General features: G+C 43.3%; 39 protein-coding genes, 6 tRNA genes, 1 pseudogene and 1 riboswitch. Of the genes and pseudogenes, 20 read left to right on the top strand and 26 right to left on the bottom strand.

The annotated features are described in order from the left end of the window. Positions 1 to 887: 887 nt before the first annotated feature. The 10 genes from FTU00_RS12645 to secA all read right to left on the bottom strand — a co-directional run bounded on the left by FTU00_RS12645 (position 888) and on the right by secA (position 7515). Positions 888 to 964 (bottom strand) — tRNA-Pro (locus tag FTU00_RS12645). A gap of 19 nt (positions 965 to 983) precedes the next feature. Beyond that, a tRNA-His gene (locus FTU00_RS12640) sits at positions 984 to 1059 on the bottom strand. Between the two features lie 78 nt (positions 1060 to 1137). Then, positions 1138 to 1214: transfer RNA gene (locus FTU00_RS12635), tRNA-Pro, on the bottom strand. Between the two features lie 18 nt (positions 1215 to 1232). Next, positions 1233 to 1308, bottom strand: a tRNA-His gene (locus FTU00_RS12630). Positions 1309 to 1344: 36 nt separating this feature from the next. Then, positions 1345 to 1421, bottom strand: a tRNA-Arg gene (locus FTU00_RS12625). 35 nt (positions 1422 to 1456) lie between these two features. Beyond that, a tRNA-Pro gene (locus tag FTU00_RS12620) sits at positions 1457 to 1533 on the bottom strand. Positions 1534 to 1687: 154 nt separating this feature from the next. Further along, positions 1688 to 2755, bottom strand: coding sequence for a quinolinate synthase NadA (nadA, locus tag FTU00_RS12615; protein ID WP_180179826.1), 1068 nt, complete (start codon positions 2753 to 2755; stop codon positions 1688 to 1690). A 151-nt stretch (positions 2756 to 2906) separates the two neighbouring features. Continuing rightward, on the bottom strand, positions 2907 to 4127 hold the full coding sequence (gene argJ / locus FTU00_RS12610; RefSeq protein WP_180179825.1) for a bifunctional glutamate N-acetyltransferase/amino-acid acetyltransferase ArgJ: 1221 nt from the start codon (positions 4125 to 4127) through the stop codon (positions 2907 to 2909). A gap of 154 nt (positions 4128 to 4281) precedes the next feature. Beyond that, entirely contained in the window at positions 4282 to 4635 is a 354-nt protein-coding gene (locus FTU00_RS12605; RefSeq protein ID WP_104426583.1) for a hypothetical protein, read from the bottom strand. A gap of 153 nt (positions 4636 to 4788) precedes the next feature. After that, positions 4789 to 7515, bottom strand: coding sequence for a preprotein translocase subunit SecA (gene secA / locus FTU00_RS12600; protein ID WP_180179824.1), 2727 nt, complete (start codon positions 7513 to 7515; stop codon positions 4789 to 4791). Between the two features lie 332 nt (positions 7516 to 7847). Here secA and FTU00_RS12595 point away from each other — a divergent pair. Further along, positions 7848 to 8488 (top strand): annotated as a pseudogene (locus FTU00_RS12595) (peroxiredoxin). Between the two features lie 492 nt (positions 8489 to 8980). Continuing rightward, the gene (locus FTU00_RS12590; protein ID WP_180138164.1) at positions 8981 to 9571 is read left to right on the top strand and encodes a dual specificity protein phosphatase family protein; all 591 of its coding nucleotides are present in this window, start codon (positions 8981 to 8983) and stop codon (positions 9569 to 9571) included. A 5-nt stretch (positions 9572 to 9576) separates the two neighbouring features. Here the strand turns inward: FTU00_RS12590 and FTU00_RS12585 are convergent, their stop codons facing one another. Genes FTU00_RS12585 through trpA form a run of 4 tightly spaced genes read right to left on the bottom strand, consistent with a single transcriptional unit; the run spans position 9577 to position 13574 of the window. After that, complete coding sequence (locus FTU00_RS12585) at positions 9577 to 10605, bottom strand: SPOR domain-containing protein (RefSeq protein WP_373686192.1); 1029 nt, start codon at positions 10603 to 10605, stop codon at positions 9577 to 9579. Then, on the bottom strand, positions 10596 to 11879 hold the full coding sequence (folC, locus tag FTU00_RS12580) for a bifunctional tetrahydrofolate synthase/dihydrofolate synthase (RefSeq protein WP_179993249.1): 1284 nt from the start codon (positions 11877 to 11879) through the stop codon (positions 10596 to 10598). Before folC ends, FTU00_RS12585 begins: the two co-directional genes overlap by 10 nt. Continuing rightward, a complete protein-coding gene (gene accD, locus FTU00_RS12575) occupies positions 11876 to 12772 on the bottom strand; it encodes an acetyl-CoA carboxylase, carboxyltransferase subunit beta (RefSeq protein WP_034169942.1) in 897 nt (298 codons plus the stop codon). The genes folC and accD overlap by 4 nt, the downstream gene beginning before the upstream one ends. A gap of 1 nt (position 12773) precedes the next feature. Then, the gene (trpA, locus tag FTU00_RS12570; protein WP_004782187.1) at positions 12774 to 13574 is read right to left on the bottom strand and encodes a tryptophan synthase subunit alpha; all 801 of its coding nucleotides are present in this window, start codon (positions 13572 to 13574) and stop codon (positions 12774 to 12776) included. Positions 13575 to 13939: 365 nt separating this feature from the next. On the opposite strand from trpA, the gene FTU00_RS12565 reads away from it, so the two are divergent. Continuing rightward, positions 13940 to 15271, top strand: a complete 1332-nt coding sequence (locus tag FTU00_RS12565) for a Na+/H+ antiporter NhaC family protein (RefSeq protein ID WP_175966720.1) — start codon at positions 13940 to 13942, stop codon at positions 15269 to 15271. Between the two features lie 40 nt (positions 15272 to 15311). Here the strand turns inward: FTU00_RS12565 and FTU00_RS12560 are convergent, their stop codons facing one another. Beyond that, positions 15312 to 16349, bottom strand: a complete 1038-nt coding sequence (locus tag FTU00_RS12560; protein ID WP_180179822.1) for an AraC family transcriptional regulator — start codon at positions 16347 to 16349, stop codon at positions 15312 to 15314. A gap of 140 nt (positions 16350 to 16489) precedes the next feature. On the opposite strand from FTU00_RS12560, the gene FTU00_RS12555 reads away from it, so the two are divergent. Next, positions 16490 to 17368 carry a metal-dependent hydrolase gene (locus tag FTU00_RS12555; protein WP_180011772.1) on the top strand — a complete coding sequence of 293 codons (879 nt, stop codon included), beginning with the start codon at positions 16490 to 16492 and terminating at the stop codon, positions 17366 to 17368. A gap of 63 nt (positions 17369 to 17431) precedes the next feature. On the opposite strand, the gene FTU00_RS12550 is transcribed toward FTU00_RS12555, so the two are convergent. The 3 genes from FTU00_RS12550 to FTU00_RS12540 form a co-directional block, all read right to left on the bottom strand. Beyond that, on the bottom strand, positions 17432 to 18424 hold the full coding sequence (locus FTU00_RS12550) for a DUF2804 domain-containing protein (protein ID WP_180179821.1): 993 nt from the start codon (positions 18422 to 18424) through the stop codon (positions 17432 to 17434). Between the two features lie 361 nt (positions 18425 to 18785). Further along, on the bottom strand, positions 18786 to 20030 hold the full coding sequence (gene trpB / locus FTU00_RS12545; protein ID WP_004782182.1) for a tryptophan synthase subunit beta: 1245 nt from the start codon (positions 20028 to 20030) through the stop codon (positions 18786 to 18788). Then, positions 20011 to 20655 carry a phosphoribosylanthranilate isomerase gene (locus tag FTU00_RS12540; RefSeq protein WP_180179820.1) on the bottom strand — a complete coding sequence of 215 codons (645 nt, stop codon included), beginning with the start codon at positions 20653 to 20655 and terminating at the stop codon, positions 20011 to 20013. The genes trpB and FTU00_RS12540 overlap by 20 nt, the downstream gene beginning before the upstream one ends. 143 nt (positions 20656 to 20798) lie before the next feature. After that, positions 20799 to 21009: riboswitch (cobalamin riboswitch) on the top strand. Between the two features lie 37 nt (positions 21010 to 21046). Here FTU00_RS12540 and FTU00_RS12535 point away from each other — a divergent pair. The 7 genes from FTU00_RS12535 (at position 21047) to FTU00_RS12505 (ending at position 28619) form a co-directional block, all read left to right on the top strand. Beyond that, entirely contained in the window at positions 21047 to 22885 is a 1839-nt protein-coding gene (locus FTU00_RS12535; RefSeq protein WP_180179819.1) for a TonB-dependent siderophore receptor, read from the top strand. Between the two features lie 94 nt (positions 22886 to 22979). Next, positions 22980 to 23564: a cob(I)yrinic acid a,c-diamide adenosyltransferase gene (locus FTU00_RS12530; protein ID WP_159124153.1), complete on the top strand. Its 585-nt coding sequence runs from the start codon at positions 22980 to 22982 to the stop codon at positions 23562 to 23564. Between the two features lie 145 nt (positions 23565 to 23709). After that, positions 23710 to 24423, top strand: coding sequence for a glycerophosphodiester phosphodiesterase (locus FTU00_RS12525; protein WP_104495371.1), 714 nt, complete (start codon positions 23710 to 23712; stop codon positions 24421 to 24423). 424 nt (positions 24424 to 24847) lie between these two features. Further along, a complete protein-coding gene (locus tag FTU00_RS12520; protein ID WP_104495369.1) occupies positions 24848 to 26014 on the top strand; it encodes an acyl-CoA desaturase in 1167 nt (388 codons plus the stop codon). A 138-nt stretch (positions 26015 to 26152) separates the two neighbouring features. Beyond that, positions 26153 to 27598, top strand: coding sequence for a YdiU family protein (locus FTU00_RS12515; RefSeq protein WP_180179818.1), 1446 nt, complete (start codon positions 26153 to 26155; stop codon positions 27596 to 27598). Positions 27599 to 27674: 76 nt separating this feature from the next. Further along, complete coding sequence (locus FTU00_RS12510) at positions 27675 to 28049, top strand: MmcQ/YjbR family DNA-binding protein (protein ID WP_180179817.1); 375 nt, start codon at positions 27675 to 27677, stop codon at positions 28047 to 28049. 228 nt (positions 28050 to 28277) lie between these two features. Beyond that, entirely contained in the window at positions 28278 to 28619 is a 342-nt protein-coding gene (locus FTU00_RS12505; RefSeq protein ID WP_180179816.1) for a GNAT family N-acetyltransferase, read from the top strand. Between the two features lie 93 nt (positions 28620 to 28712). Here the strand turns inward: FTU00_RS12505 and FTU00_RS12500 are convergent, their stop codons facing one another. The 4 genes from FTU00_RS12500 to baeS all read right to left on the bottom strand — a co-directional run bounded on the left by FTU00_RS12500 (position 28713) and on the right by baeS (position 33250). After that, the gene (locus FTU00_RS12500) at positions 28713 to 30068 is read right to left on the bottom strand and encodes an amino acid permease (RefSeq protein ID WP_180179815.1); all 1356 of its coding nucleotides are present in this window, start codon (positions 30066 to 30068) and stop codon (positions 28713 to 28715) included. Between the two features lie 219 nt (positions 30069 to 30287). After that, on the bottom strand, positions 30288 to 30794 hold the full coding sequence (locus tag FTU00_RS12495) for a GNAT family N-acetyltransferase (RefSeq protein WP_180179814.1): 507 nt from the start codon (positions 30792 to 30794) through the stop codon (positions 30288 to 30290). Positions 30795 to 30884: 90 nt separating this feature from the next. Next, the gene (locus FTU00_RS12490) at positions 30885 to 31571 is read right to left on the bottom strand and encodes a response regulator (protein WP_034704234.1); all 687 of its coding nucleotides are present in this window, start codon (positions 31569 to 31571) and stop codon (positions 30885 to 30887) included. 14 nt (positions 31572 to 31585) lie between these two features. Continuing rightward, positions 31586 to 33250: a sensor histidine kinase efflux regulator BaeS gene (gene baeS / locus FTU00_RS12485; protein WP_180179813.1), complete on the bottom strand. Its 1665-nt coding sequence runs from the start codon at positions 33248 to 33250 to the stop codon at positions 31586 to 31588. 137 nt (positions 33251 to 33387) lie between these two features. On the opposite strand from baeS, the gene FTU00_RS12480 reads away from it, so the two are divergent. From FTU00_RS12480 to FTU00_RS12470, 3 genes are all read left to right on the top strand, one after another. After that, positions 33388 to 34017, top strand: a complete 630-nt coding sequence (locus FTU00_RS12480) for a hypothetical protein (RefSeq protein WP_180179812.1) — start codon at positions 33388 to 33390, stop codon at positions 34015 to 34017. A 310-nt stretch (positions 34018 to 34327) separates the two neighbouring features. Next, the gene (locus FTU00_RS12475) at positions 34328 to 36130 is read left to right on the top strand and encodes an acyl-CoA dehydrogenase C-terminal domain-containing protein (RefSeq protein WP_159124145.1); all 1803 of its coding nucleotides are present in this window, start codon (positions 34328 to 34330) and stop codon (positions 36128 to 36130) included. A 169-nt stretch (positions 36131 to 36299) separates the two neighbouring features. Beyond that, the gene (locus tag FTU00_RS12470; RefSeq protein WP_159124144.1) at positions 36300 to 38081 is read left to right on the top strand and encodes an acyl-CoA dehydrogenase C-terminal domain-containing protein; all 1782 of its coding nucleotides are present in this window, start codon (positions 36300 to 36302) and stop codon (positions 38079 to 38081) included. 52 nt (positions 38082 to 38133) lie between these two features. On the opposite strand, the gene FTU00_RS12465 is transcribed toward FTU00_RS12470, so the two are convergent. After that, the gene (locus tag FTU00_RS12465; protein ID WP_125279369.1) at positions 38134 to 38340 is read right to left on the bottom strand and encodes a hypothetical protein; all 207 of its coding nucleotides are present in this window, start codon (positions 38338 to 38340) and stop codon (positions 38134 to 38136) included. Between the two features lie 173 nt (positions 38341 to 38513). Between FTU00_RS12465 and FTU00_RS12460 the strand changes: the two genes are divergently transcribed. Then, positions 38514 to 39011 (top strand): phosphate-starvation-inducible protein PsiE, encoded by a 498-nt coding sequence (locus FTU00_RS12460; protein WP_180179811.1) that lies wholly within the window; start codon positions 38514 to 38516, stop codon positions 39009 to 39011. A 91-nt stretch (positions 39012 to 39102) separates the two neighbouring features. On the opposite strand, the gene FTU00_RS12455 is transcribed toward FTU00_RS12460, so the two are convergent. Further along, the gene (locus tag FTU00_RS12455) at positions 39103 to 39543 is read right to left on the bottom strand and encodes an RcnB family protein (RefSeq protein WP_180017144.1); all 441 of its coding nucleotides are present in this window, start codon (positions 39541 to 39543) and stop codon (positions 39103 to 39105) included. Positions 39544 to 39721: 178 nt separating this feature from the next. On the opposite strand from FTU00_RS12455, the gene FTU00_RS12450 reads away from it, so the two are divergent. Then, the gene (locus tag FTU00_RS12450) at positions 39722 to 40174 is read left to right on the top strand and encodes a hypothetical protein (protein ID WP_180179810.1); all 453 of its coding nucleotides are present in this window, start codon (positions 39722 to 39724) and stop codon (positions 40172 to 40174) included. A gap of 76 nt (positions 40175 to 40250) precedes the next feature. On the opposite strand, the gene FTU00_RS12445 is transcribed toward FTU00_RS12450, so the two are convergent. Continuing rightward, positions 40251 to 41714 carry a phospholipase D family protein gene (locus tag FTU00_RS12445; RefSeq protein WP_180179809.1) on the bottom strand — a complete coding sequence of 488 codons (1464 nt, stop codon included), beginning with the start codon at positions 41712 to 41714 and terminating at the stop codon, positions 40251 to 40253. 105 nt (positions 41715 to 41819) lie between these two features. Beyond that, complete coding sequence (znuD, locus tag FTU00_RS12440) at positions 41820 to 43946, bottom strand: zinc piracy TonB-dependent receptor ZnuD (RefSeq protein ID WP_180179808.1); 2127 nt, start codon at positions 43944 to 43946, stop codon at positions 41820 to 41822. A gap of 141 nt (positions 43947 to 44087) precedes the next feature. Between znuD and FTU00_RS12435 the strand changes: the two genes are divergently transcribed. From FTU00_RS12435 to FTU00_RS12420, 4 genes are all read left to right on the top strand, one after another. After that, complete coding sequence (locus FTU00_RS12435; protein ID WP_180179807.1) at positions 44088 to 44852, top strand: DUF4184 family protein; 765 nt, start codon at positions 44088 to 44090, stop codon at positions 44850 to 44852. Positions 44853 to 45013: 161 nt separating this feature from the next. Next, the gene (gene aspS / locus FTU00_RS12430) at positions 45014 to 46798 is read left to right on the top strand and encodes an aspartate--tRNA ligase (RefSeq protein WP_034704264.1); all 1785 of its coding nucleotides are present in this window, start codon (positions 45014 to 45016) and stop codon (positions 46796 to 46798) included. Between the two features lie 115 nt (positions 46799 to 46913). Next, positions 46914 to 47135 (top strand): hypothetical protein, encoded by a 222-nt coding sequence (locus tag FTU00_RS12425; protein ID WP_005232078.1) that lies wholly within the window; start codon positions 46914 to 46916, stop codon positions 47133 to 47135. Positions 47136 to 47153: 18 nt separating this feature from the next. Next, on the top strand, positions 47154 to 48014 hold the full coding sequence (locus FTU00_RS12420) for a lysophospholipid acyltransferase family protein (protein WP_180179806.1): 861 nt from the start codon (positions 47154 to 47156) through the stop codon (positions 48012 to 48014). Positions 48015 to 48136: the final 122 nt, after the last annotated feature.

The following is a 48136-nucleotide window of genomic DNA, read 5'->3' as shown; positions in this document are numbered from 1 at the left end:
CTCTTCAGTTAAAATCATTTCGAACTTTATAAGTAAAGTTCTTAAACTTGGCTCATCAATTTTCTGACAAATATTTCTCAAATAAACTTCGAGTAATTTCTACCATTCAATCAATGAAAATAATTTCGATCAATCAACCAGTAAAAATCCACACAAGTTGTTCTTCATAATCTCTTAATGATCTTCTTGCTACTTCGTCAGTAGCAAGCTAGGTCGGCTATATTACTCTCTATCTCTAGAAAGTCAACCAGTAATGAAAATTATTTTTAAACTTCCTTCCTAAAACCTAACTTAACCATTTCATGCTAAGTTACTGTTTTATCAGAAGTTTTAATCTTCATCACCGCCGATGGATGTGCATTATAGACCAATCCCAAGCAAGCGCAACCCCTATTTTTAAGAAAATACTTCAGTTGATTATTATTTCTACAAAATAGCCCCATATGCATATTCTTTAATCTAAAAACCCTATTTTTAGATATCTTTTTACTATTTCCATTTTTTAATTTAAAAAACAGGGGCTATTTCGTTTCAGCTTAATAAAGTGCAATTTAGTTTTTTATTCCTATAACTACTCTTGCTTAAAATATTCTTCCAACTCAATCGAATAAATATTTTTCTTATTTTCACAATCCCTATGGACCTCCCAATAAATGCGACTCACCCATAAAAAGATCTAGGTACATTTAGCTCGACTTATTAAAAACATAATTCTGGAATGAAGAATGAAGAATGAAGAATGAAGAATGAAGAATGAAGAATGAACTTAATCAATAACCAGTTTCTAATCTATTTTTATTTTGATTGATAAATTTAGTTCGTACTTAAATTTTAGACATAAAAAAACCGCCTAATGCGGTATCCATATAATTAATCATTTTTATAGATGGTCGGAGCAGTAGGATTCGAACCTACGACCCCCTGGTCCCAAACCAGGTGCACTACCAGGCTGTGCTATGCTCCGATGTTCAACTCAAAAAAGTTGGGGTGAATGATGGGATTCGAACCCACGACAACCGGAATCACAATCCGGGGCTCTACCAACTGAGCTACATCCACCATCACGGTGTCTTCATTATTTAGACATAAAAAAACCGCTTGACGCGGTATCATTAATCCTAACCACCATGAAGAAGATGGTCGGAGCAGTAGGATTCGAACCTACGACCCCCTGGTCCCAAACCAGGTGCACTACCAGGCTGTGCTATGCTCCGATGTTCAACTCAAAGAGTTGGGGTGAATGATGGGATTCGAACCCACGACAACCGGAATCACAATCCGGGGCTCTACCAACTGAGCTACATCCACCATTGCCTTGGTTCTTAAATATCAAGCCACCAAAAATGGCGCGCCTGACAGGATTCGAACCTGTGACCATCCGCTTAGAAGGCGGATGCTCTATCCAACTGAGCTACAAGCGCTTTACTGATGATTTTCACCATCCGCCTTGAAGAATTGGTCGGAGCAGTAGGATTCGAACCTACGACCCCCTGGTCCCAAACCAGGTGCACTACCAGGCTGTGCTATGCTCCGATTCATCTCAGCTTTCGTATCAAGCTTATCGCTTGGTACGGTGTGCATTCTAGGCGTGACGCCATAAGACGTCAACACCTATATTTAAAAAAAATCAAAAAAACACTTCAAGCGTTTATTTATCAAGCATTTCAGACATTTTTTATACAAAATCTTAGCGTTTCAAGCTGGCACTAAAATCCAGCATACGATCTAAAGGCAGTTTGGCTCGTTGAGCTAATGCGGGGTCAACATGAATCTCCTGATCACGATGTTGTAGAACATGCAAGATTCCATCTAGCTCGTTCATGGCCATCCAAGGACAGTGTGCACATGAACGACAGGTTGCTCCTTCTCCAGCGGTTGGAGCTTCAATCAAAATCTTATCTGGCACAGCCTGCTGCATTTTATAGAAAATACCGCGATCTGTTGCCACGATCAAACGCTGATGTGGCAAGGTTTGAGCTGCCTTGATTAACTGAGAAGTACTTCCGACTGCATCAGCAATTTCTACCACAGACATCGGTGATTCTGGATGGACCAGCACTGCCGCATCTGGATATAAGGCTTTCATATTAGCAATTCCGCGCGAACGAAATTCTTCGTGGACGATACACGCGCCATCCCAAAGCAGCATGTCAGCACCGGTTTTATTCTGGATATAACGCCCTAGATGCTGATCCGGTGCCCAGATAATTTTTTCACCTAAACTATCGAGGTGTTCAATAATCTCAACTGCACAACTTGAAGTCACGACCCAGTCAGCGCGGGCTTTAACCGCAGCCGAAGTATTAGCATACACCACTACAGTATAATCAGGATGCGCATCACAGAATTTGGTAAATTCTTCTACCGGACAACCCAAATCCAGTGAACAGGTCGCTTCAAGAGTTGGCATCAGGACGGTTTTTTCTGGTGAAAGTATTTTTGAAGTTTCACCCATGAACTTAACCCCAGCTACCACCAAGGTCGATGCGGGATGGTCACGTCCAAAACGCGCCATTTCCAATGAATCGGACACACAGCCACCAGTCAGTTCTGCCAGTTCCTGTATTTCAGGATCACAATAATAATGTGCAACTAGTACTGCATTCTGCTTTTCCAATTCGGCTTGAATCTGTGCAAATTTTTCCTGTTTGGCCTGTGCACTGATCTGATGCTCTTTGGGTTCTCCTAAACGATCTAAATGCGCCTGCACAATCGATTTGGCTTCATTGGCTATTAATTTGGTCGCATCATTCATAACAACTCTTACTCTACCCTCATAGTTCATTATTCAACGAACCTTTCACCCTACATCCCGGTCATCTCTAGCAAAATACTTTTTGACCAGTCATTAAAAATCATAAGATATAAAAAAAGCCCCACAACGGAGGCTTTAGAAACAATCTGAATTATGAACGATAATCAGCATTGATCTTCACATAATCATAGGACAGGTCACAGGTATAGACTGTATCTTTTGCTTCACCACGTCCAAGATCAACACGAATCGTCATTTCAGCTTGTGCCATCACACGTGCACCTGCCTCTTCGGTATAGTCTGCTGCAGCACCACCATCCTTGCAGATTTGTACATCATCTAACCAAACCTGAATTTTTGCAACGTCTAAATTCGCCACACCTGCATAACCGATTGCAGCCAGAATACGTCCCCAGTTTGGATCAGAAGCAAAGATCGCAGTTTTCACCAATGGAGAATGCGCGATGCTATAGGCCACGTCACAGCATTCCTGAGTATTGGCACCGCCTTCTACGGCCACAGTAATAAACTTGGTTGCGCCTTCACCATCACGCACAATCAGTTGCGCAAGACGTTTCATGGTACGCATCAATACTTCAAGTACAGCTGCATAACGCGGATCTTCAACTGATGAAATTTCTGTTCCACCGGCCTGACCTGTAGCAATGAAAATACAAGAGTCATTGGTAGAGGTATCCCCATCAATGGTAATGCGGTTGAATGACTGATTCACTGTCTCAGATAAAAGCTGTTGAACCAGTTCACGGCTGATTGGCACATCAGTCGCCACATAGCCCAGCATAGTGGCCATATTTGGGCGAATCATGCCGGCGCCTTTGGAAATCCCGGTCATGGTATAGGTGACACCATCCAGCTCGAACTGTTCAGATGCACCTTTTGGTGTAGTATCTGTGGTCATGATGCCGGTTGCCGCATCGACCCAGGCATCATCACGCAATGACTCTAATGCAGGCTGTAAACCACTGAGCAGACGCTCCATTGGTAATTGTTCCCCAATCACCCCTGTTGAAAATGGCAATACTTCTTCAGCTTTCACGCCTGCAAGTTCAGCCAGTTTGGCACAAGTGGCTTCAGCATTTGCCATACCTGTAGCACCTGTACCCGCATTGGCATTTCCGGTATTAATCACTAAATAATGTGGGTTACCTACCGCCAGATGTGCTTTAGAAACATGTACAGGAGCAGCACAAAAAGCATTCTGGGTAAATACACCTGCAACATTGGAGCCTTCAGCCAGTTCAAATATCACCAGGTCACGTCGGTTCTGATAGCGTACATACGCTTCTGCCGAACCAATTCTCACCCCTTTTACCACATGCATCTGTGGCATAGATACGTCACCAACTGCCATTTTTAAATGTCCAATATTGAAGTTTCAGAAAAATACAGCTTAGTTGATCTTCATTAAAAAATCGAGCCAAAGCCAGATGAACACTCACTTTTCTTATGGTTTTTCACAATAAAAAACCAGTCATGGTGACTGGTTTTATTAAACTGGATCAAACTTAGTTTTTAGCCAGCTGGGTTGATTCACTCAATAAAGCTTGTTTCGCCTGTTGCTGACTTGCCGCAGAAAGCGCTGGGTTAGAAGCAACAATACGGTCAGCATTCGCTGCATTGGCTGCTGCAATCGCTGCAGTCTGCAAAACGATTGGACGGTTTGAATTATTAAAGGTATAGCGAATGCCAGTACGCGGACTTGCAATGGTCACCTGACCATCTGTACCCGTCTGAACCTGAGCCGTAGTTGGACCAATGGCCTGCTGAACTTTAGCAGGTGTCGTTGTTGCTGTTTCAGCAAAACTTAAAGTCGGGATTGCCAAAGCAGCAACCATCATCGTTTTTAATACTTTTGTCATTGTTTCTTCCACTTTGCGGTGTTCAATCTGCCATTAAATACCATTTAATCCGGTACAGTGCAAACAGTATTCATCAGCTGAAAAGTCCATATACATAAAAAGATCAGGACCATTTGGTCCTGATCTTTTTATAGTTTAGAAACTTAGCAGAAATTAGATCTTGCCATGACACTGTTTGTATTTCAGACCTGAACCACATGGACAAGGTGCATTACGGCTTGCCGGTGCTTCAAAGACTGGTGCAACCGGATTGGCCTGCGCATTTTGTTCAGTAGTGATTGCATCTTCTTCAGCCAGTAATCCATCAAATTCCTGATGAGATAACTGCAAACGCATCGCTTCAGCCTGTGCCTGCTGCTGTGCTTCCATTTCAGCCAGCTCTTCAGGTGTTGGCACATGGATACGTGACAGATCAGTGATCACATCAGATTTAATGACACCCAGCATGTTTACAAACAGGTTATAGGCTTCTTTTTTGTATTCCTGCTCTGGATTTTTCTGTGCATAACCGCGTAAATGAATACCCTGACGCAGGTAATCCATCGCTGCCAGATGCTCTTTCCAGTGACGGTCCAACGAGTTCAGCATGAAATGACGTTCGAGTGATGCTGCAGATTCAGCACCCATTTGTTCACGACGTGAACGGTAACGATTTACCACTTCTTCAGTAATTCGCTCAACCAGTGCTTCTTCATCTAAACGACGATCCTGCTCTAACCATTGTGCAACTGGCAGATCAATCGATAAGTCTTCACGTAGTGCAAGTTCCAGACCTTCAATATCCCACTGATCATGAATTGATTCAGGCGGAATATAGTTGGCGATCATGCCCTGCATCACTTCACGGATCATCTCTTCGATATAATCCTGCAATGAACTTTCAGCCAGAATCTCATCACGCTGACTATAGATAATTTTACGCTGCTCGTTATTCACGTCATCGTATTTCAACAGGTTCTTACGAATGTCGAAGTTACGTGCTTCTACTTTGCGTTGTGCATTTTCGATTGAGCGTGACACCATTTTGTGTTCAATCGCTTCATCTTCTTTTAAGCCCATTGCACGCATCATGGTAACCACACGGTCACCCGCAAAGATACGCATCAAGTCATCTTCAAGAGACAGGTAGAAACGCGATACACCCGGGTCACCCTGACGGCCCGCACGACCACGCAACTGGTTATCGATACGGCGAGATTCATGACGCTCAGAACCGATAATATGCAAACCACCAGAAGCAAGAACTGCTTCATGATTCGCTTCCCATTCTGCTTTCAGGCGTGCTTCATCTTCAGGGGTTGGGTTTTCAATTTTGGCCAGTAGCGCTTTCCAGTTACCACCCAGCAAAATATCGGTACCACGACCGGCCATGTTAGTTGCAATCGTTACAGCACGCGGTGCACCCGCTTGGGCAATAATATCTGCTTCACGCTCATGCTGTTTGGCATTCAGGACTTCATGTTCAATACCAGCTTCTTTAAGCTTGTCAGAAAGAATTTCCGACGCTTCAATAGTGGCCGTACCAATTAGGATTGGCGCAACACCAGCTTCATGAACACGCTGGATTTCCTGAATAATCGCGTTGTATTTGCCTTCACGATTCAGGTAGATCAAATCGTTCTGGTCATTACGGATCATTGGACGGTGGGTTGGAATGATTACCACATCCAGACCGTAAATTTCTTTCATTTCCGCAGCTTCAGTATCTGCAGTACCGGTCATACCGGATAATTTTTTATACAGACGGAAATAGTTCTGGAATGTAGTAGTTGCAAGGGTCTGGTTTTCCGGCTGGATTTCCAGACCTTCTTTTGCTTCAACTGCCTGGTGCAGACCTTCAGACCAGCGACGACCTGGCATGGTACGACCGGTGTTCTCATCGACGATGATCACTTCACCTTCATGGATGATGTAATGCACGTTACGTTGATACAGATAATGCGCACGAATCGCAGCAGTCACATGATGCAGCAAATTCAGATTAGAAGCTGAATATAGGCTTTCACCTTCAGCCAGCAAGCCCATTGCAATCAATTCACTTTCAATGGTTTCAAAACCGGTTTCTGTAATTTCTACTGAACGCTGTTTTTCATCAATCCAGAAATGACCGCCATCCGGTACTTTTTCTTCTTTCTGTGCTTTTAATTTCGGCGGAATGTTATTGATTGCTGCATAAAGCTGGGAAGAATCTTCACTTTGACCAGAGATAATCAGTGGTGTACGTGCTTCATCGATCAGGATCGAATCGACCTCATCGATAATGGCATAGGTCAGACCACGCTGTTTTTTCTCAGCCAGCGAGAACACCATGTTGTCACGAAGATAATCGAAACCGAATTCGTTGTTGGTACCGTAAGTGATATCTGCTTTATAGGCTTCAGATTTTTCCATCGGGTTCTGCATGGAATAGATAATCCCAATGCTTAAACCCAAGAATTCGAACAATGGACGGTTTAACTCGGCATCACGTTGTGCCAAATAGTCGTTCACTGTGATGACATGGACACCCTGTCCGCTCAATGCATTGAGATAACAGGCCAGCGTCCCCATCAGGGTTTTACCTTCACCGGTACGCATCTCGGCAATCTTGCCTTCATGCAAGGTAATACCACCAATCAACTGTACGTCATAGTGACGCATTCCCATGACACGTTTTGCAGCTTCACGACAGACTGCGAATGCTTCAGGAAGTAACTTATCTAGACTTTCGCCTTTATTATATCGTTGTTTAAATTCTTCAGTTTTTGCAGATAAGTCTGCATCGCTTAGGGCTGATATCGTCGGCTCGAGCGCATTAATCTTATCTACGATTTTACGCATGCGTTTGAGTTCGCGCTCATTTTTAGTACCGAAGATTCCTCCGATCAGACTTGCCAACATGAATAGACTCTCTAAATCTTGCTTGTCAAATAAATATGTTCTTAGTCGTTATTATGGTGCTAGAAATTTGAACTACAAGGGTTTTGCCAGAAAACCAATGAAAAAAACTCATCCTTCGTCCTAGCCCTGAGACCTAAGGCAAAGTAATGTAGCAAATTTTACCCATGCAATATAGTTAATTAGACGACTGATTTGTCTGATTCTGAATCGACAGCCTACTTCTTTATTCGGTTTATTCATAAGAAATTCTAAAAACACTATTTTTAATCATAAAAAAATTGGTTCATATTTATTCTCATCGACACATTACAAGATCAATTGAGGCAAGAAAAATGAGTTTACGTTTAGGCGATACCGCACCGAATTTTGAACAGCAATCTAGCGAAGGCTTAATTAACTTTTATGACTTTCTAGGCGATAGCTGGGGCATTTTATTTTCACATCCAGCAGATTATACCCCTGTATGCACCACTGAACTGGGATTTACCGCAAAGCTGAAAGATGAGTTTGAAAAGCGTGACGTGAAAGCAATTGCCCTTTCTGTTGATGATGTTGAATCGCATCATGGCTGGATCAAAGACATTAATGAAACTCAAGGTACGACCGTTAACTTCCCGATCATTGCTGATCAGGACCGAAAAGTGTCTGAGCTGTATGGTTTCATTCACCCAAATGCCAGCGAAACCCTGACTGTACGTTCTCTGGTAATCATTGATCCAAACAAGAAAGTGCGTCTGATTATTACCTACCCTGCATCAACAGGTCGTAATTTCCATGAAGTATTACGTGTAGTCGACTCTCTGCAATTAACCGACAATCATAAAGTTGCAACTCCAGCAAACTGGCAACATGGCGATGATGTAGTGATTGTGCCTTCATTAAAAGATGAGGAAGAAATCAAACAACGTTCCCTAAAGGCTATAAGGCAGTGACTCCTTATTTACGTCTTACGCCACAGCCTGAGCAAAATTAAAAGGACTCCTTTTTAATTTTGCGCAAGGCAAGCGTAGCGCGCAGTTTCCATTGTACTGCCCTTGCGCAAGACGAGAAGCTATGCTTCGAGTGACAAAACTGAAAGCACTGCTTTTCAGTTTTGCGCAAGGCAAACGAAGTGCGCAGTATTTGAGCACTGCCTTAATTTGTGGCAAGACAAGCGAAGCGCGTAGTTCAAGTTAAAACGAAGTACTGCTTCGCCCGAGCGCAAGACCCACAGCTATGCTGTGGGTGCAAGAGGATAAGCTAAAGGTTGTTCTATCCTTTTTGAATAGTAAAAAACCCCAATCAACTCTCCACCATGAAAATGAAAATCGTCATGCATCAACCCTCATTTTCATGTTTAGTTTGATACCCACCGACGAGCCGGGTTTTCGAACTTTTCCCATCAAGCCTGTCTTCGGACAGGCTTTTTTTTGAAAAAGCCGATATGCTGTTGAAGAGAATGATTAAAAAGGTGAGTTAGGTTGCAATGAAAAATAATTATGTACTTCTTCTGGTTTCTACGCTTGTTTTATCTGGCTGTACTCCAGCGCTGCCTGAACAGGAACGCCCAATGCATTGGGGACAGGAACTGCATGAAGAACATAATTTTTATCAGATTAGCAATGAACTTTACCGAAGTGAACAGCCAAGCGATGAACTGACGCCCTTATTAAAACAATATGCCATTAATGTGGTGATCAACCTGCGTTCACGCGATAAAGATACGGATATTTTGTCAAATGAAGACCTCAAGCTTAAACATGTTCCCATTCATACCTGGGCTATGAATCGCGAGGATTTACTGAATGTGATGCAGTTAATCCAGCAGGCACGACAAAATAATGAAAAAATACTTTTACACTGTTATCACGGTTCAGACCGTACCGGTGCCAGTGTGGCCATGTACCGGATTATTTTTCAGAACTGGCGCATTGAAGATGCAGTACAGGAAATGAAGCATGGCGGTTATGGCTTTCATTCAATTTGGCGCAATATTGAAAAATTATTTACTCCTGAAAATGTAAAATGGATTCGCGAGCAACTCGCGAATCCATCTACAGAAACTTCAGTTAAGTAAGAGAGTTAACGCTTATCTAGCGGCACCCAGTCATTCACCCAGGCTGATTTCATGTTCAGGCTAGCATCAGATGCGATTTTCTTACGCAGTGCATCTGCTGTTTCACGGTCTTTAGATGGACCGACCATGATACGCACACCTTTAGATGTCTGGCTCTTGGTGACCTTGTAGCCTTTGGCTCGCAGTTTGGCCGCAATGGCATCAGCATTGGCTTCATTGGCAGCCAATGCCACCTGCACCATCCACTGTTTATCACTTTCACCTTCAAGAAGTTTACGGGCTTTTTCAGCTTCAGCCTTTTTCTTGGCCTCTTCTGCTTTATGTTTCTCTTCAGCTTTGCGCTTTTCTTCTGCCTTACGTTTTTCTTCAGCAGCTTTATGCTCAGCTTCTTTTTTCTTTTCAGCCGCTTTGTGCTCTTCCTCGGCCTTACGTTTTGCTTTAGCTGCCTTATGCGCTTCTTCAGCTTTACGTTTCTCTTCTAACTTACGTTTTTCTTCTGCAGCCTTCTGCTCTGCCTGTTTCTTGGCAGTATCAGCTGAAGTTTGGGCTTTTTGCTGCTCAAGTTTCTGCTGTTCTAACTTTTTTTGTGTAGCAGCCTTGTCTTCAGCCAGACGTTTTTGCTTCGTCTGTTCATCTTCTGCCAGCTCAGGTGGAATATTGTCTGAACTTTGCTGTCCCATACGATGGGCATTCAAAGCAGCATATTCTTCAGCCGCACGACGTGCTGCATCTGCCTCAGCCTGCTGTTGCATGGCTAAAAATTCAGCTGCACGGGCTTCCTGTTCAGCCACTGCTTTTTCGCGGTCACGACGCTGCTGTTCCAGCAGACGTTTTTCTGTTTCCACATCGACTGTTAAAGAACCTAATGAATTGTTGACTGTATCTTTTGATTCTACTTCTGCAGCCAGTGCCGGGTTTTGCTGACGATCCTGATGAATTTCATTTTGGCCTTTCAGGAGTAATGCTGCCAATAAAACACCACCACCTAGTAAAACAACGCCACCCATCCAGCGTTGTTTGTTATTCATTGACATTCTTCCAAATACTCCCATACCGCTTCTAAGGTATGAAATGATCCACATACCAAAATCAGCTGATTATTCTCTGTTTCATCCAGCGCTGATTTAAAAGCTAATTTTACATTGTCAAATTGTTCTATCAATTCACCTTGCAGTGCATCAGTCAAAAGTGTGACCTCTGCCGCACGTGGTACAGATAATGGTGCAATTTTCCACAAATGAACAGTGTCTTTCAACAACTTGACGACAGAATTTATATCTTTATCTGCCAGCATGGAAAATACACAAATGACTTCTTTATATTTCTTGTTGTAATTTAAATAATTGCGTAATTGTTTTAACAGGAACTCTACCCCATGCGGGTTATGTCCGGCATCAAAAATTACAGTCTTATTCTGAATTTCTCGGACTTCAAAACGCCCCGGCAATTTAGCTGCCTGAACTCCTTCCGCAATCGCTGTCTGGTTGACTTCCAGACCACTTAGCAAGATCGCTGCAACTGCTGTCGAAATATTATCCAGCGCCAGTGAACCTGTCGGCAATTTTAAAGTCGTACCTGACGATGCAAAGGCCCAGGTTTTGCCATCTTCAAAGGCTTCATAGAAATAATCACGGTTAACTGCATATAATGGCGCATTGCATTCAGCAGCTTTATCCAGAATGGCTTGCGGAATATCTTGCTGACCACCAAATATCACAGGAATATTCGGACGGATAATGCCAGCTTTTTCAAAAGCAATTTTTTCAATGGTGTCACCGAGCCAATCGGTATGATCTAGCCCAATATTGGTGATGACTGCAACATCCGGATTGACCACGTTGACCACATCCAGACGACCGCCCAATCCGACTTCCAGCACCCACACATTACACAGTTCATGTTTAAAAATCACAAATGCAGCAAGTGTGGTTGCTTCAAAGAATGACAGGCTTAAATCGCATTCGCGACGTGCCCGATCGACTTCAACAAAAGCATCAATCAGCAACTGGTCTTCGACTTCAACCCCACGTAATTTCACCCGTTCATTAAAACGATATACATGAGGAGACTGATACAGTCCGACCTTAAAACCCTGAGCATTGAGAATGGCAGCCAGAGTCGTGGTCGTTGAACCTTTACCATTGGTTCCGGCAACCGTCAGGACTTTAGCCTCCGGATTGATCACGCCCAGCTTTTCAGCCACAGGAATAACACGTTCCAGGCCTAAATCAATCCCCGTAACGTGAACATGGCTCCAATAATCGAGCCATGTATCAAGTGAATCAGTTGCTAATGGTGCTGTGTTCAAGGCAGGTTCATCAATTTCGTGATAATACGATAAACTGTATCACGTAATGCATGACGGTGAACAATCTGATCGATTACACCATGATCAAGCAAATATTCAGCACGCTGGAACGGTTCGTCCAGTTTTTCACGTACAGTTTGTTCGATCACACGTTTACCCGCAAAGCCGATCATGGCTTTCGGTTCAGCCAGATGTACATCACCCAGCATGGCTAAAGACGCAGTGACACCACCGTAGACTGGATGGGTCAATACCACTACATAAGGCAGACCTGCTTCTTTCAAACGCTGAATCGCTGCTGAAGTACGTGCCATTTGCATCAAAGACAGCATGCCTTCCTGCATACGCGCGCCACCAGAAGCTGCAAAACAGATTAGAGGTTGATGTGTTTCAATCGCACGCTCGGCTGCCTGCACAAAACGGTCACCCACTACGGTACCCATAGAGCCGCCCATGAAGTCGAATTCAAATGCAGTTGCAATCATTGGCACGCCTTTCAGCAGACCTTGCATCACGATCAGTGCTTCAGTTTCACCCGTTTTCTTTTGTGCTTCCGACATACGCTCAGGATAAGCTTTGCTGTCGACAAATTTCAGTGGATCTTTGGCCGTAAATTCCTGACCCATTTCAGTCTGTACCTGATCAAAGAACCAGTTCAGACGGTCACGTGCTTTCATTTTCAGATGTTCATCGCATTGTGGACAAACATAAGCATTAAATGACATTGCAGTACGTGTCACCAAAGCATGACATTCAGGGCACTCAATGGTTGGCTCTGTGAATGTCGCTTTTAGGGTGGTTTGCTCATCAGGTACATGAATGCCCGGAACAATACGCTCCGTCCATGGGGTCGATGGGCTCAGAATTTTGCCTGATTTCACTTGTTGACTCATACTATAACTCATCGAGCGCTGCTCGAAGCTCCTTGACTTTATTCACCGTCGCAATAACGGCTTGTTCTGGCGCGAGGGTTGCAAACTGTTTTACAAACGCACTTCCCACAATAACTGCATCGGCAGCAACACCCATCGCTTTCGCAGATGCAGCATCACTGATACCAAAACCCACGCCTACAGGAACATCTGTCTCTGCCTTAATTTTCTGAATACGTGCAGCGGCTTCAGATACATCCAATGTCGCAGCACCCGTTACGCCTTTCAGCGACACATAGTAAATAAAGCCACTGGCCTGTTTCACTACATGCTGAATACGCTCATCAGTTGAGGTCGGAGCCAACAGGAAAATCTGATCCATTTCATATTTTTCCAGCACTTGACCCAGATCTTGAGCTTCTTCAGGAGGCAGATCGACCAGAAGCACGCCGTCGACACCGCATTCATAGGCATAAGCCACAAACTTTTCATAGCCAATGACTTCAACCGGATTGAGATAACCCATGAGTACCACTGGTGTTTCGCGGTCTTTCAAGCGAAATTCTTTCACCATGTGCAGGGCATCCAAGGTATTAGTGCCACCGGCCAGCGCGCGTTCAGCGGCCAGAGCAATCACCGGACCATCTGCCATTGGATCTGAAAAAGGAAGACCCAGTTCAATCACGTCGACGCCAGCGTCCACCATCTGGTGCAGCAAAGGTACGGTTACCTCTGGATGCGGGTCACCAGCCATAACATAAGAAACTAAAGCTTTACGCTGTTGAGATTTAAGTTGTCCAAATCGTGTGGCTAAACGTGACATAGGGCTGAGCTTTCCTTAAGGTGTTTCAAACTTGAGACATTGACTATGTAGAAATACAAGACATCGCATTGTAACGCTATTTTTTGTACATTGAACAGTGTGCAACATCGACCTCTGGCATTTCATTTCCTGTGCGAGGATTTCAGAACAACCCGAAGGGATCTATTTACGATTATTTTGATTTTTTTCTCAATGATCAAAGATGCCTAATTTTGGCATTCCCTAAAATGTTGAATATTTAGATAAACTTATTTTTATCATGGAAAAATTAATAAAAATGCAGATGTTAGCGCATTCATTTAAAGTTTTCTGAAATTGCAAAACCTGTTTTATACTAGCCCCATTCTCTTATTTTTTTATCTCCTATGCAGACTGACTCTGAAGGTACAGTGCAGGCACGCGCCATTGCACTGTTGCCGCTTATTGTATTTTTAACCATCTTTTTAGGTAGCGGGATCTATCATTCTCTTATCGGAACTGAATTTGCGTTTTATCAGATTAAAGCACCTGTTGCCGCCCTGCCCGCGATTATCTTGGCTGCATTAGTGTATCGCGGCAAACTCAACCAGGGTATTGAAGAATTTCTGAAAGGTGCCAGCCATCCCAACCTGATTCTGATGTTCATGGTGTTTATGCTAGCCGGTGCTTTTGCCAGTGTTAGCAGTGCGATTGGTAGTGTTGATGCTACTGTACAAATGGGCCTGTCCGTTATTCCTCCGAGTTTTGTCTTACCGATGCTGTTTGTGATTTCGGCATTTATTGCGACGGCGATGGGTACCTCTATGGGAACCATTGCCGCCTGTGCACCCATTGCCTTTGGCTTTGCACAAGTGACCGAGATTCCGGTGGTTTATGCGATCGGCGCCGTGGTCGGTGGGGCAATGTTCGGTGATAACCTGTCTATGATTTCGGATACTACCATTGCTGCAACCAGCAGCCAGAAAGTGCAGTTACGTGACAAATTCAGAGTCAATGTCTGGATTGCTGTGCCGGCTTCTATCGTCACGATTTTGATCTATATCTTCAATACTGGTAGTTCTAGTCCAGTCGAATACAAGGACTTTAACTGGATTCTAGTCCTGCCTTATATTGCGGTCTTTTTACTGGCTTTTAGCCGTCTGCATGTTCTGGCGGTTTTAACCATCGGTGTCGTGTTATCGGGTTTATTCGGGCTATTTGCTACGCCAGATTTCAATATCCTCAAGCTGAACACTTCCATTTATGATGGCTTTGTCGGCATGTTTGAAGTGGCATTGTTATCCATGTTCCTGGGTGGCCTGTCTGCGATCATGCAACGTGAAGGTGGTTTACGCTGGCTGATCGAACGCATCTACGCGCTGACCCGCTTATTTAAAGTGGGCCGTCAGCGGGCCGGTGAAATCGGGATCAGTTTCTTGGTCGTATTTTCGAATCTGTTTGTAGCAAATAACACTGTCGCGATTATTCTGGCTGGTGATATGGCCCGTGAAGTGGCGAAAGAATATGGGGTTGATCCGAAACGTGCCGCCGCCCTGATGGATATTTTCTCCTGTGTGGTACAGGGGCTGATCCCTTATGGCGCACAATTATTACTGGCCTGTTCGATTGCCAAACTTTCTCCAGTCGAGCTAATCGGGGGCGTGTATTACTGCTGGATTCTGGCAATATTTGCGGTGATCGCAATTACTTTCCGATATCCTAAATTAAAAACAGCTTAAATTAAGTCATGAGATAAAGCGGCCAATGATGGCCGTTTTTTTATGCCTGATCCTGTTTTAATTGTTTTCTATATTGCAATAAAGTCCTGCCTGTTGCTGCCTTATAAGCGCGGGCTAAAGCGGACTGGTCAGAATAATCCAGTTGTTGGGCGATTTCGGTCAGGCTTAGGGGCTGATGCAATAAGCTTTCACAACGCCTGATCCTTTCCTGTTCCAACAATTTTTTAAAAGAACTACCTTGCTCATTTAGCTGACGCTGCAAGGTTCGAGTCGATACAAACAGTTGCTCGGCCAGCTGTTCAATTTTAATCGCCTGTTGTCTGCTTCTTAGATGCTCCGCAACCACTTTTTGAGCCTGAGTCAAAATACTTTCTACAGGTGGTTTGGCTGCAATCGCTTCTTCAGCTTGACGAATCAATAACTGTAATAACATTGGATCGGCCTGTTCCGATTTCAGGTTCAGTCCCTGTATATCCAGTTCAAAGCCATAATCCTGCTGTGAAAACTGCACTTCCGCAGCATAGAATTTTTGATAGTGAATTCGGGCAATTTCTGGCGCATGAGCAAAACGCACCCGACGCAAGAGCAAAGGATGATCCTGCAAAATAAAACGTCCCAATTGCACCATGGCTGCGATAGTTAGCTCATTCAGCAGGTTATAACGCTCATCCTGATAAATCCAATACAATTCAATACTCTGCGCATGCTGTCTTAGTTGCAATGGGACAAATTCACTCCCATCAATGACCAGTCGCTGAAAACGCATGATGTAGCCGATGATCTCAGGAATACTGCTGCTTTTGGATACCATATAGCCCAGCACACCAAAATGTTCTGGCCGAATACATTGCACAATTTCAAAAATTAACTGTGGACACGCTAGCTGTTTTTGGGTTCTTAACAGGATGCTATTGAGAAAATCCAGCGGAACTTGTGCATCAAAAGGCTGATCAATCAGTCCAATGAGCTGAGGTCGTAGATCTGCAAGAAACTCTGCGGTTAAAGGTTCTATATTTAAGCTACGCAAATAGGTGGCCCATAGTTGGATATAACCATTGGAGATTTTGATGTCCTGCATGAGCGCGTCCCTGTCTCCACTGCGAATGTATATTTTATTTTTCTATGGCGTAAAATGTATAAAAATTGGCCATATCTGTCAAAACAATTTGTGCAATTCTGAACATACTGTCAGCATCTCCAGAAAAAGAATGAAAGCAGATGAACGCACCTTTAAAATCTTCTGTACAGCCTGTGGTACGCAGTAATCTTGATTTTAAGCTGAGTGAAATTCCGCGTTACTGGTTTGGTGGCGATCCATTCCTGACCCGTATGTTTGATGCACTGAGTCTGACCTTTCCAGACGGTGAACGTTATTTCATTCAGAGTGTGCGTCTGTTCCGTGACCAGATCAAAGATCCAGATCTGCAAAAACGGGTAGCTGATTTTATCCGTCAGGAAGCACAGCATGGTATTGCCCATGACAAGATGAATAACCTGATGCGGGAACAAGGCATGCCGGTTGATCAGTTTATTCAGCGTCTGAACTACATGATGAACTATGACCTGAAGAACCGTTCACCTGAGTACAATATTGCAGTCACTGCAGCCGCAGAACATCTGACCGCGCTCATGGCTGAAACTTTTTATGGACAAAAAGATACTTTAAGAAATGCCCATCCTTTTGTTCGCGCCATGTTTGCCTGGCATGCGATTGAGGAAATGGAACATCGTGATGTTGCTTTTGATGTGATGAAAGATGTGGCAAAAACGCCAGAATGGCTGCGTCAATATACTTTGCTCATTACGACTTTGCTGATGTTTGGTTTTACCATTTACCGTGCCAATGTCATGCTTAAACATGATGGCTTTAGTCCGCTGCAACGCTTGCAAATGAATATCCGGGGCTTACCTTGGTTCTTTGGCAAAAAAGGCACTTTGACTCGTATGGGTAAACAGTATCGTGACTGGTTTAAAAAGGATTTCCATCCATCCCAGCACCCAGTGATTGCTCAATATGATGTCTGGGTAAAAACGCTGGCAGAAACCGGCGATCCGATTCAGGCAGGAGAAGCCTTCTGGCAAGCTGCAGAAGATTAAACCTAGAAATCAAAAGCCTTCGAGATTGAAGGCTTTTTTAGATTTAGAAGTTAGAAAAATGAATTACCATTTGGCATAGTGCTGTTCTAAAAGTCCATATTCATTAACCAGTACAATATCTTGGCCATCTTGCCGGATGGTACCGGATACTTTTGCTTGCCACTGGCTAAACTGGCTGCCGACCAGACGCAGATTCAGATTTTCATAACGGCGCCAGCCTGTGTATACATTCAGGTTCAAGCAGCCATCCAATGACTGGATGTTCCAGCGTTCGTCAGATTCCTGCTGAAATAACACATCCGCCACAGGATAAATTTTGCCATTTACCCACAAACAGTTTTCATTACCAAAGCTTTCATTGACACCGGAAGCGAGATTGATCCCGATACGGTTACGATTGGCATCCCAGAAATTACAGGACAACCAGAACCAGGCAGTTTCAGGACGCAAAAAGCCACAGGTATCATCCAGAGAGGCGAAGGTGCGCTCATTAAACTGGATGGTTTCACCTTGCTTATTTACGAAATAACCTTCACAACCCAAAGTGGTCAATTTCTGGGTATAGGTCCAGCCATTAATTCCGGTCGGACTGCACATACTCAGCGGATCTGTACCTGCACAGAAAATTCGGGCACTAAGCTTGATTTCACCATATTTGGTCACATGGATATAACGCACCCCATTGGCATGCTGGATATCAATCTGAAAGGGAGATTTGTGAAAATAACTATGATTAAACAATGGCTGTTCATCTAGCACCGTATTGCGCGAGAAGAAATTGATCGCATTCCATTCCTGCACTTCATTGGTGCTATGGTTATAGATATAGAAAAAACTGTGCCCGGCCCAAGCGATATCCGCAATTGCAAGGCCAATCGTATAATGCTCGTGTTGAATACTACAGAATTTAAATTTTTTATATTTTAGTTGTTTACGCCAGCCAGTCAGTACATCGCCATAGGGATTTTTGTACTGGTACGTATGGTAATCAATACTTTTTGGAATTTCCTTGAAACGTCCGTAACGTGGTTGTCCATTTTCCTGAATTAAATCCATTAAGACATTCCATCTCAATCAAAAACTATTTTTGCTTGAAGCTATTATGCCGATTATTGAGATTTGATAAAGAATTTTTTAAAACCGTTCGTCAGCTCTTCCGGCCAATTCTGCTTAAAATAACCATTTTAATTTTCTGAATGAGAAACTGATTTTTTGCTGTTTTATCCAGAACTTGTATAATTTTTATACCACTTCCAGCCAGATTGATCCTTCCTCTTCATCTTTAAAAATTTTCTTATCTATAAAAATAAAAAAATCGTACTGAATAGCTTCAATACGATTTTTTTAATCCACCTTACTCTCCTTTTAGATAGGAGGGTTTTCACCCCTCTTTGAAAAAGAGGGATCGGAGAAAATTTTACATCTCAACCATTTCTACGCCATCAATACGGGCAACAGTCATCAAGTCTTTATCACCACGACCAGAAACGGTCGCAATAATGATTTGATCCTTGTCCATGGTTGGGGCAAGTTTAGTGACATAAGCCATCGCATGTGAGCTTTCAAGCGCAGGAATGATCCCTTCGATCTTGGTTAGATCACGGAAACCTTGTAACGCTTCCTGATCATTGATCGGTACATAGTTCACGCGTTCCATATCTTTCAGGAAGCTGTGTTCCGGACCTACACCCGGATAATCCAGACCGGCAGAAATTGAATGCGTTTCAATGATCTGGCCTTCTTTATCAGACATCAGGTAAGTACGGTTACCATGCAGTACACCGACGTGACCCGCATTCAGTGGTGCAGAGTGCTTGCCAGTTTCGATCCCTAAACCTGCAGCTTCAACACCATACATTTTCACATCCTGATCGTTCAGGAAAGGATAGAACAAGCCCATTGCATTCGAACCACCACCGACACAAGCCACCAATGCATCTGGAAGGCGACCTGCCTGTTCCTGAATCTGACGGCGTGCTTCACGGCCAATAATAGACTGGAAGTCACGAACCAATTGTGGATATGGGTGTGGACCAGCCACCGTACCAATCACATAATAAGTTGAGTCAACATTGGTAACCCAGTCACGCATTGCCTCGTTCATGGCATCTTTTAATGTTTTAGAGCCACTTTCTACAGGAACAACTGTTGCACCCAGCAGACGCATACGGTAAACGTTCATCGCCTGACGTTTCACGTCTTCGGCACCCATGAACACCACACATTCAAGACCTAAACGTGCTGCGATGGTTGCCGTTGCTACACCATGCTGACCGGCACCAGTTTCTGCAATAATGCGTTTTTTGCCTGAAAGTTTAGCCAGTAAAGCCTGACCAATTGTGTTATTTACTTTATGTGAGCCAGTATGGTTCAGATCTTCACGTTTCAAGTAAATTTGCGCACCACCCAACTCTTTTGACCATCGTTCAGCATGATATAAAGGACTAGGACGACCTACGTAGTAGGCTAGATCACGGTCGAATTCTGCCAGAAACTGTTCATCATCTTTCATGCGGAAATAAAGCTTTTCCAGATCTTGTAAAGCCGCCATCAGAGTTTCTGACACAAAACGCCCGCCATGGATACCGAAATGTCCACGCTCATCCGGGAATTGGGTATAGTCAATCACGGGCTTGTTGTGATTAGTACTTTGCTGATCCACGATGGACTCCTTGCATAAAGCGTTCTATGAGTTGTTGGTCTTTTATACCTTTTGCGGATTCGACACCACCACTAACATCAACAGCATAAGCCTGTGTGGTGTGAATTGCTTGCTCGATATTGTCCGGGTTTAAGCCCCCAGCCAGGATCAAGGGAATATCTAATTGAGGAAAGGTGCTCCAGTCAAAGCTGTGGCCGGTACCACCTTTTAAATCAGGATGCCATGCGTCTAACAGTACTGCGCTGGCCCCTGCTGTCTGATAACGTTGAATCTCAGCGACTACGTCCAGATCAGGTTTGACCTGAATCGCTTTATACCAGCGACGCCCAACCTGCTTTGCGATAACCTGACATTGTTCAGGGCTTTCATCACCATGAAACTGCAGAATATCCAGCGGAACAGTTTTTAAAATATCCCGGATGTCATCTGCCGTACTATTAACAAATAAGCCCACCACTTGAATATAAGCTGGCACTGCTTTGACCAGCACTTCAGCCTGTGCCTGAGTCACGCTACGTGGGCTCGGTGGATAGAACACAAATCCAATGGCATCACAGCCGGCATCAGCAACAGCTTGGACATCTTCAACTCGGGTAATTCCACAGATTTTGGCACGGGTTCGCATATAGTGTTGGCTCTGATTTACCAAGATATCAAGTAATCTATGAGATTGGGGTGAATCATTGTAATGCAAATCATCGATCTTGCGTAAAGTTCATACGGATTATTCTTGATCTTGATTGTTTAAGTCATAAGCAGACTTTATACTTGCCACAATTTGCAACGAGTCAAGGCCTTAAGGCTTTAGGGAAGTTGGTGCAAATCCAACGCTGCCCCCGCAACGGTAAAAAATGAAAAGCTTGTCTTTATAAATCCTCAGGATTTACACCACTGCATCAATATGTGGGAAGGTGGATAAGTAAGTATGTTTCAATACTGCATTTAAGTCCGGATACCTGCTTGTTGTGTTCTTTAACTCAATCATTCACGGGGAGTGAATGTATGGAGCACATCTCATGTCTATTCCATTTCAACCTACTGCCTTGGTAGGTGCGATCGCACTTGCGTTGGGTTTTACTTCATCAGTTCATGCTGCCGAGCAAAAAATTGCTCAAGCTTCTTTAGATACGATTGTGGTTACAGCAACTCGCTCTGCAGAAAACATTGAAAATGTACCTGCGCGAATTTCAGTGATTGAACCTGCGACTCTTGAGCAATCACCGATTAAGGCTCTTCCGGATTTATTACAAACAGATCCCAGCATAAATGTGGTGCAGTCAGGCGGTTATGGCCAGCAGACTTCTCTGTTCTTACGCGGTACTAACTCCAATCAAGCTTTGGTTTTACGTGACGGCGTTCGTTTAAATACCGCAACTACCGGTGCAGCCTCTATTCCATTTCTGGATACCACTGACCTCAAGCAGATTGAAATATTAAAAGGCCCCGCATCCGTGCTGTATGGGACAGATGCGATTGGTGGTGTAGTTCAGTTCGTCACTAAAACACCTGAAAAAACTGGTGCTTTTGTATCTGGCGAGATGGGTGAAAACCAGACTTATAAATCACTGGTTGGTGCAGACCTCGCAGAAGATGGAATCTATGCACAGATTCGTGGCCAGATTTTAGAAACTGATGGCACTCCGGTATTCAACATGAATGACAGTCGTGACTATAGCTATGACCAGAAAGGATATAGTGCAAAATTCGGCGTTGAAAAAGAGCGTTATGCTGCATCTCTAGATTACAGCCAGAATTCAGGAAATGGCCAATATAGCGACTGGGGTGTCTTTTCCAGCCAGAATTTCAAAAATGAAATCGTCAATTTAAAAGGTCAGATTCATCCTACTGAAACCACGGCCATTCATGCACGACTTTCCCAGTTTAAAGATGACCTAAATCAGGTCACATCTAACAGCTTTGTACACAGCACGACACAAGAAGCTGAAATCTATGGCAAATGGAATTTTAGCCCGACCCAGAATGTTTTATTAGGTCTGACCCAACGTAATACAGATGCCAAAACCCAAGCTATTGATGAAGACATCAATTCAACTGGTTACTACATTCAGCATCAATACCAGAATCATGGTTTCAGTACCCAACTCGGTCTGCGTGTCGAAGATAATGAAAAATTTGGTACGCATACGGTGGCACAAGGCGGGATTCGTTATCAGCTGCTTCCGAATACCAGCATTTATACCAATATCGGTTCAGCTTTCAAGGCACCCACTTTAAATGATATGTATGCCTTTGGCGGCAATGATCAGCTCAAACCTGAAGAAAGTATTTCTTATGAACTGGGAATTGATCAAAAATTACCATTCAATATTCTGGTTGGCGCATCAGCTTTTCATACGGAAGTCGATCACCTGATCAATTCAACCTGTATCAGCACTTGTGACGGTGACTGGGTCAACACCTTCCCTGTCTATCAAAACCAGAATATTGATGAAGCCAAAATGACAGGTGGTGAATTAACGGCACAATGGAAAAAAGATCAATTCTTCATTAATGCCGGTTACACATACGTCAAGACTGAAGATAGCAAACACAATACCGAGCTGCTGCGTCGTCCGCGTCAGTCCTTCACTGTTTCCACAGGTCTGCAAAATGCCGATTATGGTCTAAGTGCAGCATTGGTTGCGAAATCGAAAGCCAAAGATTTTGCTCGTGACATTCCAGGCTATGCACGTGTCGACCTGAATGCTTACTGGAATATCAATCCAACCGTGAAGCTCTTTACCAATATTGAAAATATCGGTGATGTGAAATACAAAACTGTGCATAGTGCGGGCGACCAATACTATATCAATGGTGGCCGTCTGGCTTCCGCTGGTGTCAGTTTCAAATACTAGAACCAGCCAATCTAAATAAATACTTTTGAGGATCATGTCATGCCTATGGCATTATCCTTTTGATATTCAGCATTCAAAATTTTAAGGAATTCAAATGGGCCACCGTTTAAGTAAGATCTATACCCGTACCGGCGATTCAGGCACCACAGGATTGGGTGATGGCTCACGCGTTGCCAAAGATGACTTGCGTATTGCCGCGCTCGGTGATGTGGACGAGCTAAATGCCATCATTGGGGTTTTACGCGCACAAATCGCGGCAAGCAGCATTCAGGATAAAGCGACTTGGGATAAATCTTTAAGCCTGATCCAGCACTGGTTGTTTGATCTGGGTGGTGAAGTGTGTATCCCTGGCTTTAACCTGGTTCAACCAGTCTCGATTGATTTTCTGGAAAATGACATCGATCGTATGAATGAAGCTTTGCCGATGCTGAAAGATTTTATTTTGCCTGCGGGTACTTTAGTTTGCAGTTTTGCTCATCAAGCCCGTGCCGTGTGCCGTCGTGCAGAGCGCAGCGTGATGTCAGTTCACTCACGCGACCAGAATATTCAGGCGACTTCCCTGCAGCTATTAAATCGCCTATCTGACTGGCTGTTTGTGGCTTCACGCACCTTGCAACGTGTTGAAGGTGGTTCTGAGGTGTTATGGCAAAAAAATATCAACGAAACCATTGATCAATAAATCCGCTAAAATGTATTAAATTGCACGGAAAATTCTGCGCCAACAGTATTTGCAACAAAGTGTTTCAGGCGCAGAATATTGCAATACTCCTGTCACAACTCTTCATCATTATGTTTTCATCTTCACTTCTTCAGGTTATCGCAGCATGCGCATAATTGGACATCGCGGTGCGCGTGGGGAAGCACCTGAAAATACACTAGGCGGTTTTCAATATATTCAGGATATCGGGATTCGCGCAGTCGAATTTGACGTACGCCAGCTTAAAGACAATGCCCTGATCATCATGCATGATGATAATTTTGTACGCACTACCGGTTTGCAAAAGCCCCTCTACGAATGTAGCCGTCAGGATCTCAGTCAATATAATCACGCAGTAAAATGGTCAGAATGGAACAAGGTCGAAGCCACTCCTATGCTGGATCAGACCTTAACCGTGATTCATAACTTTGACCATATTGAAGTTGAAGTCAAAAGTGTAGCGAGCCAGGCCGATGCTGAAAAAATCACGCTTGAGCTTGAACAGCAGTTACAGGGTTATGAGCAGTCAGTCGTAATTACCAGTTTTGATCCTAAAATCCATCAGGCTTTGCAACAGCAAAATTCCAGTTTAAAACGCGGCCTTCTGATTGAAACAGATGTGAAATATCAGGCGATTGATCAAGCTTTAGAACTTGGCTGTTGTCAGATTGGCTGGATGAATGAACTGGCCAGCAAAGATATTATTCAGGCCACACAAGCTGCCGAACTCACCATCAGCGTCTGGACCGTAAATGATGTTAATCGTGCCAAAGAATTACGCGACTGGGGTATTCAGGGTCTCATTACCGATTATCCGAAGTTAATGATGCAACATCTTTAAATGACCCAAAATGCAAGATTCTATATATAGATTATTTTTCTTTAAGCCTTGAAAAATAATTTAAAGAAGAATGCCTGTCTGTAATCTTGTTTAACTTTGGGTTACGGGTTTGCTTACAAATTTATTTCTCTGCAATCTAGTAGAAAAAATGAACATTCACTTAACTCATTTTAAGAAAGTAAATTTGATTAAAAGCTTCAAAAATCTCAGTGATTTACTCGGAAATCAGGGCCTGTCTAGCCTGCGAGAATGGTAGTTTTCATCCTACTTATTCTGTTACCGATAAGTACAATACAACCGTACAATAATGCTAGTGATGCCCTAGGGGGCGTGCTAATATGAATGACTTAACCGCTGTTAAAATAAACAATAGCGGCCTCTGCTTTTTGTTATACCTTCCCAGGTTCCAGGAGTGCTGTTGGAGATGAATGCTCCCCTACCTCAAGCCCCAATTAACTGGGTCGCTGTGTTTGCTCTGGTAGTTTTACCCATTGTAGCTGTTATCGCGATTCCGTTATATGCGTATCACCATGATTTTAGCCTTGCCGCTTGGATCAGTATGTTTGTTTTGCTCGGCGTTAGCAGCCTGGGGATTACAGCGGGCTATCATCGTCTTTGGGCACATCGTGCTTATGAAGCGACTTTACCTTTAAAAATCATTTTAATGATCATGGGTACCTTTGCCGTGCAGAACAGTATTCTGTACTGGGGTTCAGGTCACCGTACCCATCACCGTCATGTCGATGACGTGGAAAAAGACCCATACTCAATTAATAACGGCTTCTGGTATGCGCACCTGGGCTGGATGCTGCGTGACTATCCTGCTGCAGAACCAAACTACAAAAATGCACCAGACCTGCAAAACGACAAAGTCGTTATGTTCCAGCACAAATACTATGTGCCTCTAGTAATTGCAGTACATGCTGCGATTCTCTTGCCAATTGGCTGGGCTGTAGGCGATGTTTGGGGTGTATTATTATTGGGTGGTCTGGTTCGTTTGATCCTGAGCCATCACGTGACCTTCTTCATTAACTCACTATGCCATATGTGGGGTTCACGTCCTTATACGGATGAAAACACTGCACGTGACAACTTCTGGTTAGCGATTGCTACTTGGGGTGAGGGTTATCATAACTACCATCACATCTTCCAGTACGATTACCGTAATGGCGTGAAATGGTGGCAATATGACCCAACCAAATGGTTAATCTGGACTTGCTCTAAACTGGGCCTGGCTAAAAATCTGCGCCGTATTCCAAGCTTTAATATCAAAAAAGCTGAACTGGCAATGAAGTTTAAATATGCCGAGCAGGATCTGGCGGTATATGGTCATAATGTCAATGAAGACATTATCAATGTAAAAAGTAAGATTGCTCAAGAATATGAAGCCTTTACTCAAACATTGAATGACTGGGCCAAACTGAAAGAACAGGAAATTCAGGTGAAAAAGGCTGCTGTGGCAGAAAAAATTCACCAGATGGATGACAAGCTTAAAGTTGAATTCCAGCTGGTTGAACAGCGTCTTTCTCATCATCGTGAAACACTGAATCTGTTAGTACGTAATTTGAAAAAAGCGCCTGTCTCTCAATAAGATTTGAATTCTCAAAAAAGCTCCTGAAATCAGGGGCTTTTTTTATTTTTGTCTGTCTTACTTATACTTTCCTTTTACAACAGTTTTAAACAGAGATCTTTGTTATATTGCTTTTATTGCCTAAATATTTTGACTGCTATGTATTTTAATTCCCGATATCAAACTCTCCCTTCTCGCCTTTACCATCATCAGCCCCCACTGCCTTTAAAAGGTGCTAAAGCGGGACATTTTAATGCTGCGCTTGCTGAGCATCTGCAATGGTCTGAGGAAGATAAAGCACAATGGGTCGAAATCTGTAGTGGTCAAAAAACCTTTGCCGAGTTTGAACCTTTGGCCATGGTTTATGCTGGCCATCAGTTTGGTCAATGGGCAGGTCAATTGGGTGATGGACGTGGTTTATTGATCGCTCAGATTCTGGATAAAGATCATCAGACCATTGATCTGCATTTGAAAGGTGCTGGTGCAACGCCTTATTCACGTATGGGAGATGGTCGTGCAGTGTTACGCTCGGTGATTCGGGAATACCTAGCCGGACACGCCTTAAATGCACTAGGTGTAGAGTCCAGTAATGCGGTTGGTTTTACCTCTTCCGCTCAAGGTGTACAGCGTGAAAAACTGGAACCGGGTGCAATGCTATTACGGACGTCTGACTGTCATATCCGGTTTGGACATTTTGAATGGATCAATCAGTATCAGCCAGACCTATTGCCTGTATTCACACAAAAATGTATGGAATGGCATTACCCGCAATGTCTGCAAGCAGAACAGCCTATTCTGGCATTTGCTACCCAAGTGATTCAGCGCACGGCAGTGATGATTGCCAAATGGCAGCTGGTCGGATTTGCGCATGGTGTCATGAACACTGACAACCTGAATATTACCGGTTCAACGCTAGACTTTGGCCCGTATGGGTTTATGGAGCGTTTCCGTCCCAACTGGATTAATAACCACTCGGATTATCAGGGTCGCTATACTTATCAGCAGCAACCAAGCATCGGCCACTGGAACTTGTGGATGTGGCTGAATAACCTGATTCCATTATGTCCTGAAAACTATGATGAAGAACAATGGAAACAGGATCTGGCCCAATGTCTGGAACATTATGAACCGACCTTCCTGGAACATTATAAGCATGGCCTAAACCAGAAAATGGGTTTACCGAGTTTTCACAAAGACAGCTTTGACTGCGCCATGGCTTTTCTCAGAATCTTACAAAGCGAGCAACTCGACTATACGCAAAGCTTTATTCGCCTGCAGAATCATGAATATGAAGCAATCAAGGATGATTGTTTGGATCGCCGTCAGTTTGAAGCATTCCTGACTCAATATGAAGCGATCCGCGAACATCAGGATACTGGAGAATTAGATGCCGCCATGCAACTCGTCAATTCACACTATATCCTGCGCAATCATATGGCACAGAAAGCAATTGAACTGGCTGAGCGGGATGACTTTTCCGAAGTCGATCGCCTGTTTAAATTATTGAGTCAGCCCTATTTAAAACAGCCAGATCTGGAACACCCTGAAGATCTAGGGCCATTACCGAGTGATGTACCTGAAGTCATGGTAAGTTGTTCATCTTAATTTATTCACAAGACAACCAAAAACTGTGGATAATTTAAGCATTATCCACAGTTTTATTTTGATTTATTCGTAACTTATGACCTTACATCAAATCTCCGCAAAGATAGCGATAAGTTTACCTGAAGTCACTGTGACTCAGCCTTTCGGTGAAGGTTGTGATGTATTCAAGGTGCTAGATAAAGTCTTTATGCTTCAGTTCTATCTTCAAGGCAAAGCTGTCATTAATTTAAAAGTAGCGCCTGATTATGGTGCTATGCTGCGAGATACTTATTCTTATATCCATGCGGGCTGGCATATGAATAAACAGCACTGGATTTCAGTGTATGAAGATAATGAACTGGATGAATCTCTGGTTGAGGACCTAGTACAGAATTCTTATGAGCTGGTAGTATCGAAATTAAAGAAAGCAGAAAAAGTACGAATTAAGTTATTACGAACATTAGAAAAATAAGTGCAGATACCACCGATGACTAAGATCAAACCAATAACATTAAAGACAAAGCGTTTAATTCTTCGCTCCTACCACTGTGGTGATGAAATCAATTTATTTCAAAACTATTTTAGCGATCTAGCAGCATCAAAATATTTGCAAAGACATCCACATCGGAATCAAACTCAAACTCGACAAACTTTAGAAAACTGGGCGGGACAAAAGTGAGAAGACTCAGATCCTGAGTTTATGTGGATTATTGCAGATCATTTAATTCAGCAACCTATGGGTATTTTGATCTTTATACAAAGGCATGATATTGGAGAAATTCTCTTCGGGCTTGGAACTCCTTATCAAGGACAAGGTTTGATGTGTGAAGCGATGACTTCGGTAATCCAATTTCTAAAACAAAGCCAAAAACTAACGAAAATTGAAACCTTTTGTGCTACTGAACATTTAGCGTCAAGACAAGTGTTAGAAAAAACAGGTTTTCATAAACAGCAACTGCTTCGTGCTTGGACCATCTTTCCTTTATTGGGAAATGACCTTAAAGACTGTATTCAGTATATTCTGCCACTAAGATCAAAATAAACCTTAACTCATCTAAAAGCTTTAGATATTGCGACAATATGAAAAAAGCCCAATCATTTCTGGTCGGGCTTCTTCTGATTGGAGATTTTAGGCTTAAGCATTCCTTTTATTCAGAAACTTAAACACGCCAAACAACACCGCAATCCACACCGGCAACATTAACACTGACAACATAAAGCCTTGTGTCCACATGATGTATAAAATCATCAGCATAAAAGCCAAAACAAAATAGTTACTAAACGGCGCAAAGATCGCTGGGAATCCGGTTTGAATCCCCTTTCGTTTGATGGCTTGTCTAAATTTCAAATGAATCAAACTGATCATCATCCAGTTCAATACCGCAGCTGCTACCACAATATAAATCAGGTAACTCAATGCTTTTTCAGGCACAAAGTAATTCAGGATCACACAGCCAAAGATCAGAAATGCCGAAAACAATACCGCTGCCACAGGCACACCATGTTTATTCACGCTCTTAAATAATTGCGGTGCATTCCCTTGTTGAGCCAGCCCCATCAACATACGGCTATTGGCATACATGCCACTATTACAAACTGAAAGTGAAGCAGTTAAAATAATGAAATTCAGTAAATGTGCAGCCCATTCAATCCCCATCTGGCTGAAAATCATTACAAATGGACTATGATCTAAATCGCCTAAATTCAGCTGATTCCATGGTACGAGTGAAAGTAATACGGCAAGCGAGCAGATATAAAATAAAAATACCCGAATCACAGTTTGATTTACAGCACGTGGAATGTTCTTATCAGGATTTTCGGTTTCTGCCGCTGCCATACTAATCAGCTCAATGCCGCCAAAGGCAAACATCATAAAGGCGAGCATATAAAACAGCCCATCAAAGCCATTCGGAAAAAAGCCACCATGAATCCATAAATTGCTGATCGAAGCGGTTGAGGTTGCATCAGCAGTGACGAGCAAATATATGCCAAAGATAATCATTGCAATAATGGCAAGGACTTTAATCATCGATAGCCAGAATTCAGACTCACCATAAATTTTAACATTGGCTAGGTTGGCAAGTGTTACTGCCAAAAAGAAAATGAGTACAGATACCCAGGCTGGAATATGTGGCCACCAGTAATTGATATATTTGCCAATGGCGGTCAGCTCTGTCATTGCGACCAGAATATATAAAATCCAGTAATTCCAGCCGGTTAAAAAGCCTGGAAATTTACCCCAGTATTTAAATGCAAAATAACTGAATGAACCAGTCACAGGCTCATGCACAATCATCTCACCTAACTGGCGCATAATCAGGAATGCAATCAAACCACCAATCAAATAGCCCAGAATAATGGAAGGTCCTGCGGACTGAATAATTTGTGCGGACCCCAAGAATAATCCGGTTCCAATGGCCCCGCCCATAGCAATCAGCTGGATATGACGGTTCTTTAAACGGCGCTGTAGTTGCGGTGTTTCACTCTCCAAGACACGCTCTCATGATGAATAAAAAACCGAATTGTAGCGGGTATCCAACTAATCAACTAATACATAAATTTAAGTTATTAATTATTAAACTTTTATTTTTTGTATCTACTCAGATAAAAAGAAATACAAATAATTGATTTCATAATAGATGCTATTTAAAAGTTATTTACCTTTTAATGCTCCATAACTTTTCAATAGAAATAGCTCGTTTTTGATGGATTATTGCGTCGCATTAAATGCCTCATGGTAAACCGCTTCTCCATGTGGAATAGATCCATTAAATGCAATGACTTGAAAGTATTCTGATGGAACATCCTTGAGGTAAAGTTCTGAAAAAGCCTTAAACCCGAAACGACCATAATATTGAGGATCACCGAGCACTACACATCCTTGAGCCCCCAACTGTTGCAGGCGATCTAAAGCTACCCGTATAAGTAAAGTGCCGATTCCCTGTCCTTGTTTTGCAGGTAATACCGAAATTGGGCCAAGACCGTACCAGCCAGTTTCACCTGAAGAGATAGTGACAGGTGAAATAGCCACATGGCCAACCAGGTGATTATTTTCAATCGCAACTAGAGAGATCGTTAACTGCCCATGCTTACGCAAACTATTTACAATGAATTGTTCAGTATGACTTGAATGGTCAGCATTTTGAAAAGCCGCTCGAGTCAATTCAGTAATGGCTGGAATATCTTCAAACTGTTCATCCCGGATTAGGATTTTCATTATTTTGGCTCTCTTATATTGATCATTTTCAGAAATAAAAAAGCGAACAAACCAAGAAGTCTATCCGCTTTTCTTTAACGAATTCGAATATCAGTCTTCAGGATATTCAAAACGGTAACCTACCCCATAAACAGCCTGAATCCATTCATGACGGTTACCAGTTTCTGCCGCATCTGAAATTTTACGACGCAGGTTTTTGATATGACTATCAATCACACGGTCTGCCACATCAAAACTGTCTGGATTGATATGATCTAGTAATTGTGCTCGTGAATACACCTGGCCGACATGCTCTAGGAACAGCTCCAGCAAACGGAATTCAGTCGGGGTCAGGTTCAAGGCTTTTTGCTGATACCAGATACGCTGTTGTGATTTATCCATACGGAATAAATCATTGCTTTCCGGCTCAGCTTTACGGTCTAAACGGCGTAATACGGCTTGTACACGGGCAACCAGTTCTTTTGGACTAAATGGTTTACAGATATAGTCATCCGCGCCCATATTCAGGCCAAGTACACGGTCAATTTCTTCAGTACGCGCAGTCACCATAATGATCGGCAAGTCTGACTGTTCACGCACTTTACGGCAAATGGTCAGACCATCCATACGCGGCACCATCAAGTCCAAGATCATCAGGCTCGGTTTACGCTGGGTAAAACTGTTATATGCTTCTTGCCCATCATGAAACACGCTGACTTCAAAACCAGCAGCCTCTAGATAATCTCGCACCAACAGGGCAAGTTCGACTTCGTCTTCAACCAGCATAATATGTTTCATGAATATATTTTCCTTTATGGTTTCATTTGTTTAGGAAAGCTCAGCTTGCATCGTAAACCACCTAATGGTGAATGTGCAAAGCTTAAGCTACCACCCATAGCCTGAGTAATTTTACAAGATAGGGCCAGACCCAAGCCTGTCCCACCGGTGGCACGAGTACGCGAATCATCGACACGATAGAAACGTTCACCAATGCGAGCCAGCTGCTCATCAGTCAGACCGAATGGACTGTCATCGACATATAAGGTCCATTCTTTCTCATTCTGTTCGGTATGGATATGTACCTGTCCACCGGCTTCTGTATAACGAATACTGTTGCTGAGCAGGTTGGCTACAATCTGCTTGAAACGGTCCAGATCTAGATCAACTTCAGCACCGTCACCTTCAATAGTCACTTTCAGATCAGCCTGTTCAAATTTAGGCTGGAAGTTCATTAATTCCTGCTGCACCACCTCCCATGGATTTACAGTTGCATAGTAAAACTGTAATTGCTGGGCATCAGCCTGCGCTAGAGCTGCCAAGTCCTGAGTCAGTTTTTTCAGGCTGGTTACCTGTGCCAACATCGATGCAAAATGCTCTGGTGTCGGTTTACGGATTCCATCCTGCATCGCTTCAATCTGTGCCTGCAAGACTGCCAGCGGAGTTTTCAGTTCATGTGAAGTATCTGCTACCCATTGACGGCGCGAAGTTTCATGCTGATCCAGAATCACTGCCAATTGATTCAGCTCATTAGACAGATCACCCAGCTCATCATTACGTTTCACTTTCACCTGATGCTGATAATTACCGCGAGTCAATTCACGCGTACCGTTCAACAAACGCTGAATTGGTTTTTTAAAATAAGTTGCCAGTAATAATGCAGCAATTAGACTGGCTAGAATACTTAAACCATAAACTAAAAATAGGTAACGTTTCTGATTACTAAAGAAATTAATACTTAAAGCATCATCTTGGTCTAAAACCGGTTTTAAGCCCAGATAACCAACCACCTGGTTTTCGACCATAATCGGACGATAGGAAATCTGCTCATCAGATGCTTCGCCTACTACAAAACGACGTTTGGCATCATAGAGTGACAGGCGTGAACTCAGACCCAGACGGTCTGGCATCTGGATAAACTGCTTCTTGCCAGTGGGCTGCTGAACCGGCTGTTGACCGCCATTATTGTCTTTACGGTCGGTTCTAAACAGGTTCTGATTGGAGCTAAGTGGAAATCTTAAACCTTCAAAGGGCTGGAATTGTGAAGGCAGGTTAGATGCCAGAATACGTAATTCTTCTTCATTGACTGAACGTGGTGTTAAATTTGGCTCGACCATACTTGAAGGCGCTACAGTGGCTAAGGTCTGCTCATGAAAATAACGCTGCTGCAAGGCAATATCATATTGACGGCGCAACCACCAGCGCGATAAACGGTCATAATCATCCGGTGCAGCTTCACCTTCGATTTGCAGAATCTGCGCCTGAATGGCGTTCCCCCAGTCTTCATATACCGTATAGACATCAGCCAGATTCTCGATCACATGATCCAGCTTCTGCATTTCTACGTCTGCGACATAGCGGGTAAAGTTGCGCTGCATATTCAGATGCAATACGCCCAGACTCACCGTGGTAATTACCAGGGTGGTCAATAAAACAGTCAAAAATAGACGTAATGCAATCGGAATACGGCGTATCTTCAAAGTAAAAATCTCAGTTTTTCTTCTCTATATTCATTATTGTAGCGAACACAGACTTAAAAAACTCTCCATTGTCTCTTCATCTTTATTATTTAATCTTTACTCATCAAAAAGAATCAGCTCTTGAATGGGGTAAAAACATGAAAGCAATGACAAAAATCGCCTTAATCAGTGCCAGCGTTTTATCGATGGGTGCATTGACTGCCTGTCAATCTACTAGCAACGTGAATGAGCAGAAAGATCATTCTCGCATGATGAAACATCATGAAGGTCAAAAACAGCATCGTCTTACTCCAGAGCAACGTGAACAATTCAAAGCCGCTCGTGCAGAACGCATGCAATTGCATAAACAGATTCAACAGGCCTGTGACGGCAAAGCTGCAGGTAGTGCAGTCCAAATCAAGGCGGGTAATAAAACCATTGATGGTCAATGCAAGATTTCTTTCAAACCTGACCATAAAGGCATGAAAGCTCAACGTGGTGAATTCCGTGGCATGCGCGGTGAACATCGTCCAATGCGTGGTGAATTCCGGGGTGGTATGAACCGTGGAGAAGCATTAACGGATAGTCAACGTGCAGAAATGGTTAAACAGTATGATCAGCGTTTATCAGAACGTCAGGCTCTACAAACTGCGTTTGCCAATGCTTGTAAAGGTCAAACCCACGGCAAGGCCGTTCAAGTGAAAGCGGGTACTCAAACTATTGATGGTCAATGTATCGTGCACTTCCAGCCGAATGCACCCATTAAGATGACTAAAGCTGCATCTTAATCTTCTTCTACGTTTCTTATTCCTTCAAATTCAGGCACCTTCGGGTGCCTTTTTTTTATAGCTGACTCCTCAGTCCTCTTTTGACCATTCATGTTCTGCTAATTTCTACAAAAGTCTTTGCAGTCAACATGTTTACTGTTCCGTGCAGATTAATCTTTGACTTTATAGTCACCAAGAAAGCCGCCTGAAAGCTTGTATGGCCGGGCAAGATGTTGCACGATTAGATTCATAGCAATACGTGTCACTGAAGGCACGTTTCAATTAATTTAGGATGATAACGCTGGTCTAAACCAGTATTGAGGAAACCGATATGCCACAATACAAAGCGCCCTTACGTGACATGCAATTCGTTCTACACGAATTATTAAATGCTGAAGAACATTACGCAAAACTTCCTGCGTTTCAAGAAAACGTAAGCCGTGAGTTGGTTGATCAGTACCTAGAAGCTGCAGCTGACTTCTGTGAAAATGAATTATCTCCTCTAAACCAAGTAGGCGACCGTGAAGGTTGTACCTGGAATGACGGCGTTGTAACAACACCGACTGGCTTTAAAGAAGCGTACCAAAAATACATCGAGCTAGGCTTCCCTTCTCTTTCTGCTGAAGAGCAATACGGCGGTCAAGGCTTACCAAATTCTTTAGGTATCACTCTTTCTGAAATGGTGGGTACTGCGAACTGGGCATGGGGCATGTACCCTGGTCTGTCTCATGGTGCAGTCCGTACTTTAGAACACCACGGTTCTCAAGAACAAAAAGACGCTTATCTGCCTAAACTGGTTTCAGGTGAATGGACAGGTACCATGTGTTTAACTGAATCTCATGCAGGTTCTGACCTCGGCATCATCCGCACTAAAGCTGAACCACAAGCTGATGGTAGCTATGCAATCTCTGGCGAGAAAATCTTTATCTCTGCTGGTGAACACGACATGGCAGAGAACATTATCCATATCGTACTTGCTCGTCTGCCTGGCGCGCCTAAAGGTACTAAAGGTATTTCTCTGTTCATCGTACCAAAATTTAACCTGAATGCTGACGGTTCAATCGGTGAGCGTAACGGCGTACGTTGTGGTTCAATCGAACACAAAATGGGGATCCATGGTAACGCAACTTGTGTCATCAACTTCGATAACGCCAAAGGCTTCCTGATCGGTCCTGAAAACCGTGGTCTGAACTGCATGTTCACCTTCATGAACACTGCACGTATCGGTACTGCTGTACAAGGTCTGTCTGCATCTGAAGCGGCGTTCCAAGGCGCTTTAACTTATGCCAAAGACCGTCTGGCAATGCGTTCTCTTTCGGGTCCTAAGGCACCTGAAAAAGAAGCTGATCCAATTATTGTTCATCCAGCTGTACGTAACATGCTTTTAACTCAAAAAGCATTTGCTGAAGGTGGTCGTGCACTGGTTTACCTGTTGGCTCAATATGCTGATGTGGTTGAACAAGGTACTTCTGAAGAAGAGCGCAAGTTCGCTGACAATATCCTGTCGCTATTAACTCCAATCGCAAAAGCATTCCTGACTGAAACTGGTTCAGAAGCTGCGAAACATGGTGTTCAAGTCTTCGGTGGTCACGGCTTTATCTCTGAGCATGGCATGGAACAAATCGTACGTGATACACGTATTGCCTGCCTGTACGAAGGTACGACTGAGATTCAAGCACTGGATCTGTTAGGCCGTAAAGTACTGGGTACTCAAGGTGCGATGTTGAAAGACTTCACTAAGATCATCCACAAATTTGCGGAAGCGAACAAAGACAATTCTGCAATGAAAGAATTTGTTGAACCGCTTGCGGCATTGAACAAAGAATGGGGTGACCTGACCATGCAGATTGGTATGCGTGCGATGCAAAACCCTGAAGAAGTGGGTGCAGCTGCAGTAGATTACCTGTACTTCTCTGGTTATGTAACACTGGCTTACCTGTGGGCTCGTATGGCACTGGTTGCTCAAGAGACTCTTGCTGCAGGTACCACTGATGCAGACTTCTACAATGCTAAATTGACGACTGCACGCTTCTACTTCAAGAAAATCCTGCCACGTGTTCGTTCACACGTTGACGTGATTGCAACTGGTGTAGAACCGCTTATGTCTTTAGATGCTGAACATTTCGCATTCTAAGCTGATGCAGTTTTAAATGCATAATAAGAAAAAGGACGGCCATCTTCAGGCAGTCCTTTTTCTTTATAAAGAGTTACAGAATTAACCTTTAGTCGTCTAACATTCAGATTTTTAATGCTTTAGACTGAGCCAAAACAATCCAATTAAACAATAAAACAGGTGACATACTATGCCAATTTATAACGCGCCACTTGCTGACATGAAATTCATCCTGAATGATGTTTTCAATGCAGAACAGTTCTGGCAGGCGAATGAAAATCTTGCCCACTTGGATACTGCCACAGCAGAAGCCATTCTTGAAGAAATGGCGAAGTTTGCGCAAAACGTCATGCTTCCTCTGAACCGTACCGGTGATGAAGAAGGCGCAAAATATGAAAATGGCAATGTCACCACACCTGCTGGCTTTAAAGAAGCATTCAAACAATATGCTGAAGGTGGCTGGATCGGTCTGGGTGCCGATGCAGAATGGGGCGGCCAGGAAATGCCGAAAATGCTTACCGTACTTTCTGATGAAATGCTGTTTGCAACTAACCCATCTTTCATGCTCTACCCGCTTCTTTCTGTGGGTGCAGGTATGGCTTTAAACAGCTATGCATCTCAAGAGCAAAAAGAAACCTATCTTCCTAAAATCTATTCTGGTGAATGGTCAGGCACCATGTGCTTAACTGAGCCACATGCCGGTACTGATCTGGGTATTATCAAAACCAAAGCTGAACGTAATGAAGATGGCACGTATAGCATTACCGGTACCAAAATCTTTATCACGGGTGGTGACCACGATCTTGCTGAAAATATTATTCATCTGGTACTGGCAAAAACGCCTGATGCGCCTGCCGGCTCTCGCGGTATTTCCCTGTTCATCGTACCGAAGTTCCTGGTCAATGAAGATGGTTCAATTGGCGAACGTAACCCGGTAGGTCCAGGTTCAATCGAACACAAAATGGGGATCAAGGCATCTGCGACTTGTGTAATGAACTTTGACGGTGCCAAAGGTTACCTGGTGGGTAAAGAAAATGAAGGTCTGGCCGCCATGTTCGTGATGATGAACTACGAACGTCTGTCTATGGGCATCCAGGGCCTAGGCGCTTCAGAATTTGCTTATCAAAATGCTGCGCAATATGCGACAGACCGTTTACAGGGTCGTAGTGCTCTTGGTGCCCAATCACCAGCTAAACCGGCAGACAGCATTTTAGTACATGGTGATGTACGTCGTATGTTGCTGAATGCCCGTGCGAACAACGAAGCATCGCGTGCATTTGCAGTTTATGTAGGTCAGCAACTGGACATCACCAAGTTCTCGACTGATCCTGAAGCCGTGAAAAAAGCCAATGACCGTGTTGCGCTGTTAACACCAATTGCGAAAGCTTACCTGACTGATACGGCATTCCAGGCAACCCTAGATGCACAAATGGTCTTTGGTGGACATGGTTATATACGTGAATGGGGTATGGAACAATGTATCCGTGACCTGCGTATCTCACAGATTTACGAAGGAACCAATGGCGTTCAGTCACAAGATTTAATCGGCCGTAAAACCATTAAATGTGGCGGTGCGTACATCGGTGAATACATCGAAGAAATCCGCGACTTTGCGAACCAGTTAGATGCAGACCTGAACTTCATTAAAGATGCAACTTTAGATGCAGCTACTGAAGTAGAATCATTGACTCAGTTTGTGCTTGAAGCTGCTGGCGAAAATGCAGAATTCCCGAATGCTGCAGCGGTTGATTACCTACATGCAGTAGGCCTATTGAGCTTCTCTTATATGTTTGCGCGCATTGCCAATGCTGCAAAAGACAAAGATGGCGAGTTCTACCAAAACAAACTGGCACTGGCGCGTTATTTCACGCAACGCATCTTGCCTGAACTTGCACTGCGTATCACTAAAGTGAAAGCTGGTTGCGAAGTAGTGATGAATTTCTCTGAAGATTACTTCACGACTCAAGCTTAATCTTGACGTGAATCCATATAAAAAGCCCTGCATCTGCAGGGCTTTTTATGCACTATACTTTTTCAATCAAGATCGTATCTGGTTGCGTCGTTATTTTAGGATTGAAATGCTTATTCACTATTTTAATTCCCCCTTGCGACTCTAAAGATTCACACAGTTCAAGTACCTTCTGCATCTCTTCAGCCTTGATCCCCGTGCCCAAGATTAATTTTTTTCCTGCTTCTAATTGACTAATTTTTGTTTGAATTTTGTCCAACATTTTTTTCTCCTATTTATTCAATGTAGTTCTCATACAATATAACAAGTTAGTGCAAAAAAAGTGCAAAAGTTCGAATAATTTCACTTTTATTTTATTTTTCTCTTTTTGTGCATGATCTTTGCTAGTTCTTTCCTGTTCATATGTTAGTTCACATGAAAAATCAGGAGGAGAACATGAGTAAATCAGAGTCTAAAGTGAAAAGAATAGAAACTCTCCTCGACCGTTTTGGTAATCTTGCCGTAGAAAGTTTCCATTATCTTGCGCTGTTCATTATTGGCTGTATGGTGATCTGGTCCGCAGGTCATACCGTATTTGACATCTTGGCCGTCAAACAGTTTGCCACCATTGATGATATTCTTTTGCTATTTATCTATCTGGAACTTGGTGCCATGGTCGGCATCTATTTCAAGACCAATCATATGCCGGTTCGGTTCCTGATTTATATTGCGATTACTGCCCTGACCCGTTTACTGATTTCTGATATTCAGCATACACACAAAGCCAGCATGGATCAGGTTATTATTACCGGTTCGATTCTGATTTTGGCTTTTGCCATTCTGGTGGTCCGTTATGCGTCCTGGACCTATCCATCCATTATTCGCGACAAGCATAGCGAAAAGCCATTACCAGAAGGTAAAACTCCACGACCTGAGGATGATGAGTTGGCATAGTCATAGAAAAGTCCCCCTTTGCAAAAGGTGAGAAGCACTGCTTCGCAAGAGGGTAATTAATCACCTCTCCTAACAAGAGAGGGAATTTCTTTTAACGGTTATTCATCAACACATAACGTCCATTTTCATAAATCCAGTAACTTCCGCGTGGTGGTGCCGGCAATCCCAAACGCTGCCAGTCAGTAATCACTGTATATCTCGAACTTTCAATGTAGGCCACATTTGGATCACCATTAACCCAACTATAGCTATTGGAATTCTGGTAAATCGTGGTCGGTGCCTGATACTGGATATTGAACCCGCTTTGGCTCTGTGCAGGAGGATAATAGCCGCCATGGGATGGACGTTGCGGATAGTAAGGCCGCTGCGAATGAGGAGGTTGCGGTGCATAATGAGGACGCGATGGAGGACGATGTTGAGGTTTAGAACGATCAACACCAGTATAGCCTACCCAGGCATTATCCGCCCAAGCGGGCACCGCAATACCAAACAGGAATGAAGCCAGCAATGCACCTGAAGCTAATGTTTTCATAAGTGCGTCCTCCAAAGATTTCTGACCATATTTTAACCAAAATCCATGCAGAAAATATGGATAAATCCCCTGCTGCTGCAAAGTTTTGTAATTGATTCCATGACTTTAACAGGCTTGCGTGATGAACGCTGAAGTGCGTATGCTAATATCACTTTTTTAATGCTTTGAGTTGCATACTGTGTCTGATTTAAATTTCGATCGTTTATATGAATATTTTTGCAAGGTACCCAGTGTTCAAAAAGGACTGATTGATAGCTATGGCTCAGATGGTAAACAGGCCTGGTGGTTTAAATTTCAGATCAATGTTGATCATCCTTTAGCATGGCAAACTGTACAGGAACTGGGTCATGTTCTGAACTATATTTCTAAAAATGAGCGCCTGCCGACTCAGTTTCTTCCAGTTTCTCCACCGCCTTATATGAATGGTGTAGCCAAAGATTTCCTGTCTTGGGTCATCCAGTGCAATCATGCTGACTTCCCACCAGATGTAGTATGTGACTGGCTAGAGGCGCGTTTACCAAATCCGGTGGATAATGAAGCACAATGGAAAATCAAAACTGATATTTCTGAACTGGATGAGCTGACAGATAAAGAACTGGATCAACTGGTTCCGCCGAATCCAGAAAAATAACTCCCCTCATCCCAACCTTCTCCCATAGGGAGAAGGAGTTCCCTCTCCTTTCAGGAGAGGGCTAGGGAGAGGCCAATCAAAACGTCGACCAACCACTCCATTCCATAAAACGGTATAACCAGTATTTCCAGAATGACTCTTCAGCATATTGAGCATAGTCCACGCTCATGGAACGGCCATTCAAATTAGACCAGGCCGTATTGAAATACTGCTGCGCATCGCTAAAGACTTCTGCCTGAGACTGACCCACCACACGTAGATTGGTCTCCAGATTATAATTTTTTAGGTTACGCGCCGTGAAATTGGCGGAACCTAAAATCATTTCAGCTTGCTGGGCACCATATTTCATCAGAATTTTGTTATGACATTGCTCGCCTTGGGTATTACACCAACGTACCGGAATACCAGCTTTATGCAGTTCTGAAGCCACCTGCCGGTTAGGAATGCCATTTTTTTCACGACCAAATGCATCTTTATTTGGATCAAGTAAAACCCGAAGTTTCACTCCGCGCTCATGCGCTGCAATCAACCCTTTCACAATCTTACGTTCTGACAGATAGAACATGGCCAGATCAATCTGCTCATCTGCTTTCGCCGTTTCAAGCAGCTTTAGAACTCCCTCATAAATGGCTTTTTCAGTTAGCACCTGAACTTGAGGCTGTTTTTTTTCTGCTTCAAACTCACCTGCAATCACAGCCGGCATATTGGCTTGAGACATGATCCCGACCGCCTGTTCTGTCGCAAGAATATCAATCGCTGTTCTGCCCCAGACCAGTAGACCAATATTGGAGTGCCGTGAACTGCCATCATGGGGGTTCATTGAGGTAACCAGTGCTTTCCAGCCCTGATCTGTATCGACGACCAGTGTTTTACGATGATTGGCTTTGAAATTAAACAAGTCGAAATAACTGCGTAAGGTCACTTTTTCTGGACCAAACGGATTTGGCAACCAGCCTTTTTCCGGATTATTGCCAATCCCCTGACAGCACAGATACCAGAAACCTGACCAGCTTGGATTAGAAGCACGTAGCGGTGTCAGATTGGTTTCGATTACATCTACTCCCGCCTGACGCAGTTCACGATAATGCTGTGCTGTAATTCCACCGTAGACAGAATTAATCGGATCGGTAATAAATTTGATTTCGACTTCAGGCTGCATTAATCGCTTGTTAAGTAAGGCCTCTGTGAGCTGTTTGCTGAGTGCCTGATGTTCCTGTTTAGAGGCACCGGTTTGCTGATTAAACAGGAACATATCCAGCACGATCAGGGATTTTGCTTCCTCAACCATCTTCAGCATTTCATTAAAAATCTGATGATCCAGTTGTTGCTTGCCCTGTGTATCTAGATAAGTCTGATCGACCAGAAATTTCACCTGTGCATGGCGCAGCTTACCCGTGTAATTCAGCCCTTCAGGTAAGGGTTTATAAGTATGATAAATTGCTGAAGCCAGATAACTGGCCATCAGCACACCAATGATCAAGGCCGCATAACGGCGGTTTGACCAGTTCAGTTTATTGTGAATTCGTTGAAAGATACGCATAAGAAAAAACCTAACCCAATATACTCAGGCTAGGTTTAATCTGATGATTTTTCAAGTCTATTTCAGTGACAGTACTTGGATTCGGTCAGTTATTTCATCTAAATCCTAGAAATCATATTGTACGCCGACTGTGAAATTACGTCCGACTTGCGGAATATTCGACAGGAATGAGCTATGTGAATAGACCTGATCATCAAGCAGGTTATTGGCTTTAAAATAAACCCGATAGGCATTTTTATCAGCAATGCTATTAGCATAGCTTAGACCGACATTGACCATGTTATAGCCTTGGGTTTCATCTTCATAACTGGCCGTTTTGTCCTGATTAAAGACATGATAATACTCTGCCATTCCTGACCAGCCATCGGCAAAGTCTGCTTCAACCTTGGTTCCTAAGCGGCCTGCTGGAATACGGGGTGCATTTTCACCCTCAATTTTGCCGCGTACATAATCACCGAACACACCAAACTTGTATGTGTCATTTAATGCATAAGTAGCTTCCGCTTCAGCCCCATAGAAACGGGCCTTATCTTGAGTATATTCTACCCCACGCAAATTTCCATTTCTGGCCGTAGTCGCACCGTAGATATAGTCATCAAACCAGTTATGGTAAATATGTGCATGATAATCCAGCTTAGCACCTTCATATTCGAAACCCAGCTCCAGGTTATTCGAGCTTTCTTTATCCAGATCAGGATTACCGACTTCATAGGTATTGGTGGCAAAATGCAGGCCATTGGCATACAGCTCTTGCGCCAGTGGTAAACGTTGCTGATGTGAACCTACAACAGATAACTTATAGTTCGGGGCAAATTCCCAATTCGCAGCGGCAGAAGCAGAGACGCCTGTGCCTGAATAATTTTTCTGTTCAGATTCAACTTGTACTTTTTGATGATCAACACGTGCACCCAGTTCGACATGCACATCACCGAGTTGTTTATGCTCTAAGGCAAACAGACTGTATTTTTCAGTTTTGGTATCTGGCATGACCACGCTTGAACCATGAACATGATGTTCTTCATCATCCTCGTCACCATCTTCATGATGATCATGTTCTGTAGCAGCCAGATTGATTTTCTGCTGGCTATATTGGGTGCCAATTACGCCCTCCCAACCAGCAACCGGAACATGGACTAGTTCTAGACGGCCATCGTAGCCTTTGCTTTTGAAATTACTGATGACTTCATTTTCTTCCAGCTCATCATGCTCATAATCGGTAAAACTGGCATGGGCACGTAACTTGTCAAAACCGGCAAAAGGCTGTTCCAGTTCAGTACGTACTTCATAACGTTCAGATTTCAGATCTACCCATGGTCCGCCATGCTCTTCTTCATGCTCTGCGGTAGCACCCAGCTCTGGACAGCCATGGAAATGATCACCATGCAATACACAGCCATGATATTCATGACTATGCCCCGGCAAGCCATATTCATCCTGACGGTTGCTATAAGACAGGCCAACGAAACCACGATCATGAATCCATGATCCACCAATATTCACGGTCTGGCCTTCAGCAAAGGTATTACCTACACGACGTTCTTTGTGAAAATGTGAATGATCGCCATGAGGTTCTTCTACTACATAATCAGGCGCAATATAGTCATTGGCTTTGTGTTTAGTACCTTCTACACGCAGGGCAAAATTTTCACCGACTGCAGCAGTCACGCCTGCACTTGCCAGTTTTTCATCACTGCCCGAGTTGTAACGTAGTCCAGCAGTCCCTTCCAGACCATCTTCCGGCATTTGGGTTGGGATTTTCTGGTCAGTGACATTGACCAGACCACCGACGGTTCCCGCGCTATAAAGCAAAGTTGATGGGCCGCGAATCACTTCGACCTGTTTGGCTAGAATCGGATCGACTGTCACTGCATGGTCAGGAGATAGAGTAGATACATCAGCCGTTTCGGAGGCATGCTGCAAAACTTTGACACGTGGACCATCCTGGCCTCGAATTACAGGACGGCTCGCTCCGGTCCCATACTGATTTGAATACACCCCAAGTTCATCTGCCAGCGCATCACCAATAGTTGTCGCACGTTCAGATAAAGCTTTCTGGTCCACCATCAGATCAGCAACTGCAAAATCTGCCGCAGTCTGTACCAGTGGATGAGCTAGTACCTGAATGGTATCCATGGTTTGTACAGGAATAGAAGAAGATGACTGTTCAGCAAATACTGTAGGCGCAACTACAGCAAAAATTGAGAGTGTTATTAGATTCTTAGAAAAGGACATGACCCAAGCTCAAATTCAGCAATTTCGAATAGTGTTATAATATAACATTTCATTGTTTTTGCAATCCTTTACGATAATCAATGAGATATTTTATTAGAATGTCATTTGAATATTTTTCATTGTAGTAAAACACTATTTTTTATGCCCTTTACTTTATCACATGCTGTACTGGCTCCACCTATTTCATATTTAACTGGCAATCGGCTACCTGTTGCTGCACTGGCGATTGGCAGCATGGTTCCTGATCTGTACCGTCTTTTTACCCATAAGAATTCTAATATCACCCATTTATGGTCTTCGCTGATTCATCCTGATTTATGGATTGGTCTTATTTTTTGTGCGGTCTGGTACCTGATTTACCGGCCAGTGATTTATCGTTTTATTGGTATACAGCATGACTTAAATATTCATAACTTATTTTCAGCATTCAGATTTATTTGCGCTATGTGTATTGCAGTGGTGATTGGGACAGCCACTCATATTATTTGGGATGGTCTGACCCATGCAGATTTTCGAACCTTTGCCTTTTATGACATTCTCAGCCAGCAGTATCAAATTTTAGGACGAACTTATCCCCTACACCGGATTTTACAGATCGGGACTTCTGCCCTAGCTCTGCCTTTTATTCTGTGGATGAGTCTGCATTACTATAAAACTCACCGGCAATATCTAAGCGTCAGTCACAAGATTCTCATCTTTTGCTGGGGTCTATTCGGTCTATCTACGCTCACAGGTTTATTTTCGACATGGGACTATATGCGTTATATTCCGGATGAGGTCTGGCGATCTGATCTATATTATTTTACCGGCCGCTCTATCAATGAATTTAGCCAGGGCTTTTTAATCACTTTTAGTTTGGGCTGTCTGCTATTTCTATTTCTGGATCGTGATCGGCGTATGGGTTAGGAAAATCTCCAGCTTTCTGCTTATTCACTTTAAAATGATACTGTTTTTGCCTCAAGTTCTTGTGACAACATGCCCAAAGAGGCATAATCCTACCTTTGCTAAAGGCGGTACGCTGTTTACGTATACGCTTCCTTAACCCATATAGTTGGATTTTTAACGCTATGATGCGAACTCATTACTGCGGTTCTTTAACCGAAGCTCAAATTGACCAGACCGTAACATTATGCGGTTGGGTACACCGTCGCCGTGACCACGGTGGTGTCATCTTCCTTGACATGCGTGACCGTGACGGTCTTGTTCAAGTGGTTATCGACCCAGATACACCTGAAGCGTTTGCAACAGCAGACAAAGCACGTTCTGAATACGTATTAAAAATTACAGGCCGTGTACGTCGCCGTTATGCGGGTACTGAAAATGCCAACATGGTGAGTGGTCAAATCGAAGTATTGGGTAAAGAAATCGAAGTTCTTGCTCAGTCTGAAACTCCTCCATTCCCATTAAATGACGAAAACACAAGCATTTCTGAAGAAATTCGTTTGAAATATCGTTTCCTGGACATCCGTCGTCCTGAAATGATCGATCGTTTACGTTTCCGTTCTAAAGTGACCAACCTGATCCGTAACTATTTAGACGATCACGGTTTCCTGGACGTTGAAACTCCGATCTTGACTCGTGCGACCCCTGAAGGTGCGCGTGACTACTTAGTTCCAAGCCGTGTATCTAATGGTAGCTTCTATGCTCTTCCACAATCACCACAGCTGTTCAAACAGTTGTTGATGGTAGGTGGTGTAGATCGTTACTACCAGATCGCTAAATGTTTCCGTGACGAAGATTTACGTGCGGATCGTCAGCCTGAATTCACTCAAATCGACATCGAAACATCGTTCATGAGCGATGACGATATTATGGATTTGATGGAAGGCATGACTGTTAAGATGTTCGACGAACTTCTTGGCATCAAATTCGACAAATTCCAACGTATGCCTTATTCAGAAGCGATGCGTGACTACGCTTCTGACAAACCAGACTTACGTATTCCTTTGAAACTTGTAGACGTTGCAGACTTGATGCAAGACGTCGAGTTCAAAGTATTCGCTGGTCCTGCTAAAGATCCTAAAGGCCGTATCGTTGCGCTTCGCGTTCCAGGTGCAGGCTCACTGCCACGTAGCGCAATCGATGAATATACTAAATTCGTTGGTATCTACGGTGCGAAAGGTCTGGCTTACATCAAAGTTAATGAACTTGAAAAAGGCATCGAAGGTCTTCAATCTCCAATCGTTAAATTCATCGAGCCAATCGTGCTGGATCTGTTGAAACGTGTTGGTGCTGAAAATGGCGACATCGTATTCTTCGGTGCAGACAAAGCCAAAGTTGTGAATGATGCAATGGGCGCACTTCGTGTGAAAATTGGTCATGACATGAACCTTGCAACTTGCGAATGGGCTCCGCTTTGGGTAGTTGACTTCCCGATGTTCGAAGAAACTGATGATGGCAAATGGACTTCTGTTCACCATCCGTTCACGCTTCCTAAATCAAGCGTTGAAGATGTGAAGAATAATCCAGGTGAGGCATTGTCTGTTGCTTACGATATGGTATTGAACGGTACTGAAATCGGTGGTGGTTCACTGCGTATTTATACTTTGGAAATGCAAAAGGCGATCTTTGAAGCGCTGGGTATTTCTGAAGAAGAAGCAGAAGAGAAATTCAGCTTCTTGTTAAATGCATTGAAATTCGGTGCGCCTCCTCACGGTGGTTTAGCATTCGGTCTGGATCGTCTGGTGATGTTGATGACTGGTGCATCTTCAATCCGTGACGTGATTGCATTCCCGAAAACTAAAACTGCTGAATGTCCATTGACTCAAGCACCTGCACCAGTTGAATCAACTCAACTGCGTGATTTGGGTATTCGCTTACGTGAAAAACCAAAAGCCGAATCTCAAGAATAATTTCTTGATGATTTGAGTAAAAAAGCCCTGTTCTAACAGGGCTTTTTTATTGCATTGAGAAGCCTGCACGACAGTGGCATAATAGCTTCAGTTTCTATTTTTAGGTAATTTGGCAATGGCGATGCGTCCTGCTGTTCGTAACCGTGGCATCATGCTGATCGTGTTTTCAGTCGTACAATGGCTGTTCATGCGCTATATCCTTGCAAACAACCTGTTTAACCTGGACACCAATGACCGTATTGTGTACTTCTGCCTGAGCAGCATTTTAGGTGCACTTGTCATTTTTGTAGGTTTGATTTATATGGTGCTTAAAGGCAATCCTGATCAAGAATCTTAATCAGGCAAGCTGCACACCATGTACGCATTACTCAAGAACTTCTCCAAACTCCCGTTAAGATTCATTCAAAATTTGGCGAAAAGTGTTGGATCACTTCTCTATATCACGAATTCATCGATTCGCCGTACTACAGAAATTAATTTAGGGATTGCCTATCCTGAACTGTCAGCATCAGAACGTACACGACTGGCAAAACGAAGTGTTCAAAGCCAATGCATGACCTATGCCGAGTCAGTCAAAATTTGGGGTTCTGAACCTGAGTTCGCATTAAAACAAATCCGGAATATTCATCATCCAGAAATTTTTACTGATGCACTGAAAAACCCGAATGGAACTTTAGCAGTCGTTCCTCATTTTGGTACTTGGGAGTTACTTAATGCCTGGGTGAATCAACACACTAGCCCTGTCATCATGTATAAACCGAGCAAAAATCCTGATGTCGATCGGTTTATGCTCGAAGCACGGCAACGTTTAAATGCTACCCTTGTTCCGACTGATGAAAGTGGTGTAAGAGCTTTATTCAAGCATCTAAAACAGGGTGGATTCGCTGCCATTCTTCCTGACCATGTGCCCAAAGAAAGCGGCGGTATTTACTCACCTTTTTATGGACAGAATGCTCTATCTTCCACCCTGCTCTCTAAATTGGCTGCAAAAACCCAATGCTCTGTAATTGGCTTGAGTTGCCTACGTCATGATGATCTAAACGGCTTTGATATTCATGTAACTAAATTATCAACAGATATTCTCTCTAAAGACTTACAGCTTTCTGTAGATACCTTAAACAAGGAAATGGAGCGAATGATTAACATTGCTCCAGAGCAGTATTTGTGGGGATATAAAAGGTTTAGGAAATTAGAAAATAGTAAAAATCTTTATTAGATCTCTTTCATAAATCAAAAAACGATCTTCTTTTTGGTTAATATTTGCACTCCGGATTTCTTAGCATTCGTGCATAATCTGCGGATGAAATACATCGATTCAAACAAGCTTTCTGATCCTCA

The organism is Acinetobacter sp. YH12041, assembly GCF_013419975.1.
Classification (GTDB): domain Bacteria; phylum Pseudomonadota; class Gammaproteobacteria; order Pseudomonadales; family Moraxellaceae; genus Acinetobacter.
The sequence above is the reverse complement of the archived record's forward strand: the minus strand, read 5'-3'. Positions and strand labels throughout refer to the sequence as shown.

What these genes read in the sequence shown, in the direction of transcription:
- nadA (WP_180179826.1), bottom strand. Translation starts at nt 2,755, where the DNA reads ATGAATGATGCGACCAAATTAATAGCCAATGAAGCCAAATCGATTGTG.
- argJ (WP_180179825.1), bottom strand. Translation starts at nt 4,127, where the DNA reads ATGGCAGTTGGTGACGTATCTATGCCACAGATGCATGTGGTAAAAGGG.
- FTU00_RS12605 (WP_104426583.1), bottom strand. Translation starts at nt 4,635, where the DNA reads ATGACAAAAGTATTAAAAACGATGATGGTTGCTGCTTTGGCAATCCCG.
- secA (WP_180179824.1), bottom strand. Translation starts at nt 7,515, where the DNA reads ATGTTGGCAAGTCTGATCGGAGGAATCTTCGGTACTAAAAATGAGCGC.
- FTU00_RS12590 (WP_180138164.1), top strand. Translation starts at nt 8,981, where the DNA reads ATGAAAAATAATTATGTACTTCTTCTGGTTTCTACGCTTGTTTTATCT.
- FTU00_RS12585 (WP_373686192.1), bottom strand. Translation starts at nt 10,605, where the DNA reads ATGTCAATGAATAACAAACAACGCTGGATGGGTGGCGTTGTTTTACTA.
- accD (WP_034169942.1), bottom strand. Translation starts at nt 12,772, where the DNA reads ATGAGTCAACAAGTGAAATCAGGCAAAATTCTGAGCCCATCGACCCCA.
- trpA (WP_004782187.1), bottom strand. Translation starts at nt 13,574, where the DNA reads ATGTCACGTTTAGCCACACGATTTGGACAACTTAAATCTCAACAGCGT.
- FTU00_RS12565 (WP_175966720.1), top strand. Translation starts at nt 13,940, where the DNA reads ATGCAGACTGACTCTGAAGGTACAGTGCAGGCACGCGCCATTGCACTG.
- FTU00_RS12560 (WP_180179822.1), bottom strand. Translation starts at nt 16,349, where the DNA reads ATGCAGGACATCAAAATCTCCAATGGTTATATCCAACTATGGGCCACC.
- FTU00_RS12555 (WP_180011772.1), top strand. Translation starts at nt 16,490, where the DNA reads ATGAACGCACCTTTAAAATCTTCTGTACAGCCTGTGGTACGCAGTAAT.
- FTU00_RS12550 (WP_180179821.1), bottom strand. Translation starts at nt 18,424, where the DNA reads ATGGATTTAATTCAGGAAAATGGACAACCACGTTACGGACGTTTCAAG.
- FTU00_RS12540 (WP_180179820.1), bottom strand. Translation starts at nt 20,655, where the DNA reads ATGCGAACCCGTGCCAAAATCTGTGGAATTACCCGAGTTGAAGATGTC.
- FTU00_RS12535 (WP_180179819.1), top strand. Translation starts at nt 21,047, where the DNA reads ATGTCTATTCCATTTCAACCTACTGCCTTGGTAGGTGCGATCGCACTT.
- FTU00_RS12530 (WP_159124153.1), top strand. Translation starts at nt 22,980, where the DNA reads ATGGGCCACCGTTTAAGTAAGATCTATACCCGTACCGGCGATTCAGGC.
- FTU00_RS12525 (WP_104495371.1), top strand. Translation starts at nt 23,710, where the DNA reads ATGCGCATAATTGGACATCGCGGTGCGCGTGGGGAAGCACCTGAAAAT.
- FTU00_RS12520 (WP_104495369.1), top strand. Translation starts at nt 24,848, where the DNA reads ATGAATGCTCCCCTACCTCAAGCCCCAATTAACTGGGTCGCTGTGTTT.
- FTU00_RS12515 (WP_180179818.1), top strand. Translation starts at nt 26,153, where the DNA reads ATGTATTTTAATTCCCGATATCAAACTCTCCCTTCTCGCCTTTACCAT.
- FTU00_RS12510 (WP_180179817.1), top strand. Translation starts at nt 27,675, where the DNA reads ATGACCTTACATCAAATCTCCGCAAAGATAGCGATAAGTTTACCTGAA.
- FTU00_RS12505 (WP_180179816.1), top strand. Translation starts at nt 28,278, where the DNA reads ATGTGGATTATTGCAGATCATTTAATTCAGCAACCTATGGGTATTTTG.
- FTU00_RS12495 (WP_180179814.1), bottom strand. Translation starts at nt 30,794, where the DNA reads ATGAAAATCCTAATCCGGGATGAACAGTTTGAAGATATTCCAGCCATT.
- FTU00_RS12490 (WP_034704234.1), bottom strand. Translation starts at nt 31,571, where the DNA reads ATGAAACATATTATGCTGGTTGAAGACGAAGTCGAACTTGCCCTGTTG.
- FTU00_RS12480 (WP_180179812.1), top strand. Translation starts at nt 33,388, where the DNA reads ATGAAAGCAATGACAAAAATCGCCTTAATCAGTGCCAGCGTTTTATCG.
- FTU00_RS12475 (WP_159124145.1), top strand. Translation starts at nt 34,328, where the DNA reads ATGCCACAATACAAAGCGCCCTTACGTGACATGCAATTCGTTCTACAC.
- FTU00_RS12470 (WP_159124144.1), top strand. Translation starts at nt 36,300, where the DNA reads ATGCCAATTTATAACGCGCCACTTGCTGACATGAAATTCATCCTGAAT.
- FTU00_RS12465 (WP_125279369.1), bottom strand. Translation starts at nt 38,340, where the DNA reads ATGTTGGACAAAATTCAAACAAAAATTAGTCAATTAGAAGCAGGAAAA.
- FTU00_RS12460 (WP_180179811.1), top strand. Translation starts at nt 38,514, where the DNA reads ATGAGTAAATCAGAGTCTAAAGTGAAAAGAATAGAAACTCTCCTCGAC.
- FTU00_RS12455 (WP_180017144.1), bottom strand. Translation starts at nt 39,543, where the DNA reads ATGAAAACATTAGCTTCAGGTGCATTGCTGGCTTCATTCCTGTTTGGT.
- FTU00_RS12445 (WP_180179809.1), bottom strand. Translation starts at nt 41,714, where the DNA reads ATGCGTATCTTTCAACGAATTCACAATAAACTGAACTGGTCAAACCGC.
- znuD (WP_180179808.1), bottom strand. Translation starts at nt 43,946, where the DNA reads ATGTCCTTTTCTAAGAATCTAATAACACTCTCAATTTTTGCTGTAGTT.
- FTU00_RS12435 (WP_180179807.1), top strand. Translation starts at nt 44,088, where the DNA reads ATGCCCTTTACTTTATCACATGCTGTACTGGCTCCACCTATTTCATAT.
- aspS (WP_034704264.1), top strand. Translation starts at nt 45,014, where the DNA reads ATGATGCGAACTCATTACTGCGGTTCTTTAACCGAAGCTCAAATTGAC.
- FTU00_RS12425 (WP_005232078.1), top strand. Translation starts at nt 46,914, where the DNA reads ATGGCGATGCGTCCTGCTGTTCGTAACCGTGGCATCATGCTGATCGTG.
- FTU00_RS12420 (WP_180179806.1), top strand. Translation starts at nt 47,154, where the DNA reads ATGTACGCATTACTCAAGAACTTCTCCAAACTCCCGTTAAGATTCATT.